54 protein-coding genes (2 of these 54 only partly in view) are annotated in these 56,397 nt (G+C 67.4%); 13 read left to right on the top strand and 41 right to left on the bottom strand.

What is annotated here, in order from left to right:
• The 3 genes from CR918_RS09485 to CR918_RS09475 form a co-directional block, all read right to left on the bottom strand.
• On the bottom strand, window positions 1–804 hold the beginning of the coding sequence (locus CR918_RS09485) for a TonB-dependent receptor (protein WP_099842576.1). The gene continues 1,623 nt to the left of window position 1, outside the view; the window shows 804 of its 2,427 coding nt (coding positions 1–804); its start codon is at window positions 802–804; the stop codon falls past the left edge of the window.
• A 70-nt stretch (window positions 805–874) separates the two neighbouring features.
• Window positions 875–1,735, bottom strand: coding sequence for a FecR family protein (locus tag CR918_RS09480; protein ID WP_099844317.1), 861 nt, complete (start codon window positions 1,733–1,735; stop codon window positions 875–877).
• Entirely contained in the window at window positions 1,732–2,265 is a 534-nt protein-coding gene (locus tag CR918_RS09475; RefSeq protein WP_099842574.1) for an RNA polymerase sigma factor, read from the bottom strand. Before CR918_RS09475 ends, CR918_RS09480 begins: the two co-directional genes overlap by 4 nt.
• Before the next feature lie 206 nt (window positions 2,266–2,471).
• Here CR918_RS09475 and CR918_RS09470 point away from each other — a divergent pair, with 206 nt between their 5' ends.
• The gene (locus tag CR918_RS09470) at window positions 2,472–2,738 is read left to right on the top strand and encodes a hypothetical protein (RefSeq protein WP_025874431.1); all 267 of its coding nucleotides are present in this window, start codon (window positions 2,472–2,474) and stop codon (window positions 2,736–2,738) included.
• Window positions 2,739–2,752: 14 nt separating this feature from the next.
• A complete protein-coding gene (locus CR918_RS09465) occupies window positions 2,753–3,931 on the top strand; it encodes a low temperature requirement protein A (protein WP_099842572.1) in 1,179 nt (392 codons plus the stop codon).
• Between the two features lie 10 nt (window positions 3,932–3,941).
• Here the strand turns inward: CR918_RS09465 and CR918_RS09460 are convergent, their stop codons facing one another.
• From CR918_RS09460 to pip, 7 genes are all read right to left on the bottom strand, one after another.
• A complete protein-coding gene (locus CR918_RS09460) occupies window positions 3,942–4,121 on the bottom strand; it encodes a hypothetical protein (RefSeq protein WP_108723609.1) in 180 nt (59 codons plus the stop codon).
• Window positions 4,118–4,759: a response regulator transcription factor gene (locus CR918_RS09455; RefSeq protein ID WP_088100061.1), complete on the bottom strand. Its 642-nt coding sequence runs from the start codon at window positions 4,757–4,759 to the stop codon at window positions 4,118–4,120. Before CR918_RS09455 ends, CR918_RS09460 begins: the two co-directional genes overlap by 4 nt.
• Window positions 4,752–5,810 carry a sensor histidine kinase gene (locus tag CR918_RS09450; protein ID WP_099842570.1) on the bottom strand — a complete coding sequence of 353 codons (1,059 nt, stop codon included), beginning with the start codon at window positions 5,808–5,810 and terminating at the stop codon, window positions 4,752–4,754. Before CR918_RS09450 ends, CR918_RS09455 begins: the two co-directional genes overlap by 8 nt.
• Window positions 5,811–5,972: 162 nt before the next feature.
• A complete protein-coding gene (locus tag CR918_RS09445; RefSeq protein WP_059064285.1) occupies window positions 5,973–6,710 on the bottom strand; it encodes an MgtC/SapB family protein in 738 nt (245 codons plus the stop codon).
• A gap of 25 nt (window positions 6,711–6,735) precedes the next feature.
• Window positions 6,736–9,495 (bottom strand): magnesium-translocating P-type ATPase, encoded by a 2,760-nt coding sequence (gene mgtA / locus CR918_RS09440; RefSeq protein WP_099842568.1) that lies wholly within the window; start codon window positions 9,493–9,495, stop codon window positions 6,736–6,738.
• Between the two features lie 59 nt (window positions 9,496–9,554).
• Window positions 9,555–9,854, bottom strand: coding sequence for a hypothetical protein (locus CR918_RS09435; protein ID WP_025874438.1), 300 nt, complete (start codon window positions 9,852–9,854; stop codon window positions 9,555–9,557).
• A 265-nt stretch (window positions 9,855–10,119) separates the two neighbouring features.
• Window positions 10,120–11,067, bottom strand: coding sequence for a prolyl aminopeptidase (gene pip / locus CR918_RS09430; protein ID WP_099842566.1), 948 nt, complete (start codon window positions 11,065–11,067; stop codon window positions 10,120–10,122).
• A 148-nt stretch (window positions 11,068–11,215) separates the two neighbouring features.
• Here pip and CR918_RS09425 point away from each other — a divergent pair, with 148 nt between their 5' ends.
• Window positions 11,216–11,887 carry a TraX family protein gene (locus CR918_RS09425; RefSeq protein WP_099844316.1) on the top strand — a complete coding sequence of 224 codons (672 nt, stop codon included), beginning with the start codon at window positions 11,216–11,218 and terminating at the stop codon, window positions 11,885–11,887.
• Window positions 11,888–11,897: 10 nt separating this feature from the next.
• On the opposite strand, the gene CR918_RS09420 is transcribed toward CR918_RS09425, so the two are convergent.
• From CR918_RS09420 to CR918_RS09400, 5 genes are all read right to left on the bottom strand, one after another.
• Window positions 11,898–13,253, bottom strand: coding sequence for an AMP-binding protein (locus tag CR918_RS09420; RefSeq protein WP_099842565.1), 1,356 nt, complete (start codon window positions 13,251–13,253; stop codon window positions 11,898–11,900).
• Window positions 13,250–13,831, bottom strand: a complete 582-nt coding sequence (locus tag CR918_RS09415) for a hypothetical protein (protein WP_099842564.1) — start codon at window positions 13,829–13,831, stop codon at window positions 13,250–13,252. Before CR918_RS09415 ends, CR918_RS09420 begins: the two co-directional genes overlap by 4 nt.
• A gap of 80 nt (window positions 13,832–13,911) precedes the next feature.
• A complete protein-coding gene (locus CR918_RS09410) occupies window positions 13,912–15,708 on the bottom strand; it encodes a hypothetical protein (RefSeq protein WP_099842563.1) in 1,797 nt (598 codons plus the stop codon).
• Window positions 15,705–16,682, bottom strand: coding sequence for a hypothetical protein (locus CR918_RS09405; protein WP_133119681.1), 978 nt, complete (start codon window positions 16,680–16,682; stop codon window positions 15,705–15,707). Before CR918_RS09405 ends, CR918_RS09410 begins: the two co-directional genes overlap by 4 nt.
• Window positions 16,683–16,684: 2 nt before the next feature.
• Window positions 16,685–18,265 (bottom strand): AAA family ATPase, encoded by a 1,581-nt coding sequence (locus tag CR918_RS09400; RefSeq protein WP_025874445.1) that lies wholly within the window; start codon window positions 18,263–18,265, stop codon window positions 16,685–16,687.
• Window positions 18,266–18,533: 268 nt separating this feature from the next.
• On the opposite strand from CR918_RS09400, the gene CR918_RS09395 reads away from it, so the two are divergent.
• The 4 genes from CR918_RS09395 (at window position 18,534) to xth (ending at window position 21,560) form a co-directional block, all read left to right on the top strand.
• Complete coding sequence (locus tag CR918_RS09395; protein WP_133119680.1) at window positions 18,534–19,034, top strand: hypothetical protein; 501 nt, start codon at window positions 18,534–18,536, stop codon at window positions 19,032–19,034.
• Window position 19,035: 1 nt separating this feature from the next.
• A complete protein-coding gene (locus CR918_RS09390) occupies window positions 19,036–19,512 on the top strand; it encodes a hypothetical protein (RefSeq protein WP_025874447.1) in 477 nt (158 codons plus the stop codon).
• Between the two features lie 65 nt (window positions 19,513–19,577).
• Entirely contained in the window at window positions 19,578–20,690 is a 1,113-nt protein-coding gene (locus CR918_RS09385; protein ID WP_099842561.1) for a DNA glycosylase AlkZ-like family protein, read from the top strand.
• Between the two features lie 78 nt (window positions 20,691–20,768).
• Window positions 20,769–21,560: an exodeoxyribonuclease III gene (gene xth, locus CR918_RS09380; RefSeq protein ID WP_099842560.1), complete on the top strand. Its 792-nt coding sequence runs from the start codon at window positions 20,769–20,771 to the stop codon at window positions 21,558–21,560.
• Here xth and CR918_RS09375 read toward each other — a convergent pair.
• The 10 genes from CR918_RS09375 to CR918_RS09330 all read right to left on the bottom strand — a co-directional run bounded on the left by CR918_RS09375 (window position 21,557) and on the right by CR918_RS09330 (window position 33,625).
• Entirely contained in the window at window positions 21,557–23,275 is a 1,719-nt protein-coding gene (locus CR918_RS09375; protein ID WP_099842559.1) for a sensor domain-containing diguanylate cyclase, read from the bottom strand. The genes xth and CR918_RS09375 overlap by 4 nt on opposite strands.
• A gap of 70 nt (window positions 23,276–23,345) precedes the next feature.
• Window positions 23,346–23,540 (bottom strand): hypothetical protein, encoded by a 195-nt coding sequence (locus CR918_RS09370; protein ID WP_025874451.1) that lies wholly within the window; start codon window positions 23,538–23,540, stop codon window positions 23,346–23,348.
• Window positions 23,537–24,172, bottom strand: coding sequence for a DNA-3-methyladenine glycosylase (locus CR918_RS09365; protein ID WP_033831185.1), 636 nt, complete (start codon window positions 24,170–24,172; stop codon window positions 23,537–23,539). Before CR918_RS09365 ends, CR918_RS09370 begins: the two co-directional genes overlap by 4 nt.
• Window positions 24,173–24,242: 70 nt before the next feature.
• The gene (locus CR918_RS09360; protein ID WP_099842558.1) at window positions 24,243–25,193 is read right to left on the bottom strand and encodes a cation diffusion facilitator family transporter; all 951 of its coding nucleotides are present in this window, start codon (window positions 25,191–25,193) and stop codon (window positions 24,243–24,245) included.
• Between the two features lie 114 nt (window positions 25,194–25,307).
• A complete protein-coding gene (locus tag CR918_RS09355; protein WP_099842557.1) occupies window positions 25,308–25,904 on the bottom strand; it encodes a nucleotidyltransferase family protein in 597 nt (198 codons plus the stop codon).
• The gene (locus CR918_RS09350; protein WP_099842556.1) at window positions 25,901–26,893 is read right to left on the bottom strand and encodes an XdhC family protein; all 993 of its coding nucleotides are present in this window, start codon (window positions 26,891–26,893) and stop codon (window positions 25,901–25,903) included. Before CR918_RS09350 ends, CR918_RS09355 begins: the two co-directional genes overlap by 4 nt.
• Entirely contained in the window at window positions 26,890–29,091 is a 2,202-nt protein-coding gene (paoC, locus tag CR918_RS09345) for an aldehyde oxidoreductase molybdenum-binding subunit PaoC (protein WP_099842555.1), read from the bottom strand. Before paoC ends, CR918_RS09350 begins: the two co-directional genes overlap by 4 nt.
• On the bottom strand, window positions 29,088–30,044 hold the full coding sequence (locus CR918_RS09340) for an FAD binding domain-containing protein (protein WP_033831181.1): 957 nt from the start codon (window positions 30,042–30,044) through the stop codon (window positions 29,088–29,090). Before CR918_RS09340 ends, paoC begins: the two co-directional genes overlap by 4 nt.
• Window positions 30,041–30,685 carry an aldehyde dehydrogenase iron-sulfur subunit PaoA gene (gene paoA, locus CR918_RS09335; RefSeq protein ID WP_032974655.1) on the bottom strand — a complete coding sequence of 215 codons (645 nt, stop codon included), beginning with the start codon at window positions 30,683–30,685 and terminating at the stop codon, window positions 30,041–30,043. Before paoA ends, CR918_RS09340 begins: the two co-directional genes overlap by 4 nt.
• Window positions 30,686–30,829: 144 nt before the next feature.
• The gene (locus CR918_RS09330) at window positions 30,830–33,625 is read right to left on the bottom strand and encodes a PAS domain-containing hybrid sensor histidine kinase/response regulator (protein ID WP_243379041.1); all 2,796 of its coding nucleotides are present in this window, start codon (window positions 33,623–33,625) and stop codon (window positions 30,830–30,832) included.
• Between the two features lie 158 nt (window positions 33,626–33,783).
• Here CR918_RS09330 and CR918_RS09325 point away from each other — a divergent pair, with 158 nt between their 5' ends.
• On the top strand, window positions 33,784–34,566 hold the full coding sequence (locus tag CR918_RS09325; RefSeq protein ID WP_099842554.1) for a CHAD domain-containing protein: 783 nt from the start codon (window positions 33,784–33,786) through the stop codon (window positions 34,564–34,566).
• Between the two features lie 91 nt (window positions 34,567–34,657).
• Here the strand turns inward: CR918_RS09325 and CR918_RS09320 are convergent, their stop codons facing one another.
• The 13 genes from CR918_RS09320 to CR918_RS09260 form a co-directional block, all read right to left on the bottom strand.
• Window positions 34,658–34,918 carry a hypothetical protein gene (locus CR918_RS09320; protein WP_033831178.1) on the bottom strand — a complete coding sequence of 87 codons (261 nt, stop codon included), beginning with the start codon at window positions 34,916–34,918 and terminating at the stop codon, window positions 34,658–34,660.
• Window positions 34,915–36,264 (bottom strand): membrane protein, encoded by a 1,350-nt coding sequence (locus tag CR918_RS09315; RefSeq protein ID WP_033831177.1) that lies wholly within the window; start codon window positions 36,262–36,264, stop codon window positions 34,915–34,917. The genes CR918_RS09320 and CR918_RS09315 overlap by 4 nt, the downstream gene beginning before the upstream one ends.
• Before the next feature lie 24 nt (window positions 36,265–36,288).
• Entirely contained in the window at window positions 36,289–37,437 is a 1,149-nt protein-coding gene (locus CR918_RS09310; protein WP_025874463.1) for an SPFH domain-containing protein, read from the bottom strand.
• 218 nt (window positions 37,438–37,655) lie between these two features.
• On the bottom strand, window positions 37,656–40,094 hold the full coding sequence (locus CR918_RS09305) for an aminotransferase class V-fold PLP-dependent enzyme (RefSeq protein WP_099842553.1): 2,439 nt from the start codon (window positions 40,092–40,094) through the stop codon (window positions 37,656–37,658).
• 201 nt (window positions 40,095–40,295) lie between these two features.
• Entirely contained in the window at window positions 40,296–40,829 is a 534-nt protein-coding gene (locus CR918_RS09300; protein WP_033831173.1) for a lipocalin family protein, read from the bottom strand.
• Window positions 40,830–40,843: 14 nt separating this feature from the next.
• Complete coding sequence (locus CR918_RS09295) at window positions 40,844–41,920, bottom strand: SAM-dependent methyltransferase (protein ID WP_099842552.1); 1,077 nt, start codon at window positions 41,918–41,920, stop codon at window positions 40,844–40,846.
• Between the two features lie 5 nt (window positions 41,921–41,925).
• Window positions 41,926–42,702 carry a DUF1295 domain-containing protein gene (locus CR918_RS09290; RefSeq protein ID WP_099842551.1) on the bottom strand — a complete coding sequence of 259 codons (777 nt, stop codon included), beginning with the start codon at window positions 42,700–42,702 and terminating at the stop codon, window positions 41,926–41,928.
• Window positions 42,702–43,244 (bottom strand): DUF2878 domain-containing protein, encoded by a 543-nt coding sequence (locus CR918_RS09285; RefSeq protein ID WP_099844312.1) that lies wholly within the window; start codon window positions 43,242–43,244, stop codon window positions 42,702–42,704. The genes CR918_RS09290 and CR918_RS09285 overlap by 1 nt, the downstream gene beginning before the upstream one ends.
• A 1-nt stretch (window position 43,245) precedes the next feature.
• On the bottom strand, window positions 43,246–44,511 hold the full coding sequence (locus CR918_RS09280; RefSeq protein ID WP_080148696.1) for an SAM-dependent methyltransferase: 1,266 nt from the start codon (window positions 44,509–44,511) through the stop codon (window positions 43,246–43,248).
• Window positions 44,508–45,275: a DUF1365 domain-containing protein gene (locus CR918_RS09275; protein WP_099842550.1), complete on the bottom strand. Its 768-nt coding sequence runs from the start codon at window positions 45,273–45,275 to the stop codon at window positions 44,508–44,510. The genes CR918_RS09280 and CR918_RS09275 overlap by 4 nt, the downstream gene beginning before the upstream one ends.
• Window positions 45,272–46,549, bottom strand: coding sequence for an NAD(P)/FAD-dependent oxidoreductase (locus tag CR918_RS09270; RefSeq protein ID WP_032974671.1), 1,278 nt, complete (start codon window positions 46,547–46,549; stop codon window positions 45,272–45,274). The genes CR918_RS09275 and CR918_RS09270 overlap by 4 nt, the downstream gene beginning before the upstream one ends.
• A gap of 1 nt (window position 46,550) precedes the next feature.
• Window positions 46,551–47,507, bottom strand: coding sequence for an acyl-CoA desaturase (locus tag CR918_RS09265; protein ID WP_025874472.1), 957 nt, complete (start codon window positions 47,505–47,507; stop codon window positions 46,551–46,553).
• A gap of 84 nt (window positions 47,508–47,591) precedes the next feature.
• Entirely contained in the window at window positions 47,592–48,359 is a 768-nt protein-coding gene (locus tag CR918_RS09260) for a hypothetical protein (protein ID WP_099842549.1), read from the bottom strand.
• Between the two features lie 144 nt (window positions 48,360–48,503).
• Here CR918_RS09260 and CR918_RS09255 point away from each other — a divergent pair, with 144 nt between their 5' ends.
• From CR918_RS09255 to CR918_RS09240, 4 genes are all read left to right on the top strand, one after another.
• Entirely contained in the window at window positions 48,504–49,127 is a 624-nt protein-coding gene (locus CR918_RS09255) for a sigma-70 family RNA polymerase sigma factor (RefSeq protein ID WP_025874474.1), read from the top strand.
• A complete protein-coding gene (locus CR918_RS09250; RefSeq protein ID WP_025874475.1) occupies window positions 49,124–49,798 on the top strand; it encodes a ChrR family anti-sigma-E factor in 675 nt (224 codons plus the stop codon). Before CR918_RS09255 ends, CR918_RS09250 begins: the two co-directional genes overlap by 4 nt.
• A gap of 19 nt (window positions 49,799–49,817) precedes the next feature.
• Window positions 49,818–50,501, top strand: a complete 684-nt coding sequence (locus tag CR918_RS09245) for an NAD(P)H-binding protein (RefSeq protein WP_099784212.1) — start codon at window positions 49,818–49,820, stop codon at window positions 50,499–50,501.
• Window positions 50,502–50,572: 71 nt separating this feature from the next.
• On the top strand, window positions 50,573–50,884 hold the full coding sequence (locus tag CR918_RS09240; protein ID WP_032974675.1) for a hypothetical protein: 312 nt from the start codon (window positions 50,573–50,575) through the stop codon (window positions 50,882–50,884).
• On the opposite strand, the gene CR918_RS09235 is transcribed toward CR918_RS09240, so the two are convergent.
• Together CR918_RS09235 and CR918_RS09230 are read right to left on the bottom strand one after the other, a co-directional pair.
• Window positions 50,881–51,366 carry a TspO/MBR family protein gene (locus CR918_RS09235; RefSeq protein WP_099842548.1) on the bottom strand — a complete coding sequence of 162 codons (486 nt, stop codon included), beginning with the start codon at window positions 51,364–51,366 and terminating at the stop codon, window positions 50,881–50,883. The two genes, CR918_RS09240 and CR918_RS09235, sit on opposite strands and share 4 nt — an antisense overlap.
• Window positions 51,367–51,446: 80 nt before the next feature.
• On the bottom strand, window positions 51,447–53,642 hold the full coding sequence (locus CR918_RS09230) for a hypothetical protein (RefSeq protein ID WP_099842547.1): 2,196 nt from the start codon (window positions 53,640–53,642) through the stop codon (window positions 51,447–51,449).
• Between the two features lie 120 nt (window positions 53,643–53,762).
• On the opposite strand from CR918_RS09230, the gene CR918_RS09225 reads away from it, so the two are divergent.
• Window positions 53,763–55,616, top strand: coding sequence for an XVIPCD domain-containing protein (locus CR918_RS09225; protein WP_088100032.1), 1,854 nt, complete (start codon window positions 53,763–53,765; stop codon window positions 55,614–55,616).
• A gap of 48 nt (window positions 55,617–55,664) precedes the next feature.
• On the opposite strand, the gene CR918_RS09220 is transcribed toward CR918_RS09225, so the two are convergent.
• A protein-coding gene (locus CR918_RS09220) for an alpha/beta fold hydrolase (protein ID WP_099842546.1) crosses the window boundary here: on the bottom strand, window positions 55,665–56,397 show its 3' portion. The gene runs 182 nt beyond the window's last position; only the last 733 of its 915 coding nucleotides appear in the window; its start codon lies beyond the right edge, outside the window — the gene reads right to left on this strand; the stop codon is at window positions 55,665–55,667.

Genomic DNA, 56,397 nt, shown 5'->3' with positions numbered 1-56,397 from the left:
ACCCGGTTCGCTCGGCGCACTGCGGGTGATGATGTTGACGATGCCACCGGTGCCGCCGATGCCCTGCAGCGCGTTGGCACCGTGGATCACTTCGATGCGTTCGATCATCGCCGGATCGATGGTATGCGAATCACGCGAGCCGTCGCGCAACGGGGTTGACTGCGGCACGCCGTCGACCATGTACAGGATGCCGCGCCCGCGCATGCTTTCGCCATAGTTGGACATCTTCTCGCGTGCCGGAGCGAAGGCCGGGATCTGCGAGGACAGCACGCGTGACACATCCGAGCCCAATGCCAGCTGCTGCTGGACGTCCTCACGGGTGAGCACGGTGATGGTGTTTGGCATGGCGGTCTCGCCCTGCGGCATGCGCGCGGTGGACGCCGACACAGTCACTCTGCCAAGCGAGGTTGCGGCTGCCGGCGCTGGCGCAGTGCGCGGGCGGTCCGTGTTTGCCGCCGCAGCTGCCGTAGCGAGCGCGCTGCGGATCACGAACACGCCCGGCGAGCGTTCCTCGACGCTCAGTCCCTGGCCGGCAATCAGCCGTTGCAGTGCTTCGCGCGGGGCATAGCGGCCGTCCAGCGCTGGCGCCTGGCGGCCGGCAACGCTGTCTGCAGCGAACAGCAGCTGGATGCCGCTCTGCCTGGCCACCGCATTGAGTGACTGTTGCAGCGGGGCGGCCGGAAGATGGACGTCCACCGCCGTGGGGGTGGACTGCGCCGCCGCCGGAAGGGCGGCGCACAGGCTGACGGCCAGCAGGGCAGGCGTCAGTCGGCGCAGGGCGGCGGGCAGGGCAATGCGGGTCATGCGGGGTCCTTCAGAGGGGTTCATGCAGCAGCCGTATGAGCAGGGCCATAACCCACCCTCGGTGCCGAATTCAGTGGCGTGCGGAGATGTGCACGCTGCCGTCGCCGCGGACGTGGACGGCGACGGGCAGGATCTCCGGCAGCAGCGCCAGCGCGGTGGCGGCATGGTCGCCATCGAACACGCCCGATACCTGCAGCGTGGCCAGTCCGGGTTCGTCCAGTACGATTGCGCCGTGGTGATAGCGCTGCAGGCTGCGTACCACCTCGCCCAGCGGGGCCTGCGCGAACTGCAGTCGGCCCTGCGTCCATTCCCCGCTGCCAGTGGCGATCGGCTGCGGCAGCTGGACCGGCCCTGTCCCTGCCAGCAGCTGCTGGCCAGGCTGCAGGTGCTGCTCGCCGTCACGGCCAGCAACGCGCACGCCGACCTTGCCTCGCCACAGGCGGACTTCACTGCGGTCACCGCGTCGCTCCACGTCGAACACCGTGCCGTAGTTGCGCACCTGCACGGGCCCGGCATCGACCTGGAACCGGCGCCAGCGCGAGGGCGCCACCTCGAAGCGGGCGCGTCCGGAGACCAGCACCACGCGGCGCGAACGCAGATGGCTGCGCACCTGCAGATGGCTGCCCGCATCCAGCTGGATACGGCTGCCATCGGCCAGCAGCACGTTGCGACGTTGGCCGGTGACCGTCCGGTAATCGTGCTGTTGCCAGCCGGGATCGACAGCGTAAAGCCCGCCCAGTCCAGCCACCAGCAGCAGGCAGAGCGCAGCCCCGCCGATCTGCCGGCTGCGGTGGGGGCGATACAGTTGCGCCGGATCGGGTACCGGAAACAGTGCCTTGAGGGTGTCCCGATGTTGCTCCAGCAGACGATCAGGCGAAGGCGTGCCGGCCTTGTCCGTGAGTGGAGGGCGCGGGCGAGGGGGCGCTGTCACGTCAGCGCCCTCACCGGCAGCGCCTGCCGGCAATCGACCATCGCCAACCGCAGATGCCGCTCGACCGCCTTCAGGCCGATGCCCATGCGGCGGGCAACCGCGGCCTGCGGAACGTCATGGATCTTGTGCAGGATGAACACCTGGCGGCGTCGACAGGGCATCGCACGGATGACGTCGACAAGCTGTGCCAGTTCCTGCGCGGCAACGGCCTGTCTGGCCGGGCCGGCACCTTCGCAGGCGGCATCGGGCAGTTCGGCACGGGGTTCCACCCACTGGCGGCGCAGGTCTTCAGCACGGCAGCGATCAACCGCCGCGTCATGCGCCATCCGTCGCAGCAGCGCGATCGGCTGGCGCACGCCGGCCGGTTCGGGGCGCTCCAGCAGGCGTACGCAGACGTCGTGCACCACCTCGCGAGCCAGCCCGGGTGAGGCGAAGCGACGGCGCAGGTAATCCACCAGATCCTCATAGTGGCGCACCAGCGAGGACACCAACGGCAGCACAGGTGGCGGGGAGTGCGGTGGCGTGGACATCCGGGAGAGCGGCGCAGGCAGGAAGGGGTGCCAGGCAGGGCCAGCCCTGCGCGGCGCCACGATAGTAATGGGAACTGTTCGCATTTGCTATCGGATGAGCGACGACGGGATTGTTCGCGGTGCCCGGAAAGTGAATCCACGATCACCCTCTGCAGCGCACACTCGGCCGCAGATAGGCTGCAGGGCAGCCATCGGGGAGAGTGACCATGCACGTGCTTCTGGTGATCGTCGGCGGGTTCCTGCTGCTGGCCGTCTTCGCGCTGTTCGGCAGGCTCTGGAGCACAAGCAGCCCCCAGCTGCCAACGGCGCTGCTGGCCTTCATCGGCACCTGGCTGCTGGTATCGGTGGCCAACATGTGGGTGGGGGTCAGCCGGGCGGGCTATACGGTGCGCGAGGAGTTGCCGATCCTGCTGCTGGTGTTTGCCGTGCCGGCGCTGGTGGCCGGTGTCATCTTCTGGCGGCTGGGCCGCTGAACCGAGGATCCGTGATGCCGGCAACGCCCCGTCTTCCTGCCCTGCGTCGTCGCGACGGCCATCATGCACGGGTGACCTACGAAGAACTGTTCTTCGACCTGGTCTATGTGTTCGCTGTTACCCAGCTCAGTCACCACCTGCTGCACCACCTGGGTCTGCTGGGCGTGTTGCAGACGCTGGTGCTGTGGTTCGCGGTCTGGCTTGGCTGGCAGTACGCGTGCTGGGTCAGCAACTGGTTCGACCCGGAGGCGCCGCGTATCCGTGGCCTGTTGTTCGTCACGATGCTGCTGGCGTTGCTGATGTCTTCGTCCATCCCGGAGGCCTTTGCCGGTCGCGCCTGGATGTTCGCCGGTGCCTACGCCACGATGCAGGTAGGGCGGACGCTGTTTGTGCTGCTGGAAGTAGGGCGCTCGCACCCGCTGGCCGCCAACTTCAGGCGCATGCTGGCCTGGGTCAGCGTTTCGGCCTGCTTCTGGCTGGCCGGTGCATCGGTCGAGGGCAATGCGCGGCTGGCATTGTGGGCGGTGGCTGTCGCCTGCGAGTACATCTCGCCGATGTTCGGCTTCGCGTTTCCGGGCCTTGGCCGTTCGCGTACCCGCGAGTGGACCATCGAAGGTGGGCACCTGGCCGAGCGCTGCCAGTTGTTCGTGATCGTCGCATTGGGTGAGACGTTGCTGGCAACCGGCGGCGTGCTGAGCGAGGTGGGGCACTGGAGTGGCGCGGTGGTGTCGGCAGTGCTGGCGACCTTTGCCGGTACGATCGCGATGTGGTGGCTGTACTTCGGCATCTCCAGCCGCGACGCCACCGACACCATCACCCGTTCCGACGACCCGGGCCGCATCGGCGCCTACTTCCACTACGTGCACGCGCTGCTGATCGCCGGCATCATCGCCACCGCCGTCGGCAACGACCTGGTGATGGACGAACCGGAGGCGAGGGTGACCCTGGCGTATGCCGCGATGCTGGCAGCAGGGCCGCTCATCTACCTGCTGGGCAGCGCACTGTACAAGCGGGCTGTCTACGGCCGCGTGCCGCGCTCGCACCTGGTGGGGGCAGGGGTTCTGGTCGTGCTCGGCTTCGTGCTGCCATGGATGCACCTGCTGGCGGCAGGGTGGCTGACCAGCATCGTGCTGCTGGTGGTGGGGCTGGCCGATACACGGTTGAAACGGAACATCGCAGCGGCGCGCACGTAACGGCCCCAGCTCAGCGAAGGGCAGCGGCCATCATCGCCAGCTTGCCCACGGTGTTGAGGTTGCGTGCCGTGCCGTGTGTGATGCAGGGTACGCGAAGGCGTGAAGCGGCCATGCCATCGCCGCAATGGATGAACAGCTCGCTGGTGTCGCCGACATTGGCCGCGCGCAGCAGGGCCACGCAGGCGGTCATGGCGCAGCGGCCTGCAGCCGGTCGTACATGCGCACCAGATCGACCAGCGTGCGTGCTTCCATCTTGCGCATGACCTGCGCGCGACGCACCTTCACGGTGATCTCGCTGACCCCCAGGTCGGCGGCGATCTGCTTGTTCAGGCGACCGCGCACCACGCCGGCAACCACCTCGCGCTCGCCGGCGTTCAAGGTGCCCCAGCGCAGCTGCAACGCGCCCAGCGCATCACCCTCGCGGCGCCGCTGGCGATCGATCCCGATGCCCCTGTGGATCGCGTCCAGCAGTTCCTGGTCGCGGAACGGCTTGGTCAGGAATTCGATGGCGCCGTCCTTGATCGCATTGACGCCCATGGCGATATCGCCGTGGCCGGTGATGAACACCACCGGCAGGTGCAGATCGTGGCTGGCCATGCTGCGATGGAAATCCAGTCCGCTCTGCCCGGGCATGCGCACGTCCAGCACCAGGCATGACGGAGCGTCGTCCCGCGGGTGGGCAAGGAATTCCCCGGTGGAGGCGAAGGCCCGCACCTGCAGGCCCATCGAGGCCAGCAGGTCCTCCAGCGCGGCGCGCACCGAGGCGTCGTCGTCGATCACGTAGACGATCGGTGACGGTTCCATAGGTGTTGTGGTGGGCTTACGCATGCGCAGCCTCCGTGGCCGTGGGCAGCTCGAAGATGAAGCAGGCGCCGCCACCGGCCGGTCGTTCGGCGCGGATATGGCCGCCGTTGGCCTCGATCATGGAGCGGCTCAGGCTGAGGCCCAGGCCGAGGCCGTTCGCCTTGGTGGTCCAGAATGCATCGAATACGCGGTCAATCTGCTCCGAGGGCAGGCCGACACCACGATCGCGCACGCTCAGGCTGACGTGGCCGCGGCCATCGTACGCTGTTACCAGGGACAGCCTGCGCTCGCTTACGGGCGTGTCCGACATCGCATCGACGGCGTTGAGGATGAGGTTGCCGATCACCTGCTGCACCTGCACGCGATCGGCGTGGGCGGGTGGCAGGTCGCTGCCCAGCACCAGCGCCACCGTCACACCATGCTGTTCCAGTTCGCTGCGCGAGAGTGCCAGCATTTCCTCCACGGCCAGGTTGAGGTCGAAGGCCTGGCGCTCTGGCGCGGCGCCTTGGGTCAGGCCACGGATGCGGGCAATCACGTCACTGGCGCGATGGGCGTCGGCGACGATGCGGGCGATGGTCTGGCGCGCCTTGTCCAGGTTCGGCGGTTCCTGGGCCAACCAGCGCTGGCTGGCTTCGGCGCTGCTGGCGATGGCCGCCAGCGGCTGGTTCACTTCATGTGCGATGGAGGTGGTCAGCTCGCCGACGGTGGAGGCGCGGGCCACCCGCAGCAGGCGCGCCTGTGCATCCTGCACCGCGGCCTTGGCCGCTTCCATCTTCAATGCCAGGTAGGTGGTGATGCCGATCACCAGCATGCCGATCGCTGAATTGACCAGGCCGATGCGGTAGGTGCCGAAGCGGGTCAGGAAGAAGCTGAGGCCGGTCAATGCGATGCAGACTGCCGCAAGGGCGATGAGGCCGCGCCCGGGCAGCCGCCGCGACGCTGCGAGAATGACCGCCGCGTAGAAGCAGGCGGCGGCAACGGCGTAGTCGGTAACCGTATCGACCAGGAAGATGGCCGCCATCACGATGATCAGGGCCAGCACGACCAGCGGGCGGCGGGGCGACAACGATGGCATCGGGATAGCTCCCTGGCGTGGGTGGAAAGGATAGCAAAGCGCTGTTCAGTAGATGCCGACCTTGGTCGGCATGCGCCAGAGAGATGCAGGGTAGTGCCAGCCGCTGGCCGGCATCTGCAGGGTGTTCCCGCAGTTCATGAGGTTGCCGGCCAGCGGCCGGCACTACTCCTCCAGGCTGGCGTTCCAGAATCCCTGCAGCACGCCCGGCGTGGCGGCCAGCGTTGCCAGCACTGCATCCAGTTCAGCGCCATCGACCGTGGTGGCGTACAGCACCGCTTCGATCTCGACATCGCGCTCGCCGAACGGCCGCTGGTCGACCGCGCGTACCGGGTACTGCGCCTGCTCCAGCAACAGCAGCAGCCGGTCCAGCACCTCGGCCTGCTGCTCACGCTGACAGACCACGTTGATGGCATAGGTGGCCTCGCTGAACGCTTCCGGCAGCGGTTGCCGCTGGATGCGGTTCACCACCGGCCGCAGCAGGGTGTTGGCAGCCAGCACGAACACCGCAGCCAGTACCGCTTCAGGCAGCAGCTTGATGCCGGCGCAGGCGCCGACCGCCGCCGAGCCCCACAGCGTGGCGGCGGTGTTCAGGCCCGACACCTGGGCGCCATCCTTCATGATCGCGCCGGCACCGAGGAAGCCGACGCCGGAGATCACGTAGGCCACCACGTGCAGTGGTGACGGTGGCCCGCCGTACAGGTCGTGGAAGCGCACGGCCAGGTCGACGAACACCGCTGCGCCCACCGCTACCAGCGTATTGGTGCGCAGGCCGGCGGTGCGCTGGCGGAACTGCCGCTCCAGGCCGATCAGTGCACCCAACACGAAGGCGACGGACAGGCTGATCAGCGAGCTGAGGGTGGCGCCCGCGTTGAACGCGGGCAGGTGGGGGTTGAAGTCCATGAGGGTTCTCCCTGCGCCGATGCGCTTACTGCCAGCCGTAGCGACGGATGTAGAGCTTCTTCAGCGCGGTGGTCAGCACCGCATAGCCGAACAGGATCGCCACCAGGAACGGCCAGTAGCCGGCCGGCAATGCTTGCAGCTTGAAGTGGCCGGCCAGCGGGCTCATCGGCAGGATCACGCCGATGGCCATGATCGCCCCGGTCATCAGCAGCAGCGGCGGCGCGGCGATGCTCTGCAGGAACGGTACCTTGGGCGTGCGGATCATGTGCACGATCAGCGTCTGGGTCAGCAGCCCGACCACGAACCAGCCCGACTGGAACAGGCCCTGGTCGGCCGGCGTGCGTGCATCGAACACGTACCACATCAGGGCGAAGCAGCTGAGGTCGAAGATCGAGCTGATCGGACCGAAGAACACCATGAAGCGGCCGATGTCCGCCGGGTTCCACTTCAGCGGCCTGCGCACCAGCTCCTCATCCACGTTGTCGAACGGAATGGCGATCTGCGAGATGTCATACAGCAGGTTCTGCACCAGCAGCTGCAGCGGCAACATCGGCAGGAAGGGCAGGAACGCCGAGGCCACCAGCACCGAGAACACGTTGCCGAAATTGGAGCTGGCGGTCATGCGGATGTACTTGAGCATGTTGCTGAAGGTGCGCCGCCCCTGGATGACACCTTCCTCCAGCACCATCAGGTTCTTTTCCAGCAGGATGATGTCGGCGGCCTCCTTGGCGATGTCCACCGCACTGTCCACGCTGATGCCGATATCGGCGGCGCGCAGTGCGGGAGCATCGTTGATGCCATCGCCGAGAAAGCCGACCACCTTGCCCTGCGCGCGCAGCTCGCGCACCAGCCGTTCCTTGTGCAGGGGCGTGAGGCGGGCGAACACGCGGTGCTCCTGCAGTGCACGCGCCACGGCAGCGTCGTCCATGCGCTCGATCTGCGGGCCGGTCACGATCGTGTCGGCGTCCAGGCCGACCTGGGCGCATATCCTCGCGGTGACCAGTTCGTTGTCGCCGGTGAACACTTTCACTTCCACACCATGCGCGGCCAGCGCCTGCAGTGCTTGAGCAGCGGATTCCTTCGGCGGATCGAGGAAGGCCACATAGCCCACCAGGGTCAGATCCCGCTCGTCGGCCTGCGAGTAGACCGTCTGGCTGGCGGAGGTTTCCTTCATCGCCACCGCCACCACGCGCAGGCCCTGTTCGTTCAGTTCCTCGGTGGTCTGCCGCACCCGGGCCAGGCGCTGCTCATCCAGCGGCATATCCTTGCCGTTCTCGCGCACGGTGCTGCACACCGCCAGCATTTCCTCCACCGCGCCCTTGCAGATCAATTCGTGATGGTCCTCGCGCTCGGATACCACCACCGACATGCGGCGGCGCTCGAAGTCGAACGGGATCTCATCGACCTTGCGGTAGTCCTGCGACAGGCGCAGCGAGCTCTGCAGCTCCACATGCTCCAGCACCGCACGATCCAGCAGGTTGATCAGGCCGGTCTGGAAGTGGCTGTTGAGGTAGGCGAAGGTCAGCACATCCTCCGAATCCTGCCCGAACACATCGGTGTGCCGCTCCAGTGCGATCTTGTCCTGGGTGAGGGTGCCGGTCTTGTCGGTGCACAGCACTTCCATCGCACCGAAGTTCTGGATCGCGTCCAGGCGCTTGACGATCACCTTGCGCCGCGACAGCAGCACCGCGCCCTTGGCCAGGGTGGAGGTGACGATCATCGGCAGCATTTCCGGGGTCAGGCCGACTGCCACCGACAGCGCGAACAGGAACGCTTCTGTCCAGTCGCCCTTGGTCCAGCCATTGACCAGCAGCACGAACGGCACCATCACCAGGGCAAAGCGGATCAGCAGCCAGCTGACACTGTTGACCCCGGCCTGGAATGCCGTCGGCGCGCGATCGCTGGCACTGCTGCGCTGGGCGAGGGTGCCGAAGTAGCTGGTGTTGCCGGTGGCCAGCACCAGTGCTGTTGCCGTGCCGGACACCACATTGGTACCCATGAACAACAGGTTGGCCTGTTCCATCAGGCCGGCGTCGGCGTTGCCCGGCTGCACGAACTTCTCCACCGGCAGCGATTCGCCGGTCATCGCCGCCTGTGCGACAAACAGATCCTTGGCGGCGAGCACGCGGCAGTCAGCCGGGATCATGTCGCCGGCCGACAGCACGATATGGTCACCCGGTACCAGGTCGCGGATGGGCAGGTCCAGCAGCCGTGCCGGCCGCCGGCTGTGCAGCTGTGCGCCGAAATACTGGTCGGCCACCTCCGCCGCCTCGGTGCCCGCAGCGCGGCGCAGCACGCGGGCGGTGTTGCCTACCAGCGCCTTCAGCCGTTCGGCGGCGCGGTTGGAGCGCCCCTCCTGCACGAAGCGGATCAGGGTGGACAGCACCACCATCGCACCGATCACCACCGTCGCCTTGGCGTCTTCGGTCAGCCAGGACACGGCCGCAAGCACCGTCAGCAGCAGGTTGAACGGGTTGCGATAGCACTGCCACAGATGGCGCCACCACGGCAGCGGCTTCTCGTGATCGACCTCGTTGGGGCCGAAGCGCAGCAGGCGCTCTTCGGCCTCGTGCGGGCTGAGACCATCGACATGTGACTGCAGGGTGGCCAGCGCATCGGCTTCGCTGCCCTGTGCAAGCGCGAGCAGTCCAGCAGTGAGCGCGGTGGGCGCGGCCTGCGTGCTGCCACGGCCATACCCGGCTTCGGGCATCGCGCGACGACCGAACAGGTTGCCCGCGCGACGGCTGCGCAGGAAGGCGTTGAACCAGGCGTTGAGCAGGCTCATGGGAAGGTCCTCTTGGAGCGGCGCCGGGCGCAGCCGGCGCGTGGAGCGGAAGGGGGGTATCAGGCGTGGCGCATGGCCAGCACCGATGGCGACCAGGGCTGCATGCGCAAGCGTTGGCTGCCGCCGATGCACAGCGGCTTCATCGCATCGCGCAGCGGGTAGGGCAGGTGGCGCAGCACGTTGATGCGCTCGCTGATCGGCAGCAGCGACAGTGCGTCGGCCACCACCCGTGGCGAGCCGAGGGCCAGCGAACGGGCGAACAGGACAGGGCCGTGCTGCAGCAGCAGGCTGCGCAGGGCGGAAACATCGCGCTCACCGATCAGGCGGCGCACGGTGATGTAGAGAATCTTGTAGGACATGGGATTCCTCCGGGCAGGCGCTGCCCGGGGCTCCCATCGCTTACACGGACAGGAACCGGCCGTCAGTCGCCAGCAGTGAACAAATAGGCAGGCAGGGGCGCGCGTTGCGCCCGGCAGGGTCGGGATCCATCTGCGTCTCCGCGTGGGGCGGCCAGTCGCTGGCCAGTGGCGCTATTGTCGGCGCTCGTATTCAGCAGGCCTAGAGGCCCGTGGGTTAGCCCGGCTATACCTTGGTATAGAAAAAGGGGCCGTTGGCCCCTTTTGTTCAGCTGTGGTCCGCGAAAGCGTCGGTGGCCCGCACCAGGGCATCGGTCGTGGCCGCTTCGTTGGCGCTGTGGCCAGCGATGACCATCTCCAGCCGGGCTTCCGGCCACGCCTGTGCCAGGTCCCAGGCACTGCGCGGCGGGCAGATGATGTCGTAGCGCCCCTGCACGATGACACCCGGCAGATGGCGGATGCGATCGATGTCGCGCAGCAGCTGGCCGTGCTTGAGGAAAGTGTTGTGACGGAAGTAGTGGGCCTCGATGCGTGCCTTGGCCAGTGTATCGAGCGGATCGGTCGCGGACACCGCGTCGACGTCGTGCAGCAGCGTGGCGGCATTGTCTTCCCAGCCCAGCCACGCCTGTGCCGCGGCGATGCGGATGGCTTCGTCGGCGTGGTCCAGGCGTTTCCAGTACGCGTCGAGCATGTTGCCGCGCTCGCTTTCCGGAATGTGCGCCTGGTAGCGATCCCAGCGCTCCGGGAAGATCCAGCGCGCACCGCCGTTGAGCTCGGCGAACCAGCGGTTCTCTTCCTCGCGCCCCAGGAACACGCCGCGCACGATCAGCCCGGTGGCGCGGTCGGGATGCGCCTGTGCATAGGCCAGCGACAGGGTCGAACCCCAGGAGCCGCCGTAGACCAGCCAGCGCTCGATGCCCAGGTGTTGGCGGATCTTCTCGATGTCGGCCACCAGATGCTGCGTGGTGTTGTCGCGAAGCTCGCCGAAGGGCGTGGAGCGGCCGCTGCCGCGCTGATCGATCAGCACGATGCGGTAGCGCCTGGGGTCGAAGAAGCGGCGGTGAGTGGGCGAGATGCCAGCGCCCGGACCGCCATGCAGGTACACCACCGGAATGCCATCGGGCGTGCCGCACTCCTCGACATGCAGGGTGTGCAGTGCATCCACGGGCAGCGTGTGTTCGCGGTACGGGGTAATCGGCGGGTACAGCGTGCGCATGGCGGTGCCTCACAAGCAGGGACTACAAGGATAGCGGGGCACATCGACCAGCGTCATCCGCCCCAGGTTCAAGTATTCTTTGCGTTCAAGGGGTAAGGCCGCCGATTCCTGGCGATATCGACCCTGCAGGACGCAGAGGATGGATGGCATGAGCGCGCAGGACGTCGCTGCACGATACTCCCCGGCGCGCAGCGCCCTCGGCAGCGGCGCCCGCGAGCTGCTGAAGTGGCTCGCGCTGCTGTCGATGACCGGCGATCATGTCGCCAAAGTGGTTTTCGGCGGCTATGTACCGGTGGTCAGCGAGCTGGGGCGCATCGCCTTTCCGCTGTTCGCACTGGTGATGGCCTGCAACCTCGCGCAACCGGATGCGGACCTGCGCAAGTCGATCCGCCGGCTCGGGATGTGGGGGCTGGTCGCGCAACCCCTGCATATGCTGGCCTTCGGCCACTGGTTGCCGCTGAACATCCTGTTGACCTTCGGCCTGGCCGCTGTAGCGGTGCACGCGCTGGCCAATAACCGGCAGCTGTTGCTGCTGGTGGCGGGTGGGCTGCTGCCGTTCTTGGTGGATTACCAATGGGTGGGCGTGGCATTCGTGATGCTGGGCTGGATCGCATTCCGCCACCGGGCCTACTGGCTGCTGGCGTTCGGATTCGGTGGGCTGTGCTGGGTCAATGGCAATGGATGGGCATTGCTGGCCATCCCGCTGGCGCTGGCGGCCGCGCGCGTGCAGTGGCGGCTGCCACGATGGCGCTGGGCGTTCTACGTCTACTACGTGGCGCACCTGGCGGTGCTGGCCGCCTATGCGCACTGGCTGCGCTGACGCAGGGCGCTCATCGCGGCGGCGAACTGCTCCCGGCTACGTCGCTGGAGTACTGCAGAACCTTGTCTTCGCGCTGCAGCGCAATGACATCCACCGGCTGTCCTCGCAACACCGCGCGCAGGCAGCGGATCGCCTCGGCGGAGTAGCCCAGCTCTGCAGGTGGCAACAACAATGCAACGCGGCCATCGCTGTGCTGATGCACCACGTATCGTGACAACGGCAGCGCAGCCAGCGCATGGGTCAGGTCGATGTTGTTGATCCACTGCTGGTCGGCGGTCAGATAGCGTACCGGACGTCGCCCCTGCAGGCCGACGATCATCGGCGTATCGCCGGCCATGGCCAGCGCGCCGCGGTCGCCGGTGCGGTAGCGCAGCAGCGGCAGGCAGAAGTTGAATCCGCCGCTGAGCGTGATCTCACCGATCTCCCCGGGCGGCAACGGTGCCCCGTCGGGCCCGAGAATTTCCACATACATGCGCGGCTGCAGCAGTACGTGGCCGCCGGCAGCATCGTCATACACGGCCAGCGGGCCCGCTTCGTTCATCGAATACAGATCGAGCACCGCGCAGCCAAAGCGCGCGGCCAGGGCCTGGCGCAGGCCCGGAGACAGCGCCATCGATACCGACAGCAGCGCCTGCGGCCGGTGCCGTACGGGCAATTCCAGCAGCGCTGCGAAGGAAATCGGATCGCCGGCGATCACTTCCGGCTGCATCTGGTCGATGTAGCGTGCGCGGTCCTCAGGATGGCGCCAGTCATCGGGATGCAGGTTGATCTTGGCCAGGCCGGATTCGTCCATCGTCGGTGTCACCGAAACATAGGTGAAGCACCGCTGCTGCATGCCCAGCAACATCACCCCCATCTGGCCGCGGCCGTGCGCCAGGGTGATGCCGAAGCGCTGCAAGGCGCGCTTGTGATGGGCCAGATAGCGTGCCGCCACCACCGGATGCGATGGCAGCACCAGTGGATGGCCGGTGGTGCCGGTGGTGCGGAAATTGATCATCCGCTCCAGTGGTACCGGGTCTGGCACGAAACGGGCGATGTCCGCTGCGAGGTCGCCACGGTGGACCGGTGCAATGTCGGTGAAGGCGGCTGGCATCGCCTGCGCACGGTAATACGACACCTGCGCAAACACCTCGGTCACATGCGCCTGCAGCCACGGTGGCGGTTGACCTGGCGTCCACTCGAAGCGCGCGCAGGTGATCTCCCGTTCGTAGCCACGCAATGCCGTCACCTCATCGGCAAGCAGGCGGTTGCCGCTGGCATTGCGGAAGATCGGCGCCGCCGGATGCTCGCGCATCTGCTGCAGCATCGCCAGGCCCGCCGCGCTCAGCGTGGGATAGCGATCGGCATCGGTCGGCTCGCGGCTCACTCGCGGGTCCACTTGTCCGCAGACTCTTCGGCCGCCTTGCGCGCCAAGGCCTCGCGGATGGCACGCGCGCGCGCTTCAGCGGCGCGGCTGGCATCGAGCAGGCGCTGCCGTTCCACGCCGCTGACCCGGGCCAGGCGATCGGTCGCCTGGGCCGCTGTTTCACCCTGCGGCAGCAGGCCCAGCCGGGCCACCACGGTGCGCACCAGTTCTTCGCGGCGCTCCGGATCGAACACGAACCGGTCTGCGCTGGTACTGGCCGCCAGCGCCGGCACTGCTTCGGCGAACAGGGGCATCCACGCCTCCGGGGCGATAGCCAGTGCATTCCAGTACGCATCTGCCATCAGCCATGCGGTGACCGCTGAAAGCGAGAGCTGGTTTGCATCCACGCCGGCCAGATCACCCGACAGCGTTGCCCGCAGTGCAGGGGGCAGGTGCAGCGAGCGTGCGGCAAACACATCGCCCACCACCGCCGCGACGTGCAGCCGGCCGCTGCCGGCGCGGCGCGGTGGCTCGAGGAAATCGGGCGGCATGTCCAGCAGGCGCCGCAGCAGAACGTCAAGGGAGGGGCCGGAGAGCATGGTCAGGTTCCAGACTTGGCAAATACCTGGGTGGAAGGGCAATCGTCAGAGGTGCGCGGGCGCAAGGCAGAGCACGATCATCACTGCACCCGCATGGCGCCAGGGCCGTAGTGCTGCTGGCTGAAGGCGCGCGCGAACTGCAGCAGGTCGGCCATGTCGCGCACCACATGGATGTTCCATCCCGCGTCGCGTGCGCGCAGCAGATCGCCGGTCCATCCCGCGTTGCCGGCATCGGCGATGCGGGACGGCAGCGGGCTGAACAGGTTCAGCGCCATGGTGCCGCCACCGCCGGCCACACACAGCGCTTTGGCGGCCACGTCCCAGCCGCTGTTGCCGCGCTCATCCTTGTCGAACATCGTGGTGATGCCGTCGTCGGAGATGTGCAGGATATGCACCGCCCGTGCATGCGGCGGACGCTCTGCGTAGGTGTCACGCAACCGGTGGATCGGAAACGCGGTGGCGCCACCGAAATAGCCGGTAAGCACCTTGAGGATGTCGTCTTCCGAACGCACGAAGCCGTCAGTGTGCAGGTGCTGCCCGGTGCCGCTCCACAGCGTGGCCTGCACGCGTGCACCCACGCGCAGCGCCGACAGCGCGATGATGGCGCCGGCCAGCGTCAGGAACGAGGTCCATGCCTGCGGGTTGGGCATCGAACCGGAACTGTCAACGTACAGATCCAGGTCCACCGGTTCGGCAGCGGGTTCACGGCCGGGTGCCAGCCCGTGTACACGCTGTACCGTCGTCAGCCCGGGAATCACATGGGGGGACTGCAGCACCGATTGCAGCCAGTCCACTGCGTCCAGTGCATCGCCGGCTTCCCAGGGCTGCAGCCCCTCCGGCAGCGGCTCCAGGGCCTGCGGCTGCGGCCGCGACGGGTAGCGGATCAGGTGTGGCAGCGCGCGCTCGCGGTAGTAACGCACGGCGATCTGATGGTCATCCAGGTCCAGGCCGGCCGCGCGCAGGATCTGCCCGTACTCGAACGGCTCGCGCATCTGTCCTGGCGGGTGCGCAGGGTCCCCAGCGAGCGCATCCGCAGGCAGATCGCTCTTCTGCGGTGCGTCGCCGCCTCGCTCATCGCCGGTGATGCGTGGGTCGGATGCGGGGTGCGGCGCCGGCGCCAGCTCGTCGTCCTCCAGTTGCCCAAGGCCGACCGGTTGGCTTCCCTGGCCGGCGTGCCGGGTATCCATCAACGCATCCACCCGCGCATCCTGCTGTGATTCCAGCAGCCAGGGCAGCAGCAGCGTGGCGAAGCGGCCAGCGCCGATCATCCAGTCGCTGGCGTAGACGCGCACGACGCGTGCACCGAGCCAGGCATCGCCCTGCAATGCGCTGTCGTCGGTCGAGCCACCCAGCGTGCCGCGTGGCTGCTGCCACAGTTCCTCGTAGATGCCCATGTACAGCTGCCAGACCGGCGAGCTGGCCTGCGCCGGTTGTCCGGCCAGGCGTCGATAGATCGCATCCATGCGCAGCCCGCTCTGGCGCTGCAGGCGATCGTTGATGAGCAGGTCGGTGTAGAGGTTGGCGACCATCGGTGCATGCGCTTCCAGCGTCGGCAGCGCACGGCGGATGCGCGCCAGCAGCCGTGCATGGTCGCTGGCGGTGGCAGGCGCCAGCACGTGGTGGCCGATCTCGTGGGCGAGGATCTCCAGCGCGTAGGGTTGCAGCTGCAGGCGCTGTACTTCTTCCAGGTCGATGACGATGCGCTGGTCGGCGAGGCGGATGGCCGCGAAGCTGCCGGTCAGGCCCTCGGCGGCCGCCTGCATGCGCGAATGGCACAACTTCGGGTCCTGCAGCCGGGTGAAACGGCTCCATGTGGCCAGTGCCTGTGGCCAGGCCTCGCGCCAGGGCTGCAGCGGATCAGCGACCGTGACACTCATTGGGGTGGCAACACGTGCACATGGTGCGACCACGGCGAGAACAGGGCGATGCCCGACGCGCCGGAGACCGCACAGAGGTCGTCCTTGGACAACGCCGGCGCCATCCACTGCACGCCCAAGCGGGCGGTCACATCCGGCGCCGGTCCGCTGCTGCTGCCCGCTGCGTATTCGGCGGCGCTGGCAGGCAGCAGGACGGCACCGAAGGCATCGGCGAGCAGCAGGAAGTACCCGCCTGCACTTTCGACCACGAAGCCCTCGGTCGCTGCACGAACCTGTGGCGGTGCCGGAAACGCGCCGTCCAGGCCGCTGAAGCTGCCGACACGATGCCCGCGCAGGTCAACGCTACCCTGCCGCGGATTCCACCAGCGGTCCTGCTCAAGCTGGACCCGGACCGAGGCCAGATCACCCGCATCGATGCCCAGCACGGCGGCGACCGTATTCGCGGGCAGGGCATCGATACGGGCAAGGGCAGGGCGGCGCAGCTGCACCATCCCCGCCTGCCAGGCGCAGAGCGCTCCGATGTCGCGCAGTTCCGGCAAGGATGTACACCCGCCTGCATGCGCGGCCATCGCATCGATCCATTGCGCGACGCGGATGTCCGGACTGGCGCCCAGCCGCACCACCGCATTGCTGATGGTGCCGAGGGTCTCGCGCGGAGCGTCGGCCAGCAACGGGGCGAGGGCCGGGGCCAGCGAGCGCCACGCCTGCTCGACCCACGGGAGACGCGCCTTCGGGCCGGCATGGCCCTGCGCCACCAGCTCCAGACCGATCTCGAAGGCGGCCTCGCACGTGCTCTGCGTTGCCGACGGGTGGTGGCGCTGGATGGCCTGGCAGAGGGGGTCGATGGTCTGGGTGACGAACGCGCTGAAGGCGGCCATGTCCAGGCCGGGCCAGCGGTGGCGGGCATCGGCCACGGCCTGGTTCAGCACGGAACGGCGCGCGGCCAGCAGCTCGGCGAGAACGGCGGAAACCACGATCAGCGTGCCCGCAGCCAATGCAGGTAGTTGGTGTAGCGCTGGTGCAGGTACTTCAGCTTCAGCAGGTCGTCGTACAGATGGCCGTACAGCTTGCGTCCCTTCACCCGTTCCTCCACCAGACGCTCGATGCGGGTCAGGCGCTTGCGCGTTTCCGTCTCGGTCATCCCATCCAGGCCCCGCTGGAACTGTGCCGACAGCTCGCCAACCGGATCGTCGCGATCCAGATCCAGCCGGTCATATTCGGCATTGGAGGCATCGAGCAGCCAGCGCAGCCAGCTGAGCCGATCGCTGCGATAGGGCGCATTCTCCGGCAGGGCGAAGAAGGGAGCATCAAGATCCGGTTGCAGCTTGTCGTTCAGCACGAAGGGCAGTACCTGGCGCACATCCTCCAGGGCAACGGCAGGGCTGCCGCGGAAGTACGCCATGGCCTTGGCGAACATCAGCAGGGTCATCAGGTTGCGCACCGACAGGCCGTTGCGGGTCTGGCAACCCAGGTCCTTCATGCGATCGCGGCCGCTGTCGGCAGCGGTTGCCTGCGCCCATTCGGTGCCGGCCAGGCGCACGGTATCCTTGGTCAGGTACTCGAACTGGGCGCCGGCGGTTTCCATCAGCTCGAACTGGCTGCTGAAGAATTCGATGCGGCGGCGCACGTCCTGCGGTACGTCGACCGCGCGGATCTCCTGCAGCAGCTGGTCGCCCTCGGCCTCGCTGAAGATGATGTCACGCGGCACGACCTCTTCCGGGCGGATGTCCTGCTCGATGCGCAGCAGCATCTCTTCCAGGAACCGCGGGTTGAATGCCAGTGCCTGCACCACCACGTCGATGCGGTCGCGCAGGGCTTCGATCACCTGGTAGGTACCGCCGCCGCGATCATCGTTGGCGGTCAGGTACCAGGCCGATTCCGGGCATTCGTAGACGTGGTTGAGGATCTCGGCGTAGTTGTCGCCCATCACCGTCAGCAGCGCGCTCTGCGTGCGGGTGGGAATGCGGTTGTATTCGTCGATGATCTTCACCCGCATGCCCAGCCACGACCGCCAGGCAATGCGGATGTCCGCCATGTCCTGCGCGGCCACCAGGTCGGCGGGCAGGGGGTTGCCGAGCAGATCGGCGATGGTCATCTGCGGGTGCCCGTGCTGCATCGCCCGGCGCACCTCGCGGACCGGATAGCCGGCCAGGACGCCCATCAGGATCGCGCTGGCGGTCTTGCCGCGCCCTGGCCCACCCACGAACAGGCACTTGCGGCGGGTGGCGAAGGTCAGCAGCGGCAGCAGCACGTAACTGGAATAGCTCTGCGCCGATGGCAGGGTCAGCGGCCGCCGTGTGTCACCCACCGCGAACGAGGCGGAGGGGCCTTCGTGGTACTCGATGTCGTAGTGCGGGCTGATGATCGCGTTGTTGACGATCCAGAAGTAGGCCTGACGCAGTTTCTCGTCCAGCCGCAGCGGCGCGGCGGCTGCATCGTCCTGCAGGCGCACCGGCCCTTCGTACAGCTCGGCCACATCGAATGTGCGCGGTGCAGTGTCGGTGCGCGGGTTGGTCGGCGCCTGCGACAGGCGCTGGAACAGGTTGAACGGTGGCACGCGATTCCCTTGGCTGTGGCCTGCTGGGGAGATTGTAAGCGGCGGGCCAGCGGATCCGGTGCGCAGCGAGCGCTGGCGGTGCGGCCAGTCGCAGATCCCGAGACGCCGCTTCTAGGAATTTCCCTACGCAGTTTCGTGGACGTTTCCGATGGTTGCCTGGGTGTTCGAGGCCTAGACTGAGGCGATAGCGACACTATTGGATGGCGTGTTCTGCTGGGGAAGGCAGGCACGCGCGATACATCCCCAGCCGGGAGCTGTTCGAGTGCACATGAAAGGATTCCTGCCGGGCGCTCTCGCCTGCGCCCTGATGGCTGCGGCCGGTGCTGCAGGCGCGCAGACGCTGGGCGCCGCCGCCAGAGCGAGCGCCGATGGATGGATCGGGCGCGAGGCATCGCAGCTGTTGATGCAGCTGCGCGTGGATGGCGGCCGCGTGCAGATCGAGGAAGACGATGCAACGCTGGAAACACGCTACACCTGGCGCACGGTCGTACCGGCCTACACCGAGCAGGTGAAGGTGGGCGGTGGCGAGTTCCTGTACATGGAACCGACCGGTACCAGCGGCGAGCGTCCGGTGTTCGCACCGATCATCGTCGAGGACGTGCACCATGCCGAGCAACACCGCTGCGACATCACCTACATCGCCGACCGTGATGGCGTGGTACGGCGCTGGCAGCACCGCGGGCCCCACTGCGATACCGATATCGTCGGCCCGGACGCGCGTCGCCCAGGCAGGTCGACCCCGACCGCTTCCCGCAACCAAGGACACTGACATGAGACAGCACACCCCCTTCCGTGTTGCCGGACTGCTGGGCCTGGCGATCGGCGCATCACTGTTGATGCCGACGGCCTGGGCCAAGCCTCGGCATGGTGTGGTCGAAGACATGCAGCCGATCGAGAATCGAGGCGAGGATACCTCCGAACGCACCAAGCGCGGCCGCAGCATCGGCGAGCGGCTGGGCAAGATCGGCGGTGTTCTGGCGGGTGTCGGCCTCAGCAGTGCCGGGCAGACCGAAGCAGGCTATGTGGTCACCAATGTCGCCGCCAACAGTGGCGACAAGATCGGTGGCTCCATCGGCGAGAAGATCGCCGGCGAAGGCCCCACCACCCGCTACATGGTGAAGGTGCGCCTGGACGAGGGTCGCGTGCTGTCAACCACGCAGTTGCGTGAACAGGTCGCAGGCCTGCAGGTCGGCAGCCGGGTCATCGTGGACGGCACCGGTGACGATGCCCGTATCGTGGCCGAGTAAGGCCAGGCGCGCCTTGCGCGGATGACGTCCTGCAGCGGGGCGGCCGGCAGTCCTACAATCGGCCCATGCCGACCTCGCCGACCCTCGATGATCTGCGCCGCTACGCCGTAGCCCGCACGCTGTTCACGCCTACCACGTTGCTGACAGCGATCCGTCGGCTGGGCTTCGTGCAGGCCGACCCCATCCGTGCGCCCGCACGCGCCCAGGACCTGACCCTGCGGCACCGGGTGAAGGGCTACCGGGCCGGGGATCTGGAGCGCCGCTACAGCCGACTGCCGATCGAGGAAGACTTCCTGGTCAACTACGGCTTCCTGCCGCGTGAACACCTGTCCCTGATGCATCCCCGGGTGTCCCGCAGGCCATGGGACGCGAGCACGCGGCGCAAGGCGGCCGACGTGCTGGCGTTCGTGCAGGAGCGGGGTGCGGTGCATCCGCGCGAAGTCGACCAGGCGTTCGCGCATGGCCGGGTGACCAACTACTGGGGCGGCACCAGCAATGCCAGCACCCACCTGCTGGATGGCATGCACTATCGCGGCATGCTGCGCATCCATCGTCGTGACAGCGGTACCCGCATCTATGCGGTTGCGGCACATGCCCCGGCCGATGGCGGCAAGGCCGCACGCCTGCAGCGTGCCACCGCACTGATCGATCTGGTGGTGCGCAAGTACGCGCCGTTGCCTTCGGCGAGCCTCACCTATCTGGCGCGGCTGCTGGGCTACGGCGCACCGCATCTGGCGGAGGAGATCCAGCAGGCACTGCGGTTGGCGCGCGAGCAGCTGGCGGGCTGCAGCATCGATGGAACCACCTGGTACTGGCCGGCCGACGAGAACCCCCGTTCGCGGAGATACCAGGCCGATGAACAGGTGCGGCTGCTCGCACCGTTCGATCCGGTGGCCTGGGATCGGCGACGGTTCGAACTGCTCTGGGGCTGGGTGTACCGGTTCGAGGCCTACACCCCGGCGGCCAAGCGTCGCTTCGGCTACTACGCGCTGCCGCTGTTGTGGCGCGACCAGGTGATCGGCTGGGCCAATGTCGCGGCGAAGGATGGGCAGCTGCAGCCCAGCTTCGGTTATGTCGACGGCAGCGCACCAAGGGACGTGGCATTCAGCAATGCGCTGGAGGACGAGCTGGAGCGGATGGCGAACTTCCTGCCAGGGACGGGCCCGGCAACGCCGTGATCCTGCGTGCGGCGTCCTCCACGCTGCCTGCATGCCGCCTCGCCAATACTGCAGACCCGCCGCTCGGGTACTTCCGCAATGGCTCGCCGCAAGACACTGCGCATTGCCACGTTCAACGTCAATGGCATCGGCACGCGCTTGCCGCATCTGCTGTCCTGGTTGCAGCGTGAAGCGCCCGACGTGGTGGCACTGCAGGAGCTGAAGGCGGTCGATGCCGCCTTTCCGGTCGACGCGCTGGAGCGGGCAGGGTATGGCGCACTGTGGCTGGGTGAGGCGCGCTGGAACGGGGTGGCGATACTGGCCCGCGATGCCTTGCCGATCGAAAGCCGGCGCCACCTGCCCGGCGAACCGGCCGATACGCAGAGCCGGTATCTGGAAGCTGCCGTGCATGGCGTTGTGGTTGCGGCGCTGTACCTGCCCAACGGTAATCCTCATCCGGGGCCGAAGTTCGACTACAAGCTGCGATGGATGCAGCGGCTGATCCGCCATGCGCGTACCCTGGTCGATCTTCCGCACCCGGCACTGCTGCTGGGGGATTTCAATGTCATTCCAGACGATGAGGATGTGTACGACCCGGCCTCGTGGCGGCGCGATGCGCTCATGCAGCCGGAGGTCCGCGATGCCTTCCAGCGGCTGCTGGCGCAGGGGTGGACCGACGCCCTGCGCACGGTGCATGGCGACCAGCGCATCTACACCTTCTGGGACTATTTCCGCCAGCACGCCGAACGCGATCGCGGCCTGCGCATTGATCATCTGCTGCTGAACCCGGTGCTGGCCAAAGGGCTTCAGGATGCGGGTGTCGATCGTTGGGTGCGGCTGCAGGAGAAGGCCAGCGATCATGCGCCTGCGTGGGTCACCGTTACCCGCTAGTCGGCGCTGCCCGGCGGACGCATCTCGCGACGTACCCGGGCCCGCGTGCGATACAGCCGGCTGTCGGCCTTGTGGATGGTTTCCGCCACGGGTTCGCCGGGGACGTTGACGGCGGCGCCCATCGAGAACGCGGTGGGAGCACGCGCGGCGTTGCCCGCATACCAGGCTTCCAGCGCAGCCAGCCGCCCGGCCGCCGGTTCGATCAGCGCCACCAGGAACTCGTCGCCGCCCAACCGCACTGCCGCCTCATTGGCCTGCAGCGGCGCGCGCAGGAAGTCGGCGAACTCGACCAGCACCGTGTCGCCACGACGGTGCCCCAGGGTGTCGTTGACCTGTTTGAAGTGATCCAGGTCGAACACCAGGCAGACCCACGACCGTGAGGCGACGTCGTCGAGCCGATGCAGGTACCGGCGGTTGTGGCACTGGGTCAGCGGATCCTTCAGCGACAGTTCGCGCAAGCGCTCTTCCTGCAGGCGCAGCGCGGTCACGTCCTGGGCGTGGCCGAGCACAAACGGGGGATGGGTCTCGGTGTCCAGTACGTTGTTGTAGGCCCAGTAGCGGCGGGTGCCATCGGCGGCGAGCAGTTCGATCACGCCTGCGTCGGTATGGTTGGCTTCGATGCGCCGCAGGTAGGCCTTGAACGCCTCGCGCTTTTCCGGCGGCATCAGGTCGCACAGGCTGCGGCCAACCATCTCGCTTTCCGGGTAGCCCAGCGACTGCACGGCTGCCGGATTCACCGATGTCACGGTGCCGTCCAGCGTGTGCGTGCAGATCAGGCCCAGGCTGTAGTGGAAGAGACGGCGATAACGCACCTCGCTGGCTTCCAGCGCGTCCACCACCGCGCGTTCTTCGGTGATGTCCTGGATGGCACCGACCAGCCGTGGCAGGCCCTCCACCTGTTGCCGGGTGCCCACCACGCGGGTCCAGATGCTGCGGCCATCGGCGGTGGTCATCGGCAGCTGCACTTCCCAGGGCGTGCCCTGTTCGGTGCAGCGCTGCACCGCCGCCTGGATGATGCTGCGGCTGTCCGGACGATAGAACGACAAGGCCGATTCGAATGTCGGCTGGTAGCTGGAACGCACGCCGTGGATCTGCTTGGTCTCGCGCGTCCAGCGCACTTCGCGGGTGGCCAGCTCCAGCTCCCAGCCGCCGACCTTGGCGGCAGTGTTGGTACGTTCCAGGAAGTCCTCGCTGCGCTTGAGATCGCGATGCAGCGCCTGTGCCTGGTCGATCTGCCGCAACAGCGCACTGCGCTGCTCCAGCACCTGGGTGGTAACCCGGCCAAGATGGACCATCAGCTCACGTTGCGACGGTGACAGCACGCCAGGCAGGGTGTCGAGCAGGCACAGCGTGCCGATGCGCGCGCCATGGGCAGTGGCCAAAGGGATGCCGGCATAGTGGCGCACCCTTGGCCCGGCGGTGACCAACGGGTTGTGGGCGAAGCGCGGATCCTGCCGCGCATCCGGAATCTCCAGCAGCGCGTCCTGTTCGATGGCGTAGGTACAGAACGAGATGGAGCGCGGCGTTTCGCTGACATCGCCCAGGCCGATGCTGGATTTGAACCATTGCCGTTGTTCGGCAACGATGGAGACCAGGCCGATGGGCATGCCGGTGGCGGCGCGCGCGGCGGCGACGATGGCATCGAACACCGGCTCGGGCGGCGTATCGAGCACGCCCAGCCGTTCGATTTCGCGAAGTCGGGTGGCCTCATCCATGGCTGTCCACGCTAGTACCCGGTCTGTTAGCGCCCTGCGTACGGCAGTGACGCCGTCGTGATGCGCCCGCTCATGGCTGTTGCAGGGACGCCTGCAGGGCGCTGGCCAACGCGGCGTCCCCGGAGACGAGGTCTTCCCAGCGCAGCTCCAGGCCCTTCCGCCGTCCCTTCTCGACCAGCTTCAGTCCGCTCGGGTCCAGGGTCAGCGTATAGGCCTGGCCGGCGATGGTCAGTTCACGGCGCAGCGGTTTGTCGAGAGGTGTCATCGGGGGCTCCTTCGCGTTGAGGCACGGGCAGGGCGCACTGAAACGTGACGATGATCGCGAACATGCCAGCGCCAAGGAAAATCCACTGCCCGGGTGATGCCGATGCGTGGGCCTACCACCGGATCATCGGGGGGCCGCGTGCCGTCATCCACGAGGGTGATGCCGTGGCTGGCGGTGACCAGATCGGCGCCATCAACGCGCCGGTCCAGGCCGAACGCCTGCGACAGTTTGCCGGGACCGCTGGCGAGGTCGTGATCGTGGCGGGCAGCTGGCCGCAGCGGGTACATCCGTTCCTGTCCGGCAACCGGCTCTGCCGCGCGCAGCAGTACCGCAACACCCTCGCCGACCTCGCCGCAGACCACATTGCTGCCCCAGTGCATGCCGTAGGTGAAATACACATACAGGTGCCCGGCCTCGCCAAACATGCTGGCGTTGCGTGCGGTCCTGCCACGATACGAATGGGCAGCCGGATCCTCACTGCCGGCGTAGGCTTCGACTTCGACGATACGCGCTGCACGGCCGTCGCTGCGCACCAGCAGCTTGTTGAGCAGGTCCGGTGCTACCACCGTCGACGGGCGCCGGTAGAAGGTGCGGGGTATCGGTATCCAGGTATCCGGCAGCCAATCCATCATGTTGCGGCAGTGCTCGCTTCCCAAGCCTGCTCCAGTGTGGCGTGCAGCGGGTGAAGCCGCCGCCATTGATTCACTCCGGGTCAGCCAGCGCCGCGCGCCGCCTGGCGAAGACTTCCGGCGTCTGCGGTTTCACGAACAGCGCCACCAGTTCCGGGAACTCCTGCTTCACCGCACCCTCGATGCGGGTGATGCAGGCTTCGATCTGCGGGGTGGTGCGGTCGTCCTCGAATTCGGCACTGAGCATGGCCACCACCTGCTCCGGGCCCATCTGCATGGTGGTCACGCCATTGGCACGGCGCAGGTCCGGATCGGTCACGGCCACCGCCATGATGCGTTGGGCAACGGCCGGGTGCGCAGGTTCGCCTACCAGCAGGCCCTTGGTTTCCCGCGCCAGCAGGAATGCGGTCAGCGCCAGCACGCCGGCAATGCACAACGAGGCGACCCCATCCAGTATCGGCATTTCCAGCAGCTGCGCGGCCAGCAACCCGACCAGGGCAAAGCCGAGGCCGAGCAGGGCGGCACTGTCCTCCAGCAGTACGGTGAAGGTGGAGGGGTCCTTGCTGCGGCGGAACGCCTCGAAATAGCCCAGCGTGCCCTTGCTGCGCCGGAACTCGCGCAGTGCAACCCACCAGGAGGCGCCTTCGAACAGGATGGAGATACCCAGCACGCTGTAGCTGATGGCGTGGTTGGTGGCCGGTTCCGGCCGGCGGATGTGCTGGATGCCCTCATAGGCCGACACACCGGCGCCGGCGGCAAAGACCAGCAGGGCGACGATGAAGCTCCAGAAGTACAGCTCGCGACCGTAGCCGAACGGGTGCAGGGTGTCGGGGGCCTTTTCGGCACGGCGCAGACCGTACAGCAGCAGCACCTCGTTGAGGGTATCGACCAGCGAATGCACGCCTTCGCTGAGCATCGCGGAGCTGCCGGACAGGCCGGCGGCGATGAACTTGGCAACGGCGATGGCGAGGTTGCCGGCCAGCGCGGCGTAGATGACAAGGCGGGAGCCTGAGGGTGCGGCCATGTGCGGGAATGCTGGCAGGTAGCGGGCGCACCATCCTGCGCGGCGGAGCGTCCGCGCAGCGTGTATGCCGAGCGCCCGCGCAGCGCGGTCTGGCCAGTTCAACTGCCGCCGCCCTCAGGCGGACGCAGGATCCAGCCAGCCGAGCGCGCGCGCCCGGCGCAGGTCCTCGGGGGTATCGATATCGCATTCCAGCCCGGCGCCGGAGCAGCGCGCAATGCCTTCGGTCTGCCGCAGCCGCCGGCCAAATCCCCCGTCTGCAGGTTGCGGTCCTGTGCCGGCAAACCAGCTGCCCGGCACCACCGCCGGCACGCCGATGGTGTCGCCCAGTACCGTGGCCGCGCAGCCGGACGGTGCGGCGGCTGCCGCGCCCAGCAGTGCGTGCAGGTGCTCCACGCGCAGCGTCGGTTGATCGCAGATCATCACCAGCACCCTGGCGGCGCTGTGCACGTGGGGAGCGGCCAGCGACAGGCTGCCGCCGATGCCGAGCCCAGGGTTGGGATTGCGCAGCCGCTGCGCCGGCAGGCCGTGCAGTTCTTCTTCGAAGTGGGGGTGCTGGGGCAGTACCACCACCAGCGTGTCCGGCGATGTTTCCAGCGCCAGCCGCACGCTCCGTCGCAACAGCGCCTCTCCGCCCGCGCGCAGCAGCTGCTTGGGCTGCCCCAGGCGCTGGCTGCACCCGGCTGCGAGCACCACGGCCGCATGCCCGGTCATGGCGTGGCCAAGGGCGTTCCGTGCCGCCACGCCTGCAGCTGCGCGGCGATGCTCAAGGCAATCGCTTCGGGACCACGACCGCCCAGGGCCAGGCCGATCGGTGAGCGCAGGCGCGGCTCCAGCGCGCGGCGCGTGTGGGTATTCAGCACGCTGAAAAGATCGTCCTTGCGACGGCGTGGCCCCAACAGCCCGATGAAGGGTACGCGCAAGCCTGCCAGCCGTTCGAGCGCGTCACGGTCGAGCTCGAAATTGTGATGCATCACGAGTGCGGCATCGGCCACGCCGGCGGCAGCGGAAGAACAATACGAACCAGCGGTAAGGGGCAGATGCTCGCGCCAGCGGAGTCTCGGTTCTTCGACATGCGCGCACCAGCCCAGATGGTCCAGCAGGGGCAGCAGAAGCGCCGCCTCCGGGCCTGCTCCGTGCACGTGCACGACAGGCGACCGGTGCCACTGCAGCCGCCAGCGGTGGCTGCCGTCCAGCGGCTGCGGGGCGGCAGGGGGCACCGTGCGGGTGAAGGTGAAGCCGGCGCAGCGGGCGTCCAGCCGTCCGTCAGCCTGCAGTGCCAGATGCAGCGTGTGCGGCCCTTGCAGCCACGCATCGAGAAGCTGTTCGATGCCGCCGAGCTGCGGCAACGGAAGCAGTGCCAGCCACTGGCGACCCCGGCATCCGGTGGCATTGCCGGAGAACAGCGCAGCGTCGTCGCGGTTGTCGATCTCCATCCATGCGATGCGCCCGGCATCCACCGCGTTGGCGGCCTGTCGCGCCAGCTCCGGTTCCAGGCAGCCGCCGCTCAGCCAGCCCACCTGTCGACCCGGTTCGAACAGCGCACAGGTGCCCGCGCGGCTGTAGCTGGACCCTTCCGTCTGCAGCACCACTGCCAACGCAGCCGCGCAGCCGGCTCGCGCCGCGTCGGCGGCGGCCTGCAGCACCGGGCGCGGGTTGCCGCCGTCCAGATCCAGCGGGGCAGGGTGGAGCGCACTGGTCATGCGATGTCCGGCAGGCCGGCGAGCAGCTTGTCCAGGGTCAGTGGATAGTCGCGCACGCGGATTCCGGTCGCGTTGTACACCGCGTTGGCCACTGCCGCGCTTACGCCGCAGAGGCCCAGCTCGCCAACGCCCTTGGCCTTCATCGGCGACGACACCGCATCGCTTTCATCAAGGAACACCACCTCCTGGTGCGGCACGTCGGCATGTACGGGTACTTCGTAGCCGGCCAGGTCGTGATTGACGAAGAACCCCAGCCGCCGATCCACCACCAGTTCCTCCGACAGCGCTGCGCCGATGCCCATTGTCATCGCGCCGATCACCTGGCTGCGCGCGGTCTTCGGGTTGAGGATGCGGCCGGCTGCGCACACGGCCAGCATGCGGCGGATCCGGCTTTCGCCCGAGGCCACATCCACGCCCACCTCGACGAAATGCGCGGCGAAGGTCGACTGCTGGTACTTCTCCTGCAGCGTGTCGAACTCGATGCTGTCTTCGGCCACCAGCTCGCCGGCCTGAGCGGCATCGGCAAGGGCGCGGCTGCGGCCCCCTGCGGTCACCTTGCCGGCTTCGAACTGCGCTGCCGCCGGGTCCATTCCCAGCGCCTGCGCGACCTTCGTACGCAGTGCCATGCATGCGGCGTAGACGCCTGCGGTGGAGCTGTTGGCGCCCCACTGGCCACCGGACCCGGCAGCCATGGGATAACGGGAATCGCCCAGCTTGACCGTGACCTGCTGCAACGGAACGCCGAGCATTTCCGCGGCCGTCTGGCCGATGATGGTGTAGCTGCCGGTGCCGATGTCGGTCATGTCGGTTTCCACGGTGACCTGGCCATCAGCGGCCAGGCGCACGCGTGCGCCGGATTTCATCACCAGGTTGTTGCGGAAGCCTGCTGCCACGCCCATGCCGACCAGCCAGCGTCCATCGCGCACGGCGCCCGGGGTGGCGCTGCGCCGCTGCCAGCCGAATCGTTCGGCGCCCGTGCGCAGGCACTGCACCAGCTGCCGCTGTGAAAAGGGGCGCTCGGGATTGGACGGGTCGACCTGGGTGTCGTTGCGGATACGGAATTCGATCGGATCCAGGCCGAGTTTGATGGCCATTTCGTCCATGGCGATTTCCAGCGCCATCAGTCCCGGCGTTTCGCCCGGCGCGCGCATGGCATTGCCTTCGGGCAGGTCGAGGGTGGCCAGGCGCAATGCGGCCAAGCGGTTGGGCCCCGCATACAGCAAGCGGGTCTGCTGCACCGCTTCCTCCGGCGAGCCGCCTGGCAGGTTGCCCGACCATGATTCGTGGCCGATGGCGGTCAGGCTTCCTTCCGGCGTTGCGCCCAGCCGGATGCGCTGCAGCGTGGCCGGGCGGTGCGTGGTGTTGTTGGCGATCAGCGGCCGCTGCAGGGCCACTTTCACCGGCCGCTTGGCAGCGCGTGCGGCGAGCGCGGCCAGCAGTGCATCGGAGCGCAGGAACAGCTTTCCGCCAAAGCCGCCGCCGATGTAGGGCGACACCAGCCGCACCTTGTCCTTGGCGATGCCCAGGGTGCGGGCCAGATCGGTGCGGCCCCAGTCGATCATCTGGTTGGAGGTCCACACCGTCAGCTGGTCGCCTTCCCAGGCGGCCATCGTCGCGTGCGGCTCCATCATTGCGTGCGACTGGTCCGGGGTGTGGTAGGTCGCATCGAGCGTAACCGCCGCCTGGCTGAAGGCCTTCTCGAAATCGCCGACGCGCGCATCGGGCTCCGGCGTCTGCAGGGAAGCGCCTGCCTGCTTGGCGTCGGCCAGATCGAAGTGGCCGCGCTGCGGGGCATAGCGGATGCGGATCTGTCCGGCCGCAGCGCGGGCCTGTTCGAACGTTTCGGCCACCACCACCGCCAGTGCCTGGTGATAGTGGTGCACCTTCGGACCACCCAGCAGCGGCGCCGCGTTGCGCTTGACCGGATGCAGCGGCCCGGCGGTGTCGGCGGTGACGATGGCCAGAACGCCGGGCGAGCGCCGCGCCGCCTCCAGCTCCATGCGGGTCACGGTGCCGGTGGCAATCCCCGCGCCGACCACGACGCCATAGGCGGGGGCGGAAGGCGTGGCGTCATGCCATTCGTGTGCGTAGGTGGCCTTGCCGGTGACCTTCAGCGGGCCGTCGATGCGATCGTGCGGCTTGCCGACGACGGTCTGCGCATCGATCGGATTGCGACCTGCGGGGGTGTCGAATTTCATGCCTCGGCCCTCACGTCCTGCAGGATGGAAGCCAATGTGCGTTCGGCCAGCGCCAGTTTGAAGGCGTTCTGTGCGGTGGGCGCAGCACCCTGCAGCAGCACCGACATCACGGCGGCGGCGCCCTGCGGCAGGGCCGCATCGGCCGCAGCGCTGTGCCACGGCTTGTGCGCGACACCGCCAAGGGCGATCCGGCCGCTGCCATCGGGCCGCAGGATCGCCGCCACCGACACCAGGGCGAACGCATACGATGCGCGGTCGCGTACCTTGCGGTACACGTGCACGCCCCCCGGGGGCGGCGGCAGGATCACGGCGGCGATCAGCTCGCCCTTGTCCAGCATGGTGTCGATATGCGGCGTACGGCCAGGAGCGCGATACAGGGCGTCCAGCGCGATGTTCCGGCGCGATCCGTCGGCGCGGACGGTCTCCACCGATGCATCCAGCGCCATCATCGCCACCGCCATGTCGCTGGGGTGGGTGGCGATGCAGTGCTCGCTGGCACCGATCACGGCCAATTGCCGGCTGAAACCTTCGCGCGCGCCGCAGCCACTGCCGGGCAGCCGCTTGTTGCAGGGCTGTGCGGTGTCGTAGAAATAGGGGCAGCGTGTGCGTTGCAGCAGGTTGCCGGCGGTGGTGGCCTTGTTGCGCAGTTGACCCGATGCGCCGGACACCAGTGCGCGGGTCAGCACCGCATAGTCGCGCCGGATGCGCCGGTCGGCCGCCAGATCGGTATTGCGTACCAGCGCGCCGACGCGCAGGCCTCCCTCGCTGGTGGGCTCGATGGTGTCCAGATCCAGCCCGTTGACGTCGATCAGGTGGGCGGGCGTCTCGATCTCCAGCTTCATCAGGTCCAGCAGGTTGGTGCCGCCGGCAATGAACCGAGCGCCCTGGGTACGCGCCGCTGCCGCTGCCGCCTCGGCGGGAGACCGGGCGCGCTCGTAGCTGAAAGCTCTCATGCGCTGGCCTCCCCGACGTCCTGGATGGCCTCGATGATGTTGGAATAGGCGCCGCACCGGCAGATGTTGCCGCTCATGCGCTCGCGCAGTTCTTCGGCGGTGAAGGCGCTGGGCGCGTCCAACGCTGCGCTGACGTGGCTCGGTATGCCGGCCTTGATTTCCTGCAGCACGGCGACGGCCGAGCAGATCTGCCCCGGGGTGCAGTAGCCGCACTGGAAACCGTCATGCTTGACGAAGGCCGCCTGCATCGCGTGCAGCCGGTCTGGCGTGCCGAGGCCTTCGATGGTGGTGATCTTCGCGCCCTGGTGCATCACCGCCAGCGTCAGGCAGGCATTGATGCGCCGGCCGTCCACCAGCACCGTGCAGGCACCGCACTGGCCGTGGTCGCAGCCCTTCTTGCTGCCGGTCAGGTGCAGGTGCTCACGCAGGGCGTCGAGCAGGGTGACGCGGGTGTCCAGCCGCAGCGATCGCGCTGTTCCGTTCACCTCGAAGTCCACCTGCATCAGTTCCGGTGCCCGTGCACCTGTCCGGTCCGGCTCCGCCGCAGCGACCACTGCAGGCAGGGCCATGGTGGTGGCCGATCCCGCGCTCAACTTCAGCAGTTCCCGGCGCGAAAGGGGAAGGTGTGACGGTGGGCTCATCGTGGCTCCTCGCTGGCTGCGGCAGGCTGGCTGGCGGATTCAATGCCGGGACAGCATGGCGGTGCCGCGGTAGGCATGCGGTGAAGCATGACCCGGTCGCGCATTCATCCGCTGCCGGCTGCGGCGCAACCTGCGTGGCGGCCTTCAGCCATCGCCGGCCAGCGCGATCCTTACCCGCGAGGCCAGTTCGCCGATGGTGAACGGTTTGCCGATCAAGTGAACCTGCGCATCCAGCACGTTGTTGTCGACCAGCGCGTTGCGGCTGTTGCCGGTGGCGAACAGCACCTTCAGCTGCGGATGGCGCGCACGTGCCTGCTCGGCCAGCTGCCGTCCATTGACCTCGGGCATCACCACGTCGGTAAACAACAGCGCGACCTCTGGATGGGCCTGCAGCAGCGCCAAGGCGCTGGCGGCGCCATCTGCGGCCAGTACCCGATAGCCGAGTTCAGTGAGGGCATCGACCGAGAACGCGCGGACGGCCGCATCATCGTCCACGACGAGAATGTGCTCGCGCCCACCGTGCAGGGCCGGCGCATCGTCATCCGATGCGGCAGCGGGCATGTCGACGTCGGCCAGCAGCCGCGGCAGGTAGACCTGTACCCGCGTCCCTTTGCCGGGCGCGGAATCGAGTTTCACATGCCCGGCCGATTGCTGGACGAAGCCATACACCTGCGACAGCCCGAGCCCGGTGCCCTGGCCGACCTGCTTGGTGGTGAAGAACGGATCGAACGCGCGCGCCATCACCTCCGGCGTCATCCCGTTGCCGTCGTCGGTCACCGCGATCACGACGTAGTCGCCTGCAGGCACGCCCGCATGCGCCGATGCGGTGTCGAGGTCGACGCGCTGGTTGCGGGTCTCGATCTTCAATCGGCCGCCGGAGGGCATCGCATCGCGCGCGTTGACCGCCAGGTTCAGGACCACGTTCTCCAGCTGGTTGGCGTCGGCATGGGTCCACCACAGGCCCGCGCCGAGTGCGGTTTCAAGGATGATGCTGCTGCCAAGGGAATGCACCAGCAGGTCGGTCATGCCGGCCACCAGGCGGTTGGCATCCATCGCCACCGGCTGCAGCGGTTGCTGGCGCGAGAACGCAAGCAGGCGCTGGGTCAGCTGGGCGGCGCGCTGCGCGCCATCAAGGGCCATTTCAATGTACCGGCTGGCGCGCGCGTCGCTGTCGCCGAGGCGCAGCGCCAGCAGGTCGAGCGGCCCGATCACCGTCGCCAGCATGTTGTTGAAGTCGTGGGCGATACCACCGGTCAGCTGGCCGACCGCCTCCATCTTGCGGCTTTGCCGAAGCGCCTCTTCCACCCGCAGGCGCTCGGCGACTTCGGCCCGAACACGTGCCTCCAGCTGCCCGTTCAGCTCCTGCAGGCGCGCGTCGGCGGCCTTCCGCGCGGTGATGTCGATGGCCACGCCCAGCACGCGCACGCACCTGCCGAACTCGAAGATGCCGCGGCCCTTGGCGGCGACCCAGCGGACGATGCCATCCTCCTTGCCGACGGTGCGGTACTCCACGTCATAGGTCTCGCGCCGCTCGGGATCGCAGGCGGCGGCGAACGCGGCCAGGGTTGCCGCGCGGTCGTCCGGGTGCAGCCCGGCACGGAAGTCGTCCATGGTCACCGAAGCACCGGCGGAGATGCCGAACATGGCCTTGGTGCGCGCCGGCCAGATCAGCACGTCCTGCACCATGTCCACGTCCCAGAACCCTTGCTCGCCTGCTTCGGTGGCCAGCCGCAGGCGCTCTTCGCTGTCGGCCAGCGCCGCTTCGGCGGCCTTCCGCCCGGAGAGATCCAGCATGGCCCCGATCATCCGCAGGGGGGTGCCATCGGCGTCGCGCAGGACCGTTCCGCGATCCAGCACCGACGCATAACTGCCATCCGCGCGCTGGAAACGGTACTCGTCCGTCCAGCCGCTGCCGTTCCCGTCGATCACGGCGTGGATGCCGTGATCGATGCGCGCGCGGTCATCGGGGTGGATGTGCTGCAGCCACCATTGCGCGGTCGTGTTCTTTTCCGTGTGGCCGAACAGGCTGGCCAGCGCTTCGTTCCAGATCACCTGGCCATCGGCGATGCGCCAATCCCAGATGGCATCGTTGGTGGCCTGTGCGGCCAGCCGGTAGCGCTCTTCGATATCGCGACGCTCGGCTTCGGCGGCCTTGCGGTCGGTGATGTCCAGCGACGTACCGACCAGGCCGATCACAGCGCCATCGGCGTCGCGCAGCGGCGATTTGGTCGACAGCCACCAGGCCCGGCGACCATCGGGGAAGCTCACTTCCTCCTCCAGCTGCTCGCTGCTGCCGCTGGACATGATGCGCTCGTCGGTCGCCATCACCGACGCCGCCTGGGCGGGGTCGCCCAACAGCTCGGCATCGGTGCGCCCGATATATTCCCCCGGCGGCAGGCCGATCAGCTCGGTGGTGCCGTGGTTGCCGATCAGCAGCCGGCCTTGCCGATCCTTGGCATACATCACGCCCGGTGCAGCCTCCACGAACGAGCGCAGCAGCGCCTGCGCCTGGTCGCGCTCGGCCTCGACGCGCAGGCGCTCATCGATGTCGATCAGCACGCCCGGGAAACCCAGCGCGCGGCCCTGGGCATCCAGATCGACCCTGCCGATGCTTTCCAGCCAGTGATAGCTGCCATCGGTGGCGCGCGCGCGGTACTGGTGGGCAAAGCGCCCGCCCGTCTGCACGGTCTGCTCAATCGCCGCCGACAGCGCGGGCAGGTCATCGGGATGCACGGCGCCCAGTACGTCCTGCAGGTGCAGTTTCCGCTGCGCCATTGCCGGGTCCAGGCCGAAGGCGCGGGCCAGGGCTTCATCGACCGTGAGCTGGTCGGCCTGGACGTCCCAGAACCAGGTGCCGACGATGGCCCCGGCGGCCAGTGCCATGTTGACGCTGTCGGTGGCCCGGCTGTCGCGGGTGGCAAATGAGGGCAGGGACGTCACGTTGATCTCGAGCGGGAGGAGGGGTGCTGCGCCAGCGTGGCGGGGTCAGCACGGGCGAAGGGGCGCAAGTCTAGGCAGCGCCGCGTCACGGCTGCGTGGTGCCGGTGCCCGACGGGGAGCAGGCTACACTGCGGCTCCCATCCCGGCAGGGAACACCGATGTCCGCAGCAGAAGCCGGCGAGGCCTTTCGCCAGAGAGCGCTGCATGAGTGTGCCGCGATCGCTGCGGCGTTGTCGTCGGCATCCGACCCGCACCCGGCCATCCACTCCGCGCGCAAGGCCATCCGCCGATTGCGGTCCCTGTTGGCGCTGCTGCAGCACGCAGCGCTGGACGTCGAGGCTGCCGACCTGGGATTGAAGCGCCTGGGTGATGGCCTGTCCCGCCTTCGCGATGCGCATGTGGTGGTCGAGGTCGCCCGGCAACTGCAGGTGCGGGTTGCCGATCCGCGATGGACCGGCGTCATCCGGATGCTGGTCCTGCGTCGTGAGGGGCTGCTGCAGGCGACCCTGCAGCGTGACCCGGGGTTTGCACGTCGCCTGCGTGTCCTGGTAGCGGTGCAGCAGCAGTTGGCGGTCCAACCCTGGCATCAGCTGCGGCGTGGCCCGCTGCGCCAGAATCTTGAGCGCAGCTGGCGCCGCGTGGACAAGGCTGCCGCACGGGCGAAACGCGACGGCGGTGCCGCGGCGGTCCACCGCTGGCGACGACGCGTGCGCAGGCTGCGCATGCAACTGGATATCGCCTGCGACCTGCAGCTGCACGTGCCGCACAGCAGGTCGCTGCACGCCTCGGGGCATCGTTACAAGGCGCTGCATCGGCTCAGCGACGAGCTTGGCCGGCAGCAGGACCTGCGGCTGCTGCGCAACCTGGTGCGAGCGATGGCTGCCAGTGACGGCAAGCGCTCAGTGATGCAGCAGATCAACGGAGAGGTGGCGCCGGACTGAATCGAGGGGCATCGGGACGTACGGCCACCTGACGTTCCGGTTTGCTTCGAAGGCTGGGATGGTCCCAGCCCCCGAAGCGCTGGCGGAGCGTTCAATCGTCTCCGTTGCTCACCCGCGCCACCCGCTTTCGATACTCATACACGTTGTCGCCGCGGATCCGCTTTTCCTGCGTGCCCGAGATCGAATCGACCCGGCGATCCGAGCCGGTCACCGGCTTGGCATCGATCTCGGTCTCGTGCTCGAACGAATGCGATTTGTCGGTATTGCGGTAGAAGCGGTACAGCGCCCAGTACAGCGCAGTTGCGCCGGCCGGGCCTGCGGCCAACAACCAAAGACCACTGTCATCACTCATGTGCTGGCCACCAGGAAGGCAATTGCGAGGGCTTCGATGATCGTACCTGCGGTCAGCGCCGCCAGCAGCATCTTCCACTGCTGCACCGGCACGCTGCCCATGGTTTCACCGGTCCGGCCGTTCACGGCGATGTAGTGCAGCATGCCGCCGTTCTTGCCGGGCTGGTGGTACGAATACAGCCACACCGGCAGGTACATGGCCACCCAGCGGGTGCCGTGCACTTCCAGTTGCTCCTGTTCCCAGCGCACGCCACGGTCGTAACGGCGCACCGTGCCTTCCACCTGCGCGCGGGCGATCGACAGCAGCTGGTCTTCCAGGCGCGGCCGCAGCTTTTCGACGTCCAGGTTGCGCTTTTCCGAAGTGAACCCTGCCAGGTACGAGGCGTTCCACTTCACCGCGTTCTTGGTGTCGAACGGCAGAATCGTGTTGATGATGTTGTTGGTGTTGGCGCGCGTGTCCAGGTTGCCGCGCTCGGCAGAGGATTCCAGCGGCAGGTCGTCCACGGTGAAATCGACCTGGCGTTCCACCTGGTAGATATCCGCGTCGTAGTAGGTCTGCTTGTTCTTCTCGGTGCCACGGGTGTATTCGCGGGTCTTGATCTCACCCTTGCCAGCCACCGCTGCGCTGACATTGCCGTCGACGATCATGTAGGGCAGGTACACGCCCACCACGTTCTCCGGGGTGAACTGTTCCTTGAACGCCTTGAGCGCGAACATCCGGCGCTTGTCGACGAACTGGCGGATGCGCGCGACCGCATCCTCCTTCTTGATATGGAACGGCAGCACGGCGTCGGGCACCGCGCCGTTGGCGATCTGTTCGTTCACGCCGAACACATGCCGGCACCAGTGGCAGCGCGCCGTCATCGTGCTTTCGGTGTTGACCGTGACTTCGGCGCCGCAACCGGTGCACTTGAAGGTCATCAGTGCGGAGGTGTCGGCATCGATATCGCGTGCGCCCGATGCAATGACGGTGCCACGCAGCTGGTCGATGGCTTCGCCCAGCCCGAATTCCTCCTCCACCCGCGCGCCATGCCATTGGTGACGGCAGTACAGGCAGACCAGGATGTCGGTGCCCAGCTTGGGCCGTATGTCGGTGGCGCCGCACCTGGGGCAGCGGTTGAGGCCGTCTTTCAGTTCGGCCGCAGCGGTGTCGATGGCGACCGGGTCGGGCGCCTCGACTTCGTTGCGGATGGCCTCAGGCAGCCTGGAAGTATCCAGCGGGAAGCTGCCGGGCAAGGGAGGAACATCCTGCGGCGAACCGGGGCCGTCCAGCACCGCCGCCGGCAGGGGCGGGGGTGCTGAAGCGGAACCGGGCAGCGGCGGAGGCGTGTTTCTGGGATCGGACATGGTGGTTGCGCGTCCTGCGTCTTCTTACAGTCCCAGCGCCTTGGCCTTCAGCGCGTCGTAGTCGGTCTGGGTGATCAGGCCCAGGTCGAGCATTTCCTTGGCCTTCTTCAGCTTGGCCACCGGATCGTCGGCGGCAGGGGCGGCCGGGGTTGCCGGCTGCTGCAGGTTGCCCGCGCCGAACATGCCCGATGCCATGCCCACGCCGACAAGCCCGGCGGCACCGCCGTTCTCACCGGCGGACTGGATGCCCTGGGCGACGCTGGCCTGCAGGTTGGAATTGCCACGCGAGCCGGACAGCGCATCGGCGCGCTGCACGGTCTTCAGCAGCTCGCGGGTGTTGGCGTCGTACTCGATCGAGACGATGGCGGTCTTGACGATGGCCAGGCCACGATCGGACTTCCACTGGTAGCCCTGTTCGACGGCGGCCGACAGGCTCTGCGCAAAGCCCAGCGAATCCTGCTGCAGCTTGGTGATGCGGTTGCCCTTGCCCGGATCGTTGGTGTACAGGCTGAACGCCGGCGCCAGCGAACCCACCACTTCATTGAACAGCTGGCTGGCAGCAGCATTGTCCAGGTCGGTGAAGTCGAACACCTGGCCCGGCCGCAGGTAGCTGGCCGGAACGAAGTTCTTCACGAACAGGATCGGGTCGACGATCTTCAGCGTGTACGAACCACGGGTGACCGCGCCGACCTGGGTGTTGAGGAAACCGTCGTCCCAGTAGATTTCCGACTGGGTGCCGAAGCGGTTGTCCGGCAGTTCCTTCAGCGAAACAAAGAAGGCGGCCTGCTGCGAGCCCGGCTGGCCGCCGAACTTGAAGCGCTCCCAGCTCTGCTTGATGAAGGTGCTGACCAGGCCGTCGCCGGCGAAGATCGACTGCGAGTTCAGATCGTCCGAGCGCCATTCGTAGCCACCCGGCTCGGCCACGAAGGCAGTGATCGCGCCATCCTGGAACAGCAGCAGGCCGTAGCCCTCGGGCACGACGATCTTCGAACCGTTGCTGATGATGTTGGAGGAGCCGCTGGTGTTCGAACCGCGCCCGGCATTGGTGCCCTGCGGCACCGCCGCGAACAGGGCTGCCGTGGATGGCAGGCCGGTCGGCACGGTGTAGAAGTCCTTCCACTGGTCGGCCAGCACACCGCCGACTGCACCCTTCACCGCTTGTACCAGACCCATGACCCACTCCCTGTAGTTGCCGGACAGGCACCACGCCTGTCGTGCTCGGCTGACTATAGAGGAGGCAGGCTGCATGCGGCTAGCGGCTGGGTGGACCCCCATTCATCTCACGTCACAGGCCAGGCTGCGGTTGATCAGGCCTGGCCGATCAGCGGCACCCGTTCCGGAGCCCATCGCCCCAATGCGACAGTCCGGCCTGGGCACGGCCCCGCAGCGGATCAAGCCTGCACAGTGCTGGCAACCCGGGGTTCCGGAGCCGGTGCCGATGATTGCTCCATCACACATTCCAGGCCTGAAGCATCTGTGTCCAGCAGGCAGGTGGCGAACAGCAGGAAGCGATAGGCATCGGTGAAATTCGATCCCAGCCCGAACGAAATCCTGACCGCACCGCAATCACCCTTCTCCAGGATCTTCTCGTCGAATGTGGTGCAGTCGAGAATCTTCCCGGTCTTGTCCAGTTCACAGTGCTCGGCGCCTGCGGTAGCGTAGGTCGCCTGCTGGACGGCGCCCAGGTTGCAGAAGCAGCCATTGCGCAGGGTGATGCCGAACCGGTCTGCGGCGCGCTTGACGCGGGCGTGCGGCAGGATGGAGCCATAGCAGTCGAAGAAGTTCAGCATCAGCGTCGCGCCCCGCTGCGCAGCGGGCGGGCCATAGATCTGGCACAGCGGCAACGCGCCGCCGATGTGGTGGCGAAGCGATGACAGCTGCGCCTGCAGCCACTCGGCCAACGCACGCGAGCGCAACGCGACCGCTTCCACTCCGCCAAGCGCGGCCACGAATTCAAAGCCTCTGGCGATGGCGGGGAAGGCGGCGTAGTTGGGCGTGCCGACTTCGAATCGCTGGCCCGCATCGCGGTACAGCAGGCGATCGGTGGGTGACCATGGCCCGGAGTAGTAGCACACGCCACCACCGGCAAACGACGGCGGTTTCAGCAGGTCGAGTGCGGCCCGCCGGGCGAGCAGGCAACCGGCGCCGGTGGGGTAACCGAAGATCTTGTAGAACGATGCCACCACGAAATCGGGGTGATGACGGGAGCAGTCAAGCCGGTATTGCGGCACCAGGGCCGCCGCGTCACACAGCACCGTCGCGCCATGCGCCTGGGCCCGCTCGATCCAGGCCAGATCGTGCCGGGCGCCGGTCGCATTGGATTGCGCGGGAAAGGCGAGCAGATGCGGGGCGCCGGGCTGCAGCCGCTGCAACGCGCGCCACATCAGCCCTTCATGCAACAGCAGCTCGTCATCCAGCGGAATGTACTTCACCTGTGCGCCCTTCGCCGTGGCGTACTCGCGCAAGCCGTGTACCGAGGTGTGATTGTCCTTGGTCAGCAGTGCCTGCGACCCGGCCTGGAACGGGAATGACTCGGCCACCAAACGGATTGCGCTGCTGGCATTGGCGGTGAACAGTATCTCGTACTCCTCCGGCGTGGTTCCGAAGAAGGCGTGGATCTGCTCACACGCCCTATGAAGTGCGTCCTGGGATGCTTTCGATCCGCTGTGCGGATTGCCGAGAATCGTCCGCTTGAGTGCCTGGTAATCCTGCTCAAGCAGGCTGTCGGGCGGCAATGTTCCGCCCACGTGATCCAGATAGGTCACCTGTTGCTCATCCAGCCGCGCATATTCCTGCTGGCGCATGGCCTCGACCTGATCATGGGGATAATCGGGGTGGTCGGCGAGGAACCGTGCGCGAGCGCTTTCGAAGCCGCGCATCGCGCGCGCATCCTGCTGCAGCGGCAGGTGGAACGCCAGCAGGGGTGAGAAATCCGGTGCCCGGAGGGCGGCCTGCGCAGGGGTGTGTGCAGCATCCACACAGCCGCGCAGCAACCAGGCTTCCACCTGGTAACGCTGGTCTGGCACTGCTGCATGGACGGCATCCAGCATCGCGTCCAGATAGCGCTCCCTGCTGGGGGCGTCGCACTGGTTGAACTCCTCCAGAAGGATGCAGGCGTTGAACAGGAACTCGCGCACATCGGCGTCGCCCATGGCAAACGCGAGGGGCCGCAGTTCAGCCATCTCGCCCTCTTGCGGGGAAAGTCCTTCGATCGCGAACGCGCGTGTGATGGGCGACGGGTCGGTCAGGCTCAGGGCTGCATCCATCAGCCGGGAGGGCATGCCGAAGTGCTGCCGGGACTGTTCGCGGGCCAGCTCGAACAGCTGGTTGTAGTGGAATGCCGTGGCGTAGACCCGTCCGCCAGGGCGGAGCACGCGCCTGAACTCGCGGGCGACGCGCGCCTTGTCCGGCGGGAACATCAGGCCGAACCCGCAGACGATGACGTCGAAGCTGGCGTCGGCGAAGGGCAGCTCCGCCATGTCCACATCGGCAAGGAGGGGCACGTTGCGCTGCACCTCATCGCTCAGCACGCTGCGTGCCACGTTCACGGCGATCGCTGAAAGATCGGTGGCGACCAACCGTAGGCCCAGCGGCCTGCTCAGGTGCTGGTAAAGGTTCGCGGTGATGACCCCGGTGCCGCAGGCGACCTCCAGGACGTCGGACGCGTTGAAACCGGCCCGGATGTCGCCAGCGATCTCCTCGGCCAACAGCTTTCCGTAGGGACCGAAAATGCGCTGGCTCAGTACGCGCTCATAGAACTCCATGAACGTGCTGAGAGACCATTTCCGTTCGGATACAACCTTGCACTGATGCGGCGAGACATCCTGCATGGCACGCTCCCTGTGGCCGGAGGCCGGTGAATCTTCGCCGCCTTTATTGCATGGGAGTAAATGTCTTTAAGTGATATTAATCACATAAAGCAGGATTGATAATCCGTGAAAGGGCGGGCAGCCCTATATTCCCCCATTCATGGGGCAACGGCCGATTCGGCGCTTGCATCATTCTGTTCTGCAGCATCGCTTCGCGCGGGCTCAGCGCACCGACTGCGGCACCCGGCGCAGCTTGCCGGTGTCGTATCCCATTGCCTTGATGCGGGCGACCGCCTGCTGGTAGTCCGCCTCGCTCACCTGCGGCGTGCGCGCCATGTACCACACGTAGTCACGCTTGCTGCGGGCCACGATGGTCTGGGTGTAGCCCTCATCCAGCCAGGCAATCAGGTATTCGGCCTGGATGGGCCAGATGAACTGCATGCCCCAGACCGCACCATTGCCATGTTTTTCCACACGGCCCACCGGGTGCATCGACTTCTGTGGCGACTGGAAGCTGCCCTTGCGATAGGTGAAAGTGGTCTGGATGCGGCCATCGGCCTGCAGCGCGTAGCTTTCCACCGCGTCGAAGGCCTCGCGCTCGGGTCGGGACGGAATATGGGCGATGACATACCAGTCGCCCATGAAGCGCGGCACGTCCACCTTCGGAGGCAGCGGGATGGGGCGGGTGTCGTGGCTGCTGCAGCCTGCGCCGAACAGGGCAACGGCCAGCAGCGGGAACAGCGATGCGATACGCATGAGGGCGGTCTCCTTCAACGCGGGCGGAACAGGTAGTGGGCGACCAGCCATTGCTGGCCGTCGTCGTAGCCGAACAATTCGGCGCAGGCCATCCAGAACATGCGCCAGCGCTGCCACCAGATGCGTGCCGCCGCTCCGTCGCCATAGGTCTGTGCCAGCACCGGCAGCAGCTGTTCACGGGCAGCATCCTGGTTGGCCAGCCAATGGTTGGCCGTGCGCTGGTAGTGCGTGCCGTCCAGCAGCCAGCGCTGGTCCAGCACCAGGTCGCGCTGGAAGTGCAGCAGCGTGTCCGCTGCCGGCATCAGGCCGCCGGTGAAGAAATGCCGGCCCATCCAGTTGTCGTCGCCCTCGGTCTCGAACGGATACATCAGCGTGCGATGGGCGAAAATGTGCACGAACAGCGCACCGTCCGGCTTCAGCCAGCGGGCAATGCGGCCCAGCAGGCGGTCGTAGTTGCGGACATGCTCGAACATCTCCACCGACACGCAGCGATCAAACGCAGCGGCAGGCAGGTCCAGCTGGTTGACGTCCCGGGTGAGTACCTCGACGTTGCCGAACCCGCGCGCCTCGCACTGCGCCAGGATATGGCTGCGCTGGCTGTGCGAGTTGGACACGGCGGTGATGCGCGCGTTCGGGTAGCGCTCGGCCATCCACAGCGTCAGCGAGCCCCAGCCGCAGCCCAGCTCAAGAATGCCCTGGCCGTCGGCCAATCCGGCGCGCTGCCCGTACAGCTCCAGCATCGCATCCTCGGCCTGGTCCAGCGTCTCGCGGCCGGTGCGGTAGTAGCAGCTGCTGTACTTCAGGCGATGCCCCAGGCAGCCCTGGAAGAAGGCGGCAGGCACCTCGTAATGCTGGCGGTTGGCCGCATCCACGTGCAGTGCCAGTGGGCTGCCAGTGAGCTCGGCGATACGGCGGCTGAAGCGCTGCGCCTGCTCCTCCATGCTGCCGCTCGACTCCTCGGCCAGGCGTTGCGCACACAGGCGGCGTATGCCCGCGCGCAGCGCCGCATCGGGCAGCCAGCCACGCTCGGCCCAACCGGTAAGGCCGGCTTCCGTATCGGCAACCGGAGCAAGGGACGGGGTGCTGTTCATCGGGATCACTCCTTGGGGCTGCGCGGAAACCAGGGGAAGAACATCGGGGTACTGCGCTGGTAGTCGCGATAGTCATCGCCTCGACTGCGCAGCGCCTGTTTCTCGGTGAAGGGAACGCCACTGAGGTAGCGCAGGAACACGTACATCAGCACCGGCCCGGACCAGGCCAGCCACCACAAGGGTGAGCCGGCTGCCAGCAGTACATAGGTGAACCAGTGCAGCCACTCGAAGAAGTAATTGGGATGGCGCGTGTACCGCCACAGTCCTTGGCGGCAGGTCCGGCCCCTGTTCGCCGGGACGGCACGGAAGCGTGCCAGCTGACGGTCGGCCAGTGCTTCGCCGCCCACGCTGAGCAGCCACACGACGACCGCCGCTGCGATCCAGCCAGGCATGTCACTGTGGGGATTGCCGGCCACGGCCGTGAACGGCAGCGCAAACAGCACCACCAACAGCGCCTGCGCCATGAAGAAGCCGAAGATCCTGCCCTGGTGGCCGTGCCAGTGTTCGCGCAGATAGCGGTAGCGACCGTCTTCTTCCTCGCTGCGTACGCGGCGCCACAGATGCAGGGCGAGACGACTTCCCCACAGGCCACCGAGCACGGCCAGCGCGATGCGTGGCTGCAGCGCGCCATCGCCCAGCCATGCAAGCAGCAGCGCGCCTGCCGCCACGCCCTTTGCCCACAGGACATCGACGATGCCGATGTTGCGGTGCCTGCGCTGCCAGGTCCAACCCCAGGCCATGATCAGCACGGCGTACAGCAGTACCCACCACAGAATGCTCATCAGGCTGCTCCGATCAATGGGGTGTCACGATTGCTGGGCGTTCCGCGACGGGCGACGGCGCACAGCAGCGACAGTGCCACGCACCAGCCCTGCGCCAGTGTTGCCACGCCCAGCCAGGCCGGGGCGGTGAAATGTACGGCCTGGAAACCCCGCGCCGCGGACAGATACGCCAGCGGCGCCAGCAGGCCCAGGGCCACCGGCAGCATCCAGTGCCGCTGCAGGAACGCCATCGACGCCGTCAGCGTCATCGCAAAGGCCGCCCACAGCGCGAAAATCCACGGTGGCGGCACCCATCCAAGCGGTGCGGCGGCATACTGCACAGCACCGCTGGCTGCAGCGCTGCCATCCACCAGCCAGGCACACCCCAGCGCGAGCAACAGCAGGCGCAGCTCCAGGCGTGGCCGCGTCGAGGCAAGCAACTGGCTGCCGACATAGAGTGTGGCCGACAGCAGGGCCGGCCATTGCCAGCCGCGGCCGGCTCCGGCAACGGCGCACAGCCATACCAGCTGGTTGCCGATTACGTTGACCCAGGTGCGGCGCATGTCAGCCGGCCCGTTGGCCATGGACGTCCGTCTCGGGACGGTAGCCCGGCCGTGCCAGCAGCAGATGGGACACGCCGATCGAGCGCTCGAGGAAGCCGCCCTCGCAGTAGGCCAGATAGAACTCCCACAGCCTGCAGAAGCGGTCATCGAAACCCTGCGCACGTACCGCCGGCAACTGCGCCAGGAAGCGCTGCCGCCAGGCGCGCAGGGTGAGTGCATAGGAGTGGCCGAAATCCTGCTGGGCGATCAGCTGCAGGTCGCAGGCCCGGGTCTTGGCGGCCAGGATGGCGTTGATCGAGGGAATGAAACTGCCGGGGAACACGAAGCGCTTGATGTAGTCCACGCTGCGACGCGCCTGCTCGTAGCGCTGGTCCTCGATGGTGATGGCCTGCAGCAGGGCCACGCCATCGGGCTTCAGCAGCCGCTGCAGGGTCGCCATGTAGGTGTCCAGATACTCGGCACCGATGGCCTCGATCATCTCGATCGACACCAGCTTGTCGAACTGGCCCTGCAGATCACGGTAGTCCTGCATCAGCAGGGTCACGCGCTCCTGCAGGCCCGCCTCGGCCACACGCTGGGCGGCAAGCGCGTGCTGTTCGGCGGAGATGGTGGTGGTGGTCACATGGCAGCCGTAGTGCTGGGCGGCATGCAGGGCGAACCCGCCCCAGCCGGTACCGATCTCGACGACGCGATCACCGGGTTGCAGCTGCAGCTGCTGGCAGATGCGGTCCAGCTTGCGGCGCGAGGCGGTTTCCAGCGAGTCGCCGGCATCGCTGAACACCGCCGAGGAGTACATCAGGTCCGGCGACAGGAACAGCGCGAAGAAGTCATTGCCCAGATCGTAGTGGGCGGCGATGTTGCGGCGACTGCCTTCGCGGCTGTTGCGCCGCAGGCGGTTCCAGCCGCGCAGCAGCCAGCCACCGATCCGCGCCGGCCCGCGTTCCATGCCATCCAGCAGGTCGCGGTTGCGCACCAGCAGCCGCACCAGGGCCACCAGGTCATCGCAGTGCCAATCGCCGTGGATGTAGCTCTCACCCGCGCCGACGCTGCCCTGCGCGGCCACCTTGCGGTAGAACGCCATATCGCTGATGGTCACCGTGGCCTGCAGTGCGCCCGCACGATCACCGAGGATGACCTCGCCCAAGGGGTCACGTACCCGCAGCCCGCCTTCGCGCAGCGGAGCCAGTACCGCCAGCAGCCTCCGGCGCAGGAATACGTCCACCGCGCCGGGGCGGGGCAGGGCAACGGAAGGATTCAGCTCGTTCATCGCGGTTTCTCGGCAAGAGCGGGGTGGTCATGCACGGGATTGCGCTTCAGCCACAGGCGCAGTGCCTGCCAGTGGATGGCGGCTACCACCTGCACGGTCATCAACGGGTAGAACGCCAGTACCCGGGCCAGGCCGCGGCCATCAAGCGGGCGTCGCTGCATGGCCTGGGTGGCATCGAACTGCCGGACACCGTCGCGCCAGACCTGCATATGTACGCGCAGGTCCTCGCCGGGCGCGGTGAAGCGCCAGTCGTAGCGGCAATCCATCGGCATGAAGGGGGAAACGTGGAAGGCTTTGTCGAACTGCCAGCGCAGGGCACGCCCCTGCGGCTGTGCGCTTTCAACAGGCAGAACATAGGCGTGCCGTTCCTTCCACGGCGTGTTGGTGATGTCGGCGACGATGCAGTCCAGGGTGCTGCCGTCGGCCCGGTAGCAGTAATAGAAGCTGACCGGATTGAACACGTGGCCACCGAAGCGCAGGTGCGCCAACAGCCGCACCGGGCCGTCCGGGCGCCGCCCCAGCACGGTCGCGGCATGGTCACGCACGGCGTCTGCAAGCGATGTCCTGGGATCGCCGAGATAGTCGCTGCGGCGGAACTCTGCCAGGTTGCGGCGCCCGACCGACCACAGCCAGCGCCCGGCAAATACCTGGTCTAACTCGTCCAGGTCCAGCAGCAGCTGCGCGATGGGGTAGCGGAAGGCATGCGGATGCGGATGGTGCCGGCGGTGCACCACCTGCCCGAAGTAGAGGGCGCTGGCGCTCACGCGGCCACCTCCACCTGCAGGGGAGGCGGCGCGCCGGCATTGCGCAGTTGCAGCGCATCCACTACGCGGCGGGCACTGCGGATTCCATCTTCGTGGAAGCCCCAGCCCCAGTACGCACCCGCAAACCAGGTGTGCCGCCGGCCCTGCAGTTCGGCCCAGCGCCGCTGCGCGTCCACCGCAGCCGGATCATGCACCGGATGCGCGTACTGCAAACGGCGCAGCACCTTGGCCGGATCGATGGCCTCGCTGCGGTTGAGGGTCACCACCAGCGGCGTATCACCGGGCAGCCCCTGCAACAGGTTCATGCAGTAGCTGACCGTGCAGGGTGCGGTGGGGTCGCGCGGTACATGCGCGTTCCACGCCGCCCACGCCTTGCGGTTGGCGGGCAGCAAGGAGGCGTCAGTGTGCAGTACGGCCTCGTTGGGTTGGTAGCGGATCGCGCCGAGCACCGCATGCTCGACAGGATCGGCGTCGGCCAGCAGGGCAAGGGCCTGGTCGCTATGGCAGGCCAGGATCACTTCATCGAAGCCTTCAATGCCGGTTGCGGTGTGTACGCGTGCCCCCCAGGGCATGCGTTCGACCGCGTGTACCGGGCATTCCAGCCGCTCGTGCACCCGCCAGCGCGCACGCAGGGCGTCCACGTAGCGCGCCGAGCCGCCCTTGACCACGCGCCAGGGCGCGCGCCCGGTCATCTGCAGCATCTGGTGATTGGCCATGAACTGCACCAGGTAACGGGCCGGGAAATCCAGCACCTGCGCGGTCGGCGAGGACCACAGCGCCGAGGCCATCGGCAGCAGATGTTCCTGCACGAACGCCTCGCCATAGCGCTGGCTGTGCAGGTACTGGCCCAGCGTCGGGCCCTGCTCCTCGCCCAGCAGCAGGGGCGCGTCGCGATAGAAGCGCCGCAGGTCGGCCAGCATTCCCCAGAAACGCGGTGAGAGCAGGTTGCGGCGCTGGCAGAACAGGCCATCGAGCGATGTGGCGTTGTACTCCACGCCGCTGCGCTCGCTGTGCATCGAGAAACTCATCGTGGTGGGCTGCGAGTCCACGCCAAGTTCGTCGAACAACGCCGACAGCAGCGGGTAATGGTGCGGATTGAAGACGATGAACCCGGTGTCGACCGCCATCCTGCGGCCGTCCACTGTCACCTCGTGGGTGTGGGTGTGGCCGCCCAGATAGTCGTTGGCCTCGAACAGGGTGACGTCATGCTCGCCGTCCAGCCACCACGCACTGGCCAGACCCGCGATGCCGGAACCGATGACCGCGATACGCATGTCAGTGCCTCGCCTTGGCCAGTACCCAGGCCGGGATGGGCTTGAGGCCCTTAACCAGGCCCAGCGCAGCCATTGCGCGCAGGCCATACCAGCTGATGTCGATCTCCCACCAGCGGAAGCCCTGGCGGGCGGTGCCGGGAAAGAAGTGATGGTTGTTGTGCCAGCCTTCGCCGAAGGTCAGCAGCGCCAGCCAGAGGTTGTTGCGGCTGTCATCTCGGGTCTCGAAGCGGCGCCGGCCGAATCGGTGCGCCAGCGAATTGATGGTGACCGTGGCGTGGAACAACACCACGGTGGAGATGAAGAAGCCCCAGACCAGCAGCTGCGGGCCGGAGGTATGCAGGCCTGGCGCCACACGCTCGAGCACCGCACCCACGCCATACAGCGCAGCGGCCAGCAACACCGGAACCACGGTGTCGAACCGGTCCAGCCAGCGCAGCTCGGGGTAGCGGGCCAGATCGGGAATGCGCTGCAGATCGGTGGCAAAGGCACTACGGGTGAGGAACCAACCCATATGGCTGCGCCAGAACCCGCCCTGGCGCGGGGAATGCGGATCCTGCGGTTGATCGGCGTGGCGGTGGTGGTGGCGGTGGTGCGCTGCCCACCAGAGCGGGCCACGCTGCACGCTGGCGGCGCCGATGACCGCGAACACGAACTGCACGGTGCGCGATGCCTCGAACGTCCGGTGCGAGAAGTAGCGGTGATAGAACGCGGTGATGGCGAACATCCTGATCGCGTACAGGAACACTGCGACGGCAACCGCTGTCCAGGACACGCCCACCCAGATCACCCCGAGGCAGGCCACGTGCAGCAGCGCGAAGGGCAGGGCGCGCAGCCAGTCGATGCGGTCACCCTGGCTGCCGTCGATCGCCGCTTCGCTTCCAGCATCGGTGTCGAACCAGCGCTGGAAGGTGCGCAACAGGCGCGAACGTCTGCGGAGTGGAGGCGCTGCGGATGCCATGGACGGAAGCCCGAGGGAGTCGATTGCCTACCTATACGCGTTGCAGTGCAGGTTGGATGCAGTGGATTGCATCAGACTGCATGTTCACCTCGTCGTAACACCACAGCTCGCTACCAGCGGTCGCTGCAGCTCAGTGCGCCAGCGCTGCTCCGGCTGCTCGGTTGCGGGCGCGGCAAAGCGCACGGTCACCTGCGGATAATCGCCACGTGCATCGCGCAGGTTGCTGGTACCACGGAACTCGAGCAGGCGGCGATCAGCATCGGCGTAGACCAGCGACAGACGTGGGGCCACCGCGCCGAACCAGGTATCAAGGCGGACATTCACCGCATGGGCGGAAAGCCCCTGCCAGCGCACCGGGCCCTGGTACTGCACCTGCACGGGGTAGAAGCGTTGCCGGCCGGGCACCAGAAAAGGCAGGCTGACCGGTGCTCCACCCTGCAGCGTCCGCCAGTGGGCCCGCACGGCGGCATCGAAGCCGGCGTCGATCACGGCATCCGGGGGCAGCGGCAGCTGCCTGGTTCGGGAAGGCGTGGACGTGTCCTCCTTCCAGTCGACCCGGACCACGCCGGGGTCGACCCTCACATCGGCCGCTTGGCCGCTGCGGGCGTCCTGCAGCACATAGCCCCGCACCTGCGGCCGGGTGGCGGCGGGCATCTGCTTGCGGGCGAAAGGTTGGCCCGCAGGGCAAAGGTATTCCACCCAGCGTTCGCTGCCATCGCCGGCGCCGCGCTGCCAATGCACTTCGCGGTAGGCAATGACTCCGTTGGCCAGGGTGGCCACGCCCTCCGAACGCAGAAGAGGGGCGGCCGAAGCGGCGCAGGGCATGCAGAGCAGCAACCAGGCAAGACGCATCGGGGCGATCCATGGGAGGCTTGCGGGCCTGTACGCGCGACGGCGCCGGCTGGATGCACGTTGGCACCCATCCCGGGTGCATCCAACAGGCGCCACCGTGCGTAGAGGGAAGGACTCCTCTTCACCCAACGGCAGCCCCCGCCGATGTACCGTCCTCCCGCCAGTCCCTCCCATCCCTTCGACACCGCGCGGATCGTGTCCAGTTCACAGCAGCCCAGCAACGAGCCAACGAACTGGAACGGCGAGATGGATGGCGTCGCCCGGCTGCGCGATCGTGACTGCTTCATGCGCATCTACGACCATTTCATGCCGCGCCTGTGCATTTATCTGCGTGGCCTTGGGGCACCCGCAGCGGTGGCCGAAGAGCTGGCCCAGGAATGCCTGCTGCGCCTGTGGCTGCGCGCGGCCGAGTTCGATCCTGCCCAAGGTGCGCTGAGCACCTGGTTGTATCGCATCGGTCGCAACCTGCACATCGACCGCGTGCGTCGCGAACGCAGCTGGATGCAGGTGCAGGAAGCCGTGGAAGACGCCGCTGCCGCCGACGTCGGCGAGCGCAGCAGCGCCGAGCAGTTTGCCGACCATGCCCGCCTGCGCCAGCGCATCAATGAACTGCCGGCCACGCAGGCGCGTCTGGTTCGCATGTCTTACTTCGAGGCCAAGAGCCACAGCGAGATCGCGCAGGCGCTTGGGATGCCGCTGGGCACGGTCAAATCACACCTGCGACGAGCGTTCCTGCAGTTGCAGTCGAAGGTCGGGGGTGCACCATGAATCCGCACCACCACCTGCATGAGTCGACACTGATGAGCTACGCCGCCGGTGCTCTGCCGGCACCGTTGAGCATCGTCGCCGGCACCCATCTGGAGCAGTGCCCGCACTGCCGCCAGCGGCTGCGCGAAGCGGAGGCCATCGGTGCCGCACTGCTGGAGCAGACCCAGCCCGTGGCGGACGAGGCGCGGCGGGCGGGCCTGCGCGAAGCGATGCTTGCCCAGCTCGTCGAGGTCCAGGCCGACGCGGTGCCAGGCCCGCTGCGGTCGATGCCGCGCGAACGCCCCGAGGCGGATCCGGACCATCTGCCGACGTCGCTGCATCCGTACTTCGGCGATTCGCTGGGTCGGCTGCACTGGCGCTGGATGGCGCCGGGAGTGCATTGCATCCGTGCCGAGCAGATGCCGTCGCTGATCATGCTGAAGATCGCGCCGGGCAAATGCCTGCCGATGCACAGCCATGGACGCAGCGAACTGACACAGATCCTGCGGGGTTCCTACAATGATGCGCTGGGTCTGTTCGCGCCCGGCGATGTTGCCGACCTGGACGAGGAGGTCGAGCACCAGCCGGTAACGGCGCCGGGCGTACCGTGCATCTGCGTTTCCGCGCTGGATGCGCCGCTGGTATTCAGTGGTTGGCTGGCCCGCCGGATCCAGCGCTTCGTGAAACTCTAGGCTTCTTCAAGGTCAACGCATGTACGAAACACGCCCGCTGCGGATTCTGCTGACCGGCGCGACCGGACTGGTCGGGCAGGGCGTTGCCCGTGCCTGCCTCGCTTCGCCGCAGGTGGCGCGCACCGCCGCCCTGGTCCGCGGCAAGGCCCGGCTCGACGCGCGTATCGAGCAGATCGTGCTGGCCGATTTCCAGCATGCCCGTGGTGTGGGCCCGCAGCTGGCCGGATTCGATGCGTGTTTCTATTGTGCCGGAGCACCGCCGGTCGGCACCGCCGAGGACGAGTATCGGAAGGTGACGCTCGATGCCACCCTTGCCGTGGCTGCAGCATGGGCCGAGGCGAATCCGGACGGCCGGTTCCTGTATGTCTCCGGCGCCCATGCCAATCCCCACAGCCGGATCATGCCCCTGCGCATCAAGGGCGAGACCGAGGCCGCGTTGGCGCAGCTCGCGGTGCGCACCGTCATGCTGCGTCCCGCCGGGGTGCGCCCCGTGACGGGCACCGGCACCCGTCATGCGGCGTTGAAGCCGCTGTATCGCTTTGGCGGCCCCCTGATGGCGGCGGCGGGCCGCGTCCTGCCCTCACTGGTGACCAGCAACGAAGCCATCGGCCGCGCGATGATCGTGCTGGCGACGATGCCGGACCCGCCGCCGGTGCTGGAATGTGCGCAGATCAACCGACTGGGGGGCGCTGCTGCAGCCTGATGGGTGCGGTGCACATCTGCTGCACATCGCGCCTACTACAGTCGTCGCTCATCCTTCTGTGACGCATCGACGTGAACCTGCAGCCATCGTCTTCCCTGCTTCGCCCATCGCGCCCAGCGCCTGAGAACGGCCGCTTCGACCTGCTGGATGTCAATGCACTGCAGGATCCCGGCAGCGGCCGCATCGTCCATCTGTATTCGCTGGTGGCGCGCTGCCTGTGCTGCGAGGTCGTATTCAAGGCGCAGGAGGGCGATGGGCTTGTCAGCACGTCTGCCGCGCGTGTACTGCGCTGCCCGACCGGCTGCGGTGAGCAGGCCTTCAGGGGCAGCGCGCTGCGCCAGTGGCGGCCCGCAGCGCAAGGCCCTCAGGCATTGCCCGGCTAAAGCACGGCCGGATTGGCCTGCCACACCGCGTAGTTGAGCGCACTGGCGAACGTCACCCATGCCAGGTAAGGCAGCAGCAGCCATGCCGCCGCCGGACGCACGCGATGGAAGGCGACGATCGTGGCCACGATCAGCGCCAGCAACAGTGCGATGTCAGCGAACGCCAACGCCCCCTGTTTCCAGCCGAAGAACAGCCAGCTCCACAGCACGTTGAGGGCCAGCTGCAGCAGATAGAGTGACAGCGCAGGCGCGGTCGCGCGCCATCCGCCCTGGCGCCACACCAGCCACGCCGCCAGCGCCATCAATGCGTACAACACCGTCCACACCGGACCGAACACGCTGGCCGGCGGTGCCCATGCCGGCAACGCCAGGCTTGCGTAGAAATCCGCTGCCGAGATCGAGGCACGCGCGCCCAGTGCGGCCGCCAGAAAAGTGACGATGGCCCAGCCCAGAAGGCCAACTGCTTGCCTGCGGACATTCACGGTGTCTTTCCTCCTGCACTATCGCGAACTGCGGTAGTGCGTTGTACGTAAAGGCGTCGCGACTGGATGCAGCCTTCGGGTCAGTCCGCCGTGCCACCGTCGCTGGCCGCTGCAGCACCGGGCAGCAACGCGGGCCGACCGTCGAACCATTCCCGCGCACCGGCCAGATGCCATTGGCGGCGCTGTCCATCCAGCTCGATGCCGGCACCCAGCAGGCCCCAGCGAAGGTAGAGGTCGCCACGCTTGCGCTGGTCCAGCAGATCCAGCCGCGCACGCAGCGAAAGGCGCTCGTTCTCCGCCTGCAGTCCATCCAGTACCAGATGCCCGGCGCGCCAGCGCAGGCGGGTATGTGCATCCACCTGGCCGGAGTCGAGCAGCGACAATGCCCAGCGCGGGTAATCGCTGCGCTCGGCAAACAGCGCCAGCAGCGGGCCCGCGTCGCGCATGGCAAGGTCCGCGCGTGCGTCCACCTGGAACGGTGACTGCGCATCGATGTCACCGCGGGCGATGGTGACCCGGCCCCACCACGGCTGTGAACGCTGCTGCTCACCCACCTGCACGTTGCGCAGCTCGATCACGCTACCGCCCAGATCGAAGCGGCGCTGGCTGAAATCGCCACGCCGCAGCCTGCCATCAACGCGGGCGTCGCCCTGCAGGCCAAGCCCGGCCAACTGCAGGCGTGCGCGTTGGCTGCGCAGGCGGACACTGCCATTGCCAACCCGGCCCTGGGTATCGAGTTCAACGTCGCCGCTCACCTGGCCAGCGCCTCCCAGCAGCCGCACCTGGCCGTTGCCCAGGTAGCGGTTGTAGGCGGTGAGGTCTGGAATGCTTGCGTCATCGAAGCGCAGCTGAGCGCGCACGCCCTTGCGCAGCTCGCGCAGGCGACCGTCACCGGTGAGTGTCAGTGCCAGGTCGCGCCCATCGAACAGCGTGGCACCCTTGGCGCCGCCTGCACGCGCATTGAACGTGGGAAGCTTCACTGCCAGTACGGCGTGCGTCGGCGTCCCGGCCTGCAGTTGGCCATGGGCGCTGGCCGTTCCCTGCATGTGCACGCCGGCCACTTCGGCCACCGCCCGCGCCGCAGGAATGTCGACGCTGCTGCCAGCGGCCAGCTCGCCGTTCTGCAGGCGCAGGTCGGCGCGCAGCACGCCACCACCCTGCAGCTGGAACCAGGGTTTCTGCACGAACAGTGCAGGAATCCAGTTGAGCGAGGTGAAGGTCCATTCGCCCTTGACCGTTCCGGAGGTGCGGCCCAGCATCTCGCTGGGTTCGGCGAATGGAATGTGCCGCCCGGTGATGGTCAGATCCGCGTCCAGCGCAGCGCCTGTGCCCTCGCGCTGCGGCAACCGCGCCTGCAGGCGGATGTCGCGGGCGGTATCCAGCTGCACTGCCAGCGTTCCGCGGTCGGGGGCGCCAGCTCCCATCTGCAGGGGAACCCGCCAGACCGCATGGCTGCCGGGCTGAAGCGCGCCCTGGTCCAGGGTGATCGCGGCCTGCAGCTGCCCCGGCACGGCGGCGCTGGCAATGGAAGGACGTTGCGTGTCCGTATCCAGGCGCAGGCCCTGGCTGCGCGCCTGCACCTCCAGCACGGCATGCAGCAGCCCCAGCTTTGCCAGCCCGGGTGCCTGGTCGCGGTAATGCCGTGGGTAGGAGAACTGCGTCTTCAGCTGCATGTCGCCGAGCAGCTGGGTGCCGTCAAGGCTGACGTCGGCATCAGCGAACGCCACCTCCGAGTCCAGCAGTTCCGAGGGACCACCACGCAGCTGCTTCACGAAACCGACCGTGCCGCTGCCCTGGCCAACGATCAACAGCTTGCCCACGCGGACGCTGCGGATGGTTTCGCTATGAATGGCATCGAACCGCAACGTCCAGCCGCGATCGCCGCGCGGTGGTGAGGGAATGGCCTCCTCCACGCGCGCGATCTCGGCGGCCACCCCGGTCGCGTGCAGCGACGGCACGCGCACCTCGCGCTGGAACAGCGGCAGCAATGCCAAGCGTGCACTGGCGCGGTCCGCGCGCAGCACATACACCGTGTGATTGACGTGGCCGCGCATCTGCACATTCCAGGCGATGACATGCCCCGGCAGCAGCGTGATCGCCGGGCCAGTGGTCATCACGAACTTGTGCGGCTTGCGATTGGTGACCTGATCGAACAGCGGCGTATTGAGGAAAACATTGCCTGCCAACAGGTACAGCAGATACAGGCCCAGCAGGTACGGCAGCAGCTTGCGGCCGTGACGGCGCCATCGCTGCGGGCGGGCGAGGGAGTGGGGCATGGACCCTCGGCGTGGAATGGGATGGCCATCACTATCGTGGATGCGGCTGCGGCGCGATGTGAACGTGTTGCGCACACCGCGTCCTATAATCAGCGCGTCACTGTTCAAGGAGGTCACGGCATGAATGCCCGGACCAGCAAGGAAGGCGCAACCCAGGATGCGCCGCGCGATGCCGCCTCGGCGTCGTTCGATCCGACCTACACCTCGGCCAACAGCGAGGTGCGGGCCGCCGCCGGTGGTTACTCGGTCACGTTGAACGAGGGCGACGGCGCGTTGAAAGTGGGTACCGAGCACAAGCGCGCAGCGTCCAGTCTCGCATCGCAGTTCCAGGGGACGTCGCTGAACATGGCCGGCAGCCCGACGCCCGATGGCGGCAGGGATTACCTGCTCACGATGGAGTCGGTGGTCAGGGCAAGCGCGAAAGGTGCCGGCTTCCAGGACACCAGCAGCACCGGCGTACGCGGGCGCTACAGGGTCAGCCTGCCCAGCGAGGCGGTGGACGTCGATCCCACCCGCATCAACCCGTTCGATCCGCAGACCATTCCCAAGGGGGGCAGCGTCACCCTGGATGGCCAGCAGTTCACCGGCACCGCACTGGAAGGCAGCTTCCGCAACATCGCCATGCAGAGCCAGACGACCGAGGCGAGCGGTGCCAGCTACCGCGTGGATCGCCTGGATGATGGCCGGGTGCGCGTCACCACCGGGCCGAACGAGGCGGTGGAAGCCTTCAACGGCATGGGATTCAGTGCCGGCAGGTTCAGCGCGATTGCCGGTCGGCAGGACGCGCTCGGTCACGCTGCCGTCCGCACTGCCACGTTCGACCTGGATCAAGCCGAAGGCCGCCAGGCCTATGAACAGTTCATCGACAACGGCACCCTGAGCGGCCAGACCCCGGGCGTGCAGGATCTGGCGACGGTCGAGCGGCTGGGCATGAGTTCGCAGACGCGGCTGAAGGTCGGCTATGGCGACACGTTCGGCCTGGACCTGGCGGGTGCACGCAACAGCGGCGACGTGGTGCAGGTCAGTCGCGAGGACGGCAGCCGCACCGAACTGCGCAGCGTGCAGTACAACGGCAACCTGCCGGCAACCCGGGTCAGCGCCTACGGCGCCGACGGCCAGGAAGACAGGGCGCAGCGCCGCTATGAATTCACCTTCGACCTGCGCGGCCATGCGCAGGGTGAGCAGATTGCCGGAATGGCCAACGCCGCACTGTCCGGCGACCCCAGCGGTGATCGCGGACCGGTGAAGGCCGGTGAGCTCACTACCCTGAGCTTCAGCGAGGCCCAGATGCGCACGCTGATGGAGCGTACCCAGTCGATGGTCGGGGGCAACCCGATGCTGGGGCCATCGTGGCAGGTGCTTGCAGAGGACGGCAACGGCAGGCCGCAGCAGGATGTGGACGCCTTCGCCCTGGGGCTGGCGCGCAACCAGGGGCAATCCACCTATGGCATGGCCGAACGCCTATTCCATATCGCCGCGGCGGGCGGCAAGGATCTGCAGAAGATCGACGCTGCCGTGCAGGGCGAGCACCTGCAGTCGCTCGCGCCGCCCTCACCGCTGCTGCCCCGTCAGGACCCACGGCACACCGCCAGCCCGGACCACGGCATGTGGCTGCAGAGCCAAGGCGCTGTGAGCAGCCTCGACCAGGCGATGGGGCGCCAGCCTGATGAGATGAGCGAACGGCTGGGCATGGCCCTGCTGGTCGCGGCCAAGGCCAAGGGCATGCAGCGGATCGACGAGGCCGTGCTCAGTGACGACGGCAGGTACGCGTTCGCGGTGCAGGGCCAGCCGCACGCCGCCGATCGTCAGATCGCCCGCACCGATACTGCGCAGGCAGTGGCTACGCCGGTCAGCGAGCACGTGCGCGAGCTGCAGCAGGGGCAGTCGCTGGCGGCAAGCTCTGAGCAGGCGAGCCAGCAGCAGGAGCGGGAGCAGTTGTCCCAGGAACACGCTGCACGGGCCATGGCGCGTTGAGTCGGGCGCGCCAGCCCAGCGGCTGGCGCATCGGGTCAGCCAGGCCTATCAGGCTCGCCAAAGCGCCCGGGCCTCATCGGCAAGCAGCGCAGGCTGTTCCTCAGGCCAGAACAGGCGTCCGCCTTCCACCCAGCGGATACCGCGCGATGCCGGCAGCGTCTGGTGCAGCCACTCTGCCCAGCGGCCCGGAAAGAGGGGATCGGCTGTTCCCCACACCATGCGCGTGGGAATCGTACTGCGTTGCAGCGAGGCTTCGATGGCCACCAGCGGATTGGGCTCGAACGCCGCGAGGTGGTCATTGAGCTGCTGTTGGCGCAGGGGCGAGGATACCAGCGGGCGGAAACTGTATTCGATGGCCTCATCGCTGAAATGTGCCGGATCCACATAAGCCGAGCCACCGATACCGGCCGCTGATCGCGCGTAGCCGCGATCCTGCAGGTGGCGCACAATCTTCTGGTGATAGGTGCCTGCGCGTGCGGCGGCCAGTGAGTCCTTCATCTGCACCGGCGGGCTGTTCTGGTGCACGTCGCAGTTGGTCAGCAGCATCGTGCGCACGCGGCTCGGGTGCTGCACAGCGAACAACTGGGCCACGGTGCCGCCACTGTCATTGGCAACCAGGTCGACCATCGCAACGGACAGCGCATCAAGCAACGCAACGAGCATGTCGCTCTGTGCCTGCGGGGACAGGTCCTGCGTGGCCGCCACCGCGCTGTGGCCCAGGCCCATGAAATCCGGTGCAATGCAGCGGCGGGACGAAGAAAGCTGCGCGATCGCATGCCGC

It is taken from the genome of Stenotrophomonas indicatrix (assembly GCF_002750975.1).
GTDB lineage: Bacteria > Pseudomonadota > Gammaproteobacteria > Xanthomonadales > Xanthomonadaceae > Stenotrophomonas > Stenotrophomonas indicatrix.
This window is presented reverse-complemented; position numbering and strand designations above follow the sequence as displayed.

What these genes read in the sequence shown, in the direction of transcription:
- CR918_RS09475 (WP_099842574.1), bottom strand. Translation starts at nt 2,265, where the DNA reads ATGTCCACGCCACCGCACTCCCCGCCACCTGTGCTGCCGTTGGTGTCC.
- CR918_RS09470 (WP_025874431.1), top strand. Translation starts at nt 2,472, where the DNA reads ATGCACGTGCTTCTGGTGATCGTCGGCGGGTTCCTGCTGCTGGCCGTC.
- CR918_RS09465 (WP_099842572.1), top strand. Translation starts at nt 2,753, where the DNA reads ATGCCGGCAACGCCCCGTCTTCCTGCCCTGCGTCGTCGCGACGGCCAT.
- CR918_RS09460 (WP_108723609.1), bottom strand. Translation starts at nt 4,121, where the DNA reads ATGACCGCCTGCGTGGCCCTGCTGCGCGCGGCCAATGTCGGCGACACC.
- CR918_RS09455 (WP_088100061.1), bottom strand. Translation starts at nt 4,759, where the DNA reads ATGCGTAAGCCCACCACAACACCTATGGAACCGTCACCGATCGTCTAC.
- CR918_RS09450 (WP_099842570.1), bottom strand. Translation starts at nt 5,810, where the DNA reads ATGCCATCGTTGTCGCCCCGCCGCCCGCTGGTCGTGCTGGCCCTGATC.
- CR918_RS09445 (WP_059064285.1), bottom strand. Translation starts at nt 6,710, where the DNA reads ATGGACTTCAACCCCCACCTGCCCGCGTTCAACGCGGGCGCCACCCTC.
- mgtA (WP_099842568.1), bottom strand. Translation starts at nt 9,495, where the DNA reads ATGAGCCTGCTCAACGCCTGGTTCAACGCCTTCCTGCGCAGCCGTCGC.
- CR918_RS09435 (WP_025874438.1), bottom strand. Translation starts at nt 9,854, where the DNA reads ATGTCCTACAAGATTCTCTACATCACCGTGCGCCGCCTGATCGGTGAG.
- pip (WP_099842566.1), bottom strand. Translation starts at nt 11,067, where the DNA reads ATGCGCACGCTGTACCCGCCGATTACCCCGTACCGCGAACACACGCTG.
- CR918_RS09425 (WP_099844316.1), top strand. Translation starts at nt 11,216, where the DNA reads ATGAGCGCGCAGGACGTCGCTGCACGATACTCCCCGGCGCGCAGCGCC.
- CR918_RS09415 (WP_099842564.1), bottom strand. Translation starts at nt 13,831, where the DNA reads ATGCTCTCCGGCCCCTCCCTTGACGTTCTGCTGCGGCGCCTGCTGGAC.
- CR918_RS09410 (WP_099842563.1), bottom strand. Translation starts at nt 15,708, where the DNA reads ATGAGTGTCACGGTCGCTGATCCGCTGCAGCCCTGGCGCGAGGCCTGG.
- CR918_RS09395 (WP_133119680.1), top strand. Translation starts at nt 18,534, where the DNA reads ATGAAAGGATTCCTGCCGGGCGCTCTCGCCTGCGCCCTGATGGCTGCG.
- CR918_RS09390 (WP_025874447.1), top strand. Translation starts at nt 19,036, where the DNA reads ATGAGACAGCACACCCCCTTCCGTGTTGCCGGACTGCTGGGCCTGGCG.
- CR918_RS09385 (WP_099842561.1), top strand. Translation starts at nt 19,578, where the DNA reads ATGCCGACCTCGCCGACCCTCGATGATCTGCGCCGCTACGCCGTAGCC.
- xth (WP_099842560.1), top strand. Translation starts at nt 20,769, where the DNA reads ATGGCTCGCCGCAAGACACTGCGCATTGCCACGTTCAACGTCAATGGC.
- CR918_RS09375 (WP_099842559.1), bottom strand. Translation starts at nt 23,275, where the DNA reads ATGGATGAGGCCACCCGACTTCGCGAAATCGAACGGCTGGGCGTGCTC.
- CR918_RS09370 (WP_025874451.1), bottom strand. Translation starts at nt 23,540, where the DNA reads ATGACACCTCTCGACAAACCGCTGCGCCGTGAACTGACCATCGCCGGC.
- CR918_RS09365 (WP_033831185.1), bottom strand. Translation starts at nt 24,172, where the DNA reads ATGATGGATTGGCTGCCGGATACCTGGATACCGATACCCCGCACCTTC.
- CR918_RS09360 (WP_099842558.1), bottom strand. Translation starts at nt 25,193, where the DNA reads ATGGCCGCACCCTCAGGCTCCCGCCTTGTCATCTACGCCGCGCTGGCC.
- CR918_RS09355 (WP_099842557.1), bottom strand. Translation starts at nt 25,904, where the DNA reads ATGACCGGGCATGCGGCCGTGGTGCTCGCAGCCGGGTGCAGCCAGCGC.
- CR918_RS09350 (WP_099842556.1), bottom strand. Translation starts at nt 26,893, where the DNA reads ATGACCAGTGCGCTCCACCCTGCCCCGCTGGATCTGGACGGCGGCAAC.
- paoC (WP_099842555.1), bottom strand. Translation starts at nt 29,091, where the DNA reads ATGAAATTCGACACCCCCGCAGGTCGCAATCCGATCGATGCGCAGACC.
- CR918_RS09340 (WP_033831181.1), bottom strand. Translation starts at nt 30,044, where the DNA reads ATGAGAGCTTTCAGCTACGAGCGCGCCCGGTCTCCCGCCGAGGCGGCA.
- paoA (WP_032974655.1), bottom strand. Translation starts at nt 30,685, where the DNA reads ATGAGCCCACCGTCACACCTTCCCCTTTCGCGCCGGGAACTGCTGAAG.
- CR918_RS09325 (WP_099842554.1), top strand. Translation starts at nt 33,784, where the DNA reads ATGTCCGCAGCAGAAGCCGGCGAGGCCTTTCGCCAGAGAGCGCTGCAT.
- CR918_RS09320 (WP_033831178.1), bottom strand. Translation starts at nt 34,918, where the DNA reads ATGAGTGATGACAGTGGTCTTTGGTTGTTGGCCGCAGGCCCGGCCGGC.
- CR918_RS09315 (WP_033831177.1), bottom strand. Translation starts at nt 36,264, where the DNA reads ATGTCCGATCCCAGAAACACGCCTCCGCCGCTGCCCGGTTCCGCTTCA.
- CR918_RS09310 (WP_025874463.1), bottom strand. Translation starts at nt 37,437, where the DNA reads ATGGGTCTGGTACAAGCGGTGAAGGGTGCAGTCGGCGGTGTGCTGGCC.
- CR918_RS09305 (WP_099842553.1), bottom strand. Translation starts at nt 40,094, where the DNA reads ATGCAGGATGTCTCGCCGCATCAGTGCAAGGTTGTATCCGAACGGAAA.
- CR918_RS09300 (WP_033831173.1), bottom strand. Translation starts at nt 40,829, where the DNA reads ATGCGTATCGCATCGCTGTTCCCGCTGCTGGCCGTTGCCCTGTTCGGC.
- CR918_RS09295 (WP_099842552.1), bottom strand. Translation starts at nt 41,920, where the DNA reads ATGAACAGCACCCCGTCCCTTGCTCCGGTTGCCGATACGGAAGCCGGC.
- CR918_RS09290 (WP_099842551.1), bottom strand. Translation starts at nt 42,702, where the DNA reads ATGAGCATTCTGTGGTGGGTACTGCTGTACGCCGTGCTGATCATGGCC.
- CR918_RS09285 (WP_099844312.1), bottom strand. Translation starts at nt 43,244, where the DNA reads ATGCGCCGCACCTGGGTCAACGTAATCGGCAACCAGCTGGTATGGCTG.
- CR918_RS09280 (WP_080148696.1), bottom strand. Translation starts at nt 44,511, where the DNA reads ATGAACGAGCTGAATCCTTCCGTTGCCCTGCCCCGCCCCGGCGCGGTG.
- CR918_RS09270 (WP_032974671.1), bottom strand. Translation starts at nt 46,549, where the DNA reads ATGCGTATCGCGGTCATCGGTTCCGGCATCGCGGGTCTGGCCAGTGCG.
- CR918_RS09265 (WP_025874472.1), bottom strand. Translation starts at nt 47,507, where the DNA reads ATGGCATCCGCAGCGCCTCCACTCCGCAGACGTTCGCGCCTGTTGCGC.
- CR918_RS09260 (WP_099842549.1), bottom strand. Translation starts at nt 48,359, where the DNA reads ATGCGTCTTGCCTGGTTGCTGCTCTGCATGCCCTGCGCCGCTTCGGCC.
- CR918_RS09255 (WP_025874474.1), top strand. Translation starts at nt 48,504, where the DNA reads ATGTACCGTCCTCCCGCCAGTCCCTCCCATCCCTTCGACACCGCGCGG.
- CR918_RS09250 (WP_025874475.1), top strand. Translation starts at nt 49,124, where the DNA reads ATGAATCCGCACCACCACCTGCATGAGTCGACACTGATGAGCTACGCC.
- CR918_RS09245 (WP_099784212.1), top strand. Translation starts at nt 49,818, where the DNA reads ATGTACGAAACACGCCCGCTGCGGATTCTGCTGACCGGCGCGACCGGA.
- CR918_RS09230 (WP_099842547.1), bottom strand. Translation starts at nt 53,642, where the DNA reads ATGCCCCACTCCCTCGCCCGCCCGCAGCGATGGCGCCGTCACGGCCGC.
- CR918_RS09225 (WP_088100032.1), top strand. Translation starts at nt 53,763, where the DNA reads ATGAATGCCCGGACCAGCAAGGAAGGCGCAACCCAGGATGCGCCGCGC.